The following is a 57,671-nucleotide window of genomic DNA, read 5'->3' on the forward strand; positions in this document are numbered from 1 at the left end:
TCACGAAAATGGTCGAGGACAGCTTGTTCAAGTCCCGCAGCACCCACTTGACGATGTCGTTGTGGCTTTCCTTGAGTGGGTTGGTGGCGTCCACGACATACAGAATCAGGTGCGCCTCGGAAATGTAGCGTTTGGTCAGGTCTTCATACATGACCTGCTCGCCGTCGACACTTTTTTCCTTGTCGCCGAACAGGCCGGGGGTGTCGACGATTTCGCACTTCTCCGGCAGCCCCTCTGGAGAATAAATTGCCAAGCGATCAGAGGATTCGTCCATGTTGATGTTCATGTCGGCCATGATCTTGCCCAGCCAAGCGGCAATAACGCTTGTCTTGCCGTCGGAGAAGGCACCCAGCAAGGCGATGCGCAGCACATCGGACTCAACGGCTTGTACTGCCGAGTCGATCTTTTGCAACTCGCTACCGACGTCGGCGCCCATCTCACCCAACTCGTCGAGCACCGCACGCAGCTGCTCCAGCCCCTTGAGCGCTGCCTGCTTCTCAACGTTGAACTGATTGAATTGTTCCATACGGCATGTTCTCCAACTGCTCTTTAATAAGGGTCATCAGCGCGATCTGCTGTTCGATGACGTCCAGAGGGCGCTTGAGCGACTCCTCAAGCTGCTGCACGCGGGGCAATACGGTTTCGTCAATGTGCTTGCGAACAGGGGTAAACAGCGTTTTGCGTTCTTCCTTCAAGGCGTTACGGGCTTCGGTGCATGCGTCATCGATCTTCTCCTGAACTTGCCCCTGTGCTTTGCGAATGCGTTTTTCCTTGCTGGTAAAGATGCTCAACACACTCACAAAGATGCCCACTACAGCGCCAGCAACGGCGCCGATCAGGTTGCCGATCACCGGAAACGCGGTGCCGATGCCTGCCCCAGCCAATGCGTAGGAGCCTATGTTGAAGGCCATCCACCCGTAGTCACCCAGTTCGAAGCCAAGGTCCAAGTCAGGTGTTTTGTAGTTGATATTCAGGGATTCGGCGTCATAGAGAAGCTGCTCGAACTCTACCCGTGCAACGTCTTCCATCAGGCGCTGGACGGCTTGATGCAGGTCCTGCCCCAAATCATTTAGGTAGGCTTCGAACTGCTCCTGGAGTTTCTCCTTGAGCTCATTCTGCCCACGCTTGAAAGCACGATTGATCTGGCTGGAAATAACGTCGTTTTCACCGAAGTTCTTTTCGACGATATCGTCGGCATCTTCCTTGAGGTCGTTGAAAAGGCTATCCCAAAGATTCCGCCTTCCCGCAACGACCAGCCGTTCGAATCGCTCCCGGGCCGCCTTGATCGCTTCGCGGCACTTCTCGAATTCCGGCTCAGTCCTGGCAACGAAGGCTTCATGGGTTGCGTGCAACGCTTGCAAGGTCGAAATATTCTCAACCAGCAATTCGTACACCTTGGTCTTGTTGCTTTCGATCATGTCCTCTCGGAACGTCGCGAGCTTGGTATGCAGCACCTTGGCGACGGACTTGATCTGGCTGAATTCATACATCTCTTTCGACGAGGCGAAGTGCTTCTGATAATTGCGCTGCTGAATCACCAGGTCCTGGCTACGGGCGGGGTCGATTGTGGTACGCCCAGTTTGCGCATCGTTCGCCAACGACGAAAATGCCAGCAGGCCCTGCACGTAGTGGCCTGTCTGTAAAACTTTGCTGCCCAGTACCGAACGCAGTACGTCCTCGGTCTGTTGCAACGCGGCGGTGGAGTCGCCGTGCGCAGTCAGTGACTCGCGGTCTTCCTCGAACTCGTAGGCGTCGGCATTGCCACGCACGTTGACCAAGGGGCACACCTGAGTCCCCAAACGTAGATAAGAACGAATTTTCTCTGCGGTGGCTTTCTCAGGCTTTTTATTGGTGCCGTTCACATAGAAAACGAGATGCGCCTTGGCTACGGCCTCGCGGACCATATGCGCATACTTGGCCTCGTCACCCTCAATACCAGGCACGTCGATCAACTGAAAGCGTTTGCCCTTGTAGTTCAGAGGGTAGAGCGTATTGCCCTTGGTGAAATCGGCTTCACCCGTGCCGATGATCGAGCCGTCTACACGATGTGCCTGGGCCTTCTTATGTTCATAAGCCAACAGATCGTCGTGCAGCCCTTTGAACTGCTGATTGAGCAGGCCATCCAGTGCAGGAGAGCGCGTCTCAATGCGTTGGAGAACCGGCGTGTCATCGGGGGAGACAGGCGAAGGGGTCGAGACGGCCTCATCGAACAACTCATCAAGTTCGTGCTGGGACATTTCAAGCTCCTGCCAACTTCAGTACCGCCACCGCAGCACCAGCGCCGATCAGCACTCCAGCGATGGCGAACATCGACAGCCGGGCCTTGAGGCTCGATATCGCGTGCGCTCGCGCAATGTCCAGACGCTGTGAGGCTTCCTGTTGCTCCAGTGCCTGGCGAGCGCTGGACTCCTGTTCGGCGAGGGTGCGCTTGGCCTCCGCTTCTACCTCAACTACCTGTTGGCGATGCGCGGCTTCCTGCTGCTGCAACTCTAGCCGTGCCTGAGTTTCTTGCTGGGCAAGCCGCACTCTAGCATCGGCTTCAGCTTGAACAATCGCATTTCGCTCCTGGGCTTCGCGCTGAACGATTTGCGTCAGCTGGGCTGTGCTTTGGCGAATGCTGACCACTTCACCCGTGTACTCGCTGTACAAGGCGTGCAAGCCTTCGCGCACATGCTCGAGGCGAGCGGTAAGGGCTTGCGAGAACTGCTCCAGGTCATCGGCATGCTGTTGCAGCAGTGCCTCGCGGGATTCTTCCTTGAACAGGATGCGCAGTGATTCGATGATTGTGCTCTTGCCAGCGTTGGTCTCACCGAAAAACGCCAGGGTGAACGTGTCCCACTCGGCGTGGGTTTTCAACTGTTCCAGTTCGCTGTCGAACCGCCCCCGAATGTCACGCAGTTTTTCGGTGATGTTACCGATTTCACGCTTGCCATCTTTGTGCTCGACGTTAAGCGCGAGAATGTCTTCCATGGCGCTGCCAATACTGTCCGAGACATCGGTATAGAGGCGGTTGAGATCTTCAGTGGCGTTCATTGCGCGTCCTTGTAATGAAGTAATGTCAGGCAGGATTTTGTTTGCCAATAAACGCAATCAACTGGAGCCCTGAACATGCGGGGTAGCCGAGGCTATGGTAAACGCTCAAGCATTAATGGCATATAGCCATAATGTTGATATGCCCTGCACATCGACGGGCTGGCACTGGCTTATGCGCATACCAGGGTGCTGGAAGTGCCTGATCGGCCGATTCGGCCCGAGGTGCTGTGCCCTTTGCTTAAGGCCTGCCGCGAAAGCCTGCGTCTGGAAACCGAATACGTATCAGTCACTTAGCGATTATCGCAAGTGCCTTTTTTGCGCCTAAAAGAAAGCCTCAGCCCCGCCTTCAACCCCCCGAAGCAAGTTTCACAGCCACAACCATAATCTCCACCAGCACCTCAGGCCGCGCCAGACGTGCCTGAACAGTGGCCCGTGCCGGAGCACTATCAGCTGGCAGCCAGGCGTCCCACACCGAATTCATCAGCGCGAAATCACGATCAATGTCTTTGAGCCAGATCTGTGCGCTCACAAGCTGGCCCTTGTCGCTGCCCGCCAGCGATAACAAGGCTTCTATCTTGGCCAGCACCTGCTGCGTCTGCTCTTCGATGCCAACCTGTAGATCAGTGGGCACCTGGCCGGAGAGGTAAAGCAGGTCGCCGTGACTGACCACACCGGACATCCGCGCGCTGCTCTGAAAACGTTGAATCGTTGCCATCGGGTTTATTCCATGAATTGAGGAAGTTAAAGCGCCGTGCCGCCGATCAATCGGACCAGACGTTGGGCGCTGCCAAATGCCAAGGTCATGCCCAGGGCGCCCTGGCCGCAATTGACGTACAGATTGTCACAACCACTGACTGCCAGAATCGGCCGTCCGGTGGGGGTCGCCGGACGCCAACCGGTCCAGGGCTGGCAATCATCGGCGTTCCATTCCAGACCGAACAATGCCTGCGTCGAGGCTTTCAGTTGCTCGATACGCTTAACGGGAATCGACGCATCCAGCCCACACAGCTCGACCATCCCAGCGACGCGCAAGCGATCACCGATCCGGGCGAACACTGTTTTACGCCGCATGTCCGTCACGCTGACCGTCGGTGCATTCATCGAATCAGTGATCGGCAACGTAATGCTGTATCCCTTGAGCGGGTAGACCGGCATGCGCACACCGAACGCAGATAACAACCCCGCACTGTAAGCGCCAGCCGCCAGCACGACCGCTTGCGTCCCTAAAAGACCAGGGCCTTCGATGGCGTGGTGAATCTCCAACGCGGTGATGCGGCCGCGTTCACGTCGGAAAGCGGCAACCTCACTGTCGAACAGAAAACGCACCCCCTGCGCGCTCAACAACCTCGCAAGCTCCTGACAAAGCTTGCGCCCATCGACCGCGCATTCGCTGTCGGTATGGATCGCGCCGTGAAACGCGTTCTTATAGCCCTCGAGTGCAGGCTCGATCGACAAGGCTTCGGCGGGGCTGACGATTTTTTGTTGCCTGGCGCCTTGGGCGGCCTGGAATTTCACCTGGTCGCCGGCCTTGCGCAGGCTTTCAGCATCGGGGTACAGCACCAGTTTTCCGGTACGGGCGAAATCGCATTGCACCTTTTCCTGACTGATGAAGGCGTCCAGCGCCAGCCGACTTTCATGCGCCAGTTCCAGCAACTCGACAGTCGTCTGGCGCGAAACGGACGTACGGCAGGCCGCGAGAAACTCCACACACCAGCGCCATTGTTCCAAGCTCCATTGCGGCGAAAACTTCAGCGGGCCGTTGCGCGCCAACAGCATTTTCGGAATGCCCGGCAACAGGGAGGGATCAGCCAGCGGTTGCACATAGCTGTAGCTCAATTGCGCCCCATTGGCGGCACTGGCCCCCATGCCGGCCTCCCCCGCACGATCGATAACGGTGACGGTATGACCGGCCTTGTGTAGAAACCAGGCACTGCTCAAGCCAACGATTCCAGCGCCGACGACACAGATTTCCATTACGCCACCACCCTGTCCGACAGGTCCCAACCCACAGGTCGCCGTTGGTGCCAATCACTGACTTGCTGGTAGGCATGGGCGATCCGCAGCACCAACGGCTCGGCGAAGGCACGCCCGACAATTTGCATCGAGACCGGCATGCGTTGCTCGTCGAAGCCCACCGGCAGCGCCACTGAACAGAGATTGAGCAGGTTGGCGAAACGGCCGAGCAAGGCCAGCGGCGTACCGTACTCATCGACCTGATTCAACGGCACACTGCCAATGGCATTGGTCGGAAACGCACAGGCATCGACCTGGGACATGGCTTCGTCCATGGCTTGACGGGCAGCACGTCGCTGGTTGTGCAAATGGATGTAAGCCGCCGCGTCGATGGCGCGCCCGCTCAGCACCCGACGCTGCACATGAGGATCGAAGCGTAGATCGTCGCGCTCGAACAAACTGCCAAGGCTGGCGTAGCCTTCGGCGCTCATGAGACCACCGGCAACGTGCATGCACTGCTCCAGTGAAGTCGGTAGCGGCTGTTCGACCAAATGCATGCCCAGTGCGGCCAATTGCTCAAGCCCCTGGTCGTAGGCTGCCAATACGCCGGGCGCGATGTGTACGCGTTCGGTCTGTGGCAGCACCCAGATACGCAGACCGGCCACCGGAAGATTCAAACCTGCTGCAGCGCTGAAGACAGGCGACTTGGCCGAGACCGGATCCAGCGGGTCCGGCCCCAGCAGCGCGTCAAGCATCCATGCAGCGTCTTCGACGGTGTGCGTAATGGGCCCCACCGAATCCAGCGACGGACACAACTCAATCAAACCGTGACGGCTGACCAACCCACGCGTGGTTTTCAGGCCAACCAGACCACACATGCCTGCGGGAATCCGCACCGAGCCGCCGGTGTCGGTGCCCAATGCCGCGCTTGCCAACCCGCCGGCCACGGCCACCGCTGAACCACTGCTCGACCCCCCTGGCGCACGATGTACTTCACGGTCCCACGGGTTCCACGGCGTGCCCATCACGGCATTTGTGCCCCACCCTCCGAAAGCGAATTCGACGGTGTGGGTCTTGCCCATGATGATCGCCCCGGCGCGCTCCAGCCGCTGGACTGCCGTGGCGGTGAGCCGAGAGATGCGCGGCGTCTGTGCCAGCGAACCACCGGTTATGGCCTTGCCGTCGATTTCGAACAAATCCTTGATCGCAATTGGAATGCCGTGCAACGGCCCCAGGTGGACACCGGCGGCCCGCTGCCGATCGGCCGCGATGGCGGCACCGAGCGCGCGCTGGGGATAGGCCTCGACATACGCATTGAGTTGACCGTTGAAGCGCTCGATCCGCTCCAGTTGCGCGCCAACCAGGGACTCGCTCGTGAGCGCTCCGGACTCCAGCGCTTGCCGCAACTGGCCAATGCTCTGAGAAGCGGTTCGATCCATGATGTTCATGTGTTCAACCTCGAATGGTTTTGCGCCCGCGAGAAAATCGTGCTTCCAGCGCTCGCGACAACAGAGAAAGAGGGAAAGCGATGACGAAATAGAACAACCCCACCAGCAGGAAAATATGCATCGGCAAAAAGGATTCGGACGCGATGGCCCGGGCCGCCAGCATCAACTCATCGGTGGCGATCAAGGCGCACAGGGAGCTGTCCTTCAGAATCGACACGTAGGCATTGAGCAACGGCGGCAACATGCCGCGAATGGCTTGCGGAAAGATCACGGCGGTGAAGGCTTGCAAGGGCGTCAGGCCGGTGGCGATGGCCGCCTCACGTTGGCCGCGATGCAAGGAGTCCAGTCCGCCGCGCAGGATTTCCGCGACGTAGGCCGAGCCCTGCAAGCCCAGGCCGATGACCCCGGCCCAATAACCCGACAACGTCAGCCCGAGGCTGGGCAGGGTGAAATACAGCGCCAGCAGCAACGCCAGGAGCGGCACCGCACGCATCCCCTGAATGAAGAACACCGCCGCATGCTTGAGCCAGACGCTGTGGCTCTTCATCGCCCAGGCCAGTAACGCGCCCAACATCGCCGCCAGGGCGAAGCCTGTCAGGGACAGCTCGGCGCTGACTCGGGCGCCGAGTAGCAGGCGCGCGACCCAGTCGCTCCAGTATTCCGGGTATTGCTGGAAAAAACTGATCATCGCGCCGCCCCCAGATGACGTTCAAGTCGGATGAACCCCACGCCAATTGGCAGGATCATCGCCGCATAGATGCACATCACCGCCAGATAAATCAGCGAGGTCTGGAAGGTGGAGGTCACAAGATTGCGTGCCAGGAACATGATCTCCGGCACGGCGATGGCCGAGGCGATGGACGTGTCCTTGATCAGTTGCGTGACATAGTTGGCATACGCAGGCAACGCAACGCGCAGGGCCTGGGGCAAGAGGATGTAGCGCAGAATCTGCATACGGTGCAGGCCGATGGCCTGCCCGGCTTCATGCTGGCCAACGTGCAGCGACTGCAAGCCGGCTCGGAAAGTATCGGCCAGCACTGCGCTGCCTACCAGGCTCAAACCGACGATGGCCGCCAGCCACGCGGGCAGATTGATTCCCAGATAGGACAGCCCGAAGTAGATCAGAAACAGGTGCGCCAGCGCCGGCACGTTGCGCATCCATTCAATGAAACAGGCGATGGCGCCGTGTACCAGTCGCGATCGGCTGAACGTCAGTAACACCGCCAGCACCAGACCGCCCACGCTCGCCAGCACTAAGGTGCAGAGGGCAATTTCCAATGCGCTCATTGCGCCTTTGAAGAGCAAGGGCAACAGTCCGAGGAAAGCTTCCAGGTTCGCCATCAAGCGCTCTCCACAGCCATGCGCCCAAGAAAACTGCGGGTACGTTCGTGACAAGGGTTATCGATCACTTGCGCCGACGGCCCCTGTTCGACAATGCGCCCGCCGTCCATGAAGATCACCCGATCCGCCACATCGCGGGCAAACCTCACTTCATGGGTGACCATGATCATGCTGCGGCCCTCTTCCGCCAGCTCGCGAATCACGGCCAACACTTCGCCCACCAACTCCGGATCCAACGCCGAGGTCGGTTCGTCGAACAGAATCACTTTTGGTTGCTGGGCCAAAGCCCGGGCGATGGCGACCCGCTGTTGCTGACCACCCGACAATTGCTCGGGATAAGACTCGGCCTTGTGCCGCAGATGGACTTTTTCCAGCATCGCGTCGGCCAACTCATACGCCTGCTTGCGCGGTATCCCCTGGGCCTTGATGGGGCCGAGTGCGACGTTGTCGCGAACGTTCAAGTGCGGCCACAGATAGAACAACTGGAACACCATGGCGATCTCGCGGCGCTGTGGCGCCATTTCCCGGTCGCTCATCAGCCGCGAACGCTGGCCATCCCTGACCTGACCGATCAACTCGTCTCCCAACCAGATCTCGCCACTGGTGGGTTTTTCCAGGTAATTGATGCAGCGCAGGCAGGTGGACTTTCCAGATCCGCTTGGGCCAATCAGTGACAGGGTTTCACCGGGTTTCAACTCCAGGCTGATGCCCTTGAGCACCTCCAGAGCGCCATAGTTCTTGTGGAGTTCGTGCACACGCAGCAACGCCGCACCGGATGGGTTCGACATGTTGGCTCACCTCTTATTGTTGTAGGCCTGGCGATGAGTCGTGCCGGTGTCTGGACCCGCCCCATCGCCTCACACTTACTTGCAGCCGGGCAGTGTCCAGTCCGCTGGACGATCGACGCCCAGGCGCAGGTCCTTGCCTTCGGGCATGAACCAGACATCCTGAGTCAGGCCGTAGCGAGCGCCGATCTTGCGCATCTCACAGTTTTTCCAGAGCGTCTGAATCTGTGCGTTGACCGCCGTTACCAGTTCCGGGCTGGCCTTGTTGAAGCCGAACACCACCTGGCCCAAGCCAGTCAGCAGTGGGAAATTCGGATCGTTGTCGACAAAGGCGTTGAAATGCAGGTGCCATTGCTCATTGCGGGAAATGGCGTATTGCATGACCGGTGGATCGCCGATCACCGCATCGATGCGTCCGGCGAGCAGATCGCGAACGGCCGCATCGGATGTGTCATAAAGGGCGACTTGCAGGCCATCGATCTTGCGCATCTCAGGGATGAACGAAAAGCCGGTGATGGTGCCGACTTTCTTGCCTTGCAAATCCTTGAGGCTGTTCCAGTTGGTCTTGTCCGTCTGGGTAATACCGTTCTTGAAGTAGTGAATAGGATCGCTCAAGGTCATGATTTTCGAGCGTTGCTCGGTCCAGCCCATGGTGCCTGCCATGACATCCACTCGCTTGGACTGCACCGATGCGATCGTCCCTGACCACTCCATTAATGCCGGTTTGACCTTAAGGCCCAGTTTTTCAGAAATTTGTTGAAGGATTTCACCGTCATAGCCGACCATCCGACTATCTTGATACCCTGTTCCTGGCATATCACCACTGAAGGCGATGGTCAGGCTTCCCGGCTCTACTGTCTCCAATGCGAACACCGGTGCCGCAGCCAGCACGGACACCAGAAACCCGGCACAAATACCGGAAAAACGCTTAACTTTGGACGTCTTCATCGGATGCTCCTCGATAGTTTTCAGGGTGGCAGCGGAACGTTTCGCATGGGCCCATCGTAGTGGGAGCGGCGGTATAACCAGTTGGATGCTTTGCACGAATGATTGAACATTTGCGACATTCTGGCGGCGCAGAGAATGTGCCCCCTCAGGAAAGCCTCGTGGACGGGCTCGATCATGGGCAGGCGCGTCATCCCCCCATGCGCCGCGGCACCGCCGAGTTGTCTATTGGCATCATGTTGTGGCCACGCTTCCCCTTGCTGTCACTGTCGGGGCTGACCGATGCGCTGCGGCATGCCGCCGATACGGGTGATCAAAGCCGCCCCATACGCTGCCAATGGAAAGTACTCGGCACGCCCGGGCAAAGAGTCATTTCCAGTAGCGGCCTGGACGTACCGATCGACAGCGAGCTCACTGACCCGGAACGTTTCGACTACATCGTGGTGATTGGCGGATTGCTCGATTTCATCGAGGCGGTGCCGAAAACCTATCCCGCGTTCCTCCACCAGGCCGCCGCCGCACAAGTGCCGTTGATCGGCCTGTGCACCGGCAGCTTCGTGCTCGCGCGACATGGCCTGATGGAGGGGCGAACGGCGTGTGTCCACGCCTATCATGGCGACGACTGGAAGCACCGGTTTCCCACGTTGCGCTTTGTCATCAACAGAGACTTTCTGATCGACCGGGACCGGATTACCTGCGCTGGCGGTGTTTCAGTTATCGAGTTAGCGCTTCATCTGATCGGCATGCATTGCGGGCCGGATCGTGCCGGCAAGGTTGTGCATCAGATGACGGTGGCAAAGAACACGTCCAACAGCTTCGTCGACCGACGCAAGGCTCTCGGATACGCCAGTTCATCCAATCGTCGGCTACATGAAGCCGTGATGTTGATGGAAAAACACATGGCCCACCCCCTCGATATCGAGGCCATTGCGCACCTGCTCGGCACCAGCAAACGACAGTTGGAACGCCTGTTCGTCGCTGAAACCAACAGCAGCCCAGCCCAGTTCTACCGCCAGGTCCGACTCAGGTTTGGCAGATGGCTGCTGGTGAGTTCCGATCGCCAGATTGGCGAGATCGCCTTTGAATGCGGCTTCGCGGATGCACCGCATTTTATTCGGCACTTCCAGAGCATGTTTGGCCTCTCCCCGGGAAAGTTACGCAAAGCCTTGATGCAACAAGAAGGGAAGTAACGCCGCACGGCTTCAACCGTGTCGTCAGCGCTAATGCGACGACACATAAATGGACGGCGTGGCAGGCGCCGGCAATGCATAGGTCGCCTTCAGTTTCCATGGTGAACGGCACGGGAACGGACACCACCAGATAATGCCGGGCATCGTAGACGTAGAGGTCATTCCCCAGGCAGCCGCGCTTGCGCCCTTGGCACAGGATCACGATACCGGGGTCATACAGGACCGGCGTGCGACTCAATGGCCGGTTCGAGCGCAGGAAACGTACGTCCTCCAGGGCGCTGAGGTTGTAGCCTTCCACCGGCGCCAGCCGCTCCATCAACGCCACCATGCGTGCGGTATGCGGATCAGCCTGGGTCATCCAATTCTCCTTTCTGCGGTTCGCTCAGCCGTCGGTCGAACGGGTCAGCGCTTCCCATTGATCGATCTCGCTGGCGGCCCGACTGAGCTTATCGCGCACCAGGCTCAATGCATCGCTGCCCAGCAACAGATGGACGGGCGGCGTCGGGCTGGCGATCACCTGCAACATCGCCCGCGCCGCCTTGTGCGGGTCGCCGAGTTGCTTGCCGCTTTTTTCCTGGCGCGCCTGGCGAACCGGGTCAAAGCTGGCGTCATAGTCGGCAATGCTGCGCGGGGTGCGCTGCATCGAGCGACCGGCCCAGTCCGTTCGAAACGAACCGGGCGCGACGGCTGTCACGAAGATATTGAAGGGTTGCAACTCCTTGCTCAGGGTATCGGAGATCCCTTCCAGGGCGAACTTGCTCCCGCAGTAATACGCAATGCCCGGCATCGTGATGGTGCCCCCCATCGACGTGATGTTGAGGATATGCCCGGCGCGGCGCTCGCGGAAATAGGGCACGAAGGCCTTGGTCACCGCCACTGCGCCAAACACATTAACGTCGAACTGGCGCCGCAGCTCTTCCAGCGGCGATTCTTCGAAAATTCCCTCGTGGCCGTAGCCGGCATTGTTGACCAGCACGTCAACCGGGCCGTGGGCGGCTTGCGTGGCGGCGACCACGCTGTCGATTCGGGCGAAGTCGGTGACATCCAAAAGAACACCGTGGGCCCGGTCGGCAGACAATTGCTCGAAGGCCTGCAAAGCCGCCTCGCTGCGCACGGTGCCGATGACCCGGTGGCCAGCCACCAGCGCTTCCTTGGCCAGGGCGTTGCCGAAACCACTGCTCACGCCGGTGATGAAGAGGGTTTTTATGCGGTGCATGGCGAACTCCTGTCGGTAGGTGTGCGCCATGGTAGCCACCGACCTGCGGGCCACCTATGCCGGTTTGCCTCGCAGCCTTGCCTATTCCTATCAGGCAAAGAACACCGTGGCGAACGCCAGGGTCGGCAAATTTGCCCTGGGGTCCCGGGCCTGAATATAATGCGAGTCATTATCAATTATGTAGTTTCCGGGATGCTGATGCGCAGCAACGACACACTGGGTGATGCCAATCTCGCGCTGCTCTATCGCAGCCACCATTCCTGGCTGCACAGCTGGCTGAGCCGGCGCATCGGCTGTCACGAGAGCGCAGCGGACCTGGCGCAGGACACGTTCGTGCGTCTGCTCAAATCCCGTCAATCAGGCCCTTTGCGCGAGCCCCGAGCCTACCTAAGCAGCATCGCTCGCGGCCTGATGATCGATCGGTATCGCCGTCGCGAGCTCGAACGCGCCTACTTCGAGAGCCTCGCGCTGCTTCCTCCTCAAGCGGCCCCCTCCGAAGAAGAACGCTTGCTGATTCTTGATAGCCTCGAGCGCATAGACCGCCTGCTCGACCAACTCAAACCGAGGGTTCGCGAGGCTTTTCTACTCGCCCAGCTCGACGGCCTGACCTGCCTGCAAATAGCCGAAAAACTGTGCGTTTCCCGTTCTACGGTTGAACGCGACTTGGCCAAGGCCCTGCAACACTGCTATCGCTTGCGTTATGCCGAACAGTAAGGCGCAAGCGCTGGATCCGGCGGTGGTCGACCAGGCGATCCACTGGCTGGTGCGCCTGCGCTTCAATCCTGCCGATGAGAAAACCCAGCGCACGTTCGAGCACTGGCTGCAGCAGCGTTCGGAACATCGGTTAGCGTGGCAGCGTGTGGAAGCGCTTGGCGATGACTTCGCCGGCGTGCCACCTGATTTGGCCCGGCACACCCTCAAAGGCGCCCGCTCAGGCATGCATCGACGCCAAAGCCTCAAGCTACTGGGTGCATTGGTCACCTTGGGTGGTGCGACCTGGCTGGGCCGCGACTACACACCGCTGCCGGCCATGCTGGCCCAGCAGCACAGCAGAACCGGCGAGCGGAAGCGCTTCCAACTCGATGATGGCAGCCTTATCCAGCTCAACAGCGACAGTGCGGTCGACAGCTATTTCAATGCTCAGCGGCGCCTGATCGTTCTACGGCGCGGCGAAATCATCGTCAATACCGGCGCGGACGCAGGCTCGGTTCAACCGCGTCCTTTCTGGGTACAAACCCGCGACGGATTGATAAGCACTCTGAATGCCCGGTTCCTCGCGTATGAGCGTGACGACGGGACCCTCATCGCGGTGCAGCGCGGCGCAGTCAGCGTCTTTCCTGGATCCAGCCAAACCCTTACGGTCAACAACACCGTCCAGGCCGGCAATCAGCGGCTGTTCACCTCGGATGGCGTTCGTGAATTCAAGGATAACGGCCTGGATGTATGGAGCTGGAGTGACGGGGTGATCAGCGCACGCAATATGCGCCTCGGTGATTTCATCGGGGCCTTGTCGCGCTATCGCCCCGGCCTGTTGCGCTGCGCCGAAGAGGTCTCGGGCCTGCGGGTTTCCGGCACCTTTCAACTCGCCGACACCGACCAGGTATTGGCATTGGTTGCGCAGTCACTGCACCTGCGGATCGATTATCGAACCCAATATTGGGTGACGTTGAGCGCCGCCAGCTAAGTATTTTCTTCGCCGCCTATCAACATCAAATAAAAATGAGGTGATTTCTCATTCTCGTTCGGCATGTAAGAAAAGGCCGACCTACAGGCCGATCTGCCGATCCCCTTTAACGGAGCGAGTCAATGAGTGCGTCCCCTGTTCCCCAGCGTCATCTACTGAATCGCGCCATACACGGTGCGGTCTTTGGCGTCATCGTCAGCACCTATGCGCTACCGTCTCTGGCGCAATCATCGACCGTTGAGCAGACCCACCAGGTTCACCCGTGGAACATTCCCGCCGGTCCCCTGGCACCGGCGCTTGACCGCTTTGCGCGCGAGGCGGGTATCAGTCTTTCCTTCGACGCTTCAAGCGTAGCGAACCGCAATACCCGGGGCGTGAGCGGCACACTCGATACGTCCGAAGCCCTGTCATCGTTGTTGCAGGGGAGCGACATCGCGATACAGCAGCAAGGCCCGAACGCTTACTTGCTGACGCCGCAACCCAAGGCGAACGCCGAACCCGAGGACTATCGCCTCGCGCCCATCCTCGTCAACGCCAAGGCCAGGGTCGATGGCACCGAAGACCCCAACTCGGTGGTCGCCCAGGAACTCTGGGTCGGCGGCAAGGTGGCCACCAGCATCCTCAACACGCCCGCCTCGGTGTCCGTGGTGACCGACAAGGAAATGAAGCAACGCAGCGTGAGCACGACCGAAGAACTGCTGCAATACACGCCGGGGGTCATTACCGACTATTACGGCACTGACGACCGCAACGATTACTTCCAGATCCGCGGCTTCCAGGCCACGACCTATCGGGACGGCCTGACCCTGGGCTCGATGCGCGGTGTGCGCGAAGAACCTTTCGCCTATGAGCGCGTTGAAGTAATACGTGGAGCCAACTCGACGCTGTTCGGCCCGGCCGACCCGGGCGGCTCGGTGAACTTTGTCAGCAAGAAGCCGCGCTTCGACAAGTTCGGCCAGGGCTACGTCACCTACGGTTCTTTCGACCATGTCGAAACCGGCATCGATGTCGGGGACTCGTTGAACGAAGAAAAAACCGTGGCCGGTCGCTTCACGGCAAAGATGCAAGACAGCGATCGCGAGTACGACCATTCACGGGATGACAATAAGTTCCTGATGGGCGGCCTGACCTGGTCACCCACGGACTTCACCTCGGCCTCGGTGATCGTGGATTACCTGAAAACCCAAAGCTCGCCCAACAGCGGCGGTTACCCGCTGGACAAGGAATACGACCGTGACAAGTTCTACGGCGAGCCCAGCTACAACTTCCACGATGTCGAACGTACCAACATCAGCGGCACCTTCAGCCATGATTTCGACAACGGCTTCGTGCTGCGCAGCAACCTGCGCTACAGCAAACTGACCGATGATTTCGGCTATGTGTTCCTCAGCGACTCCCCTACCCGCACCGGCACTACCGTCCCGCGTTATATCTTCGGCACTGACAGCGACGCCGAGCAACTGAACGGCAACTTGATGCTGCAATACGATGCCCGCTTCGAAAACATCGACAGCAGTACGTTGGTGGGCGTGGAGTATGGTGATTCTTCCACCGAGGAACGCTCCGTCTATGCCACGACAGGCTCCATCGACCTGGCCAACCCGGTGTTCACGGGTGTGCCCAGCGGCGTAGCGCCGTATAGCAACGACAAGCTCGACACAAAAACCAAGGCCGTGTTCCTACAGCAGAACCTGTCCTTCTATGAGCGCTTTATCGTCACCGCCGGTGTGCGCAACGACTCGCTGGATCTGTCCAATACCGACATCAACAACGTAAAAGAGTCGGATAACTTCTCGGAAACCTCCTATCGCGGCGCACTGACCTATATCGTCAACGACGAAGTCTCCACCTACGTCAGCATGGTCGAGTCGGTCTCACCGCCAACGGTGGGTGTAGTGCCGAAGACAGGCACGCAATATGAAGTGGGGGTGAAATATGCGCCCATCGGTATGGACGCGTTGTTCTCGGCAGCCGTCTACGACCTGACCCAGGAAAACGTCAGCATCGCCGTCGTACTGCCCAGCGGTGTCATCGAGCAGCAAACCGTTGGCGAATCACGGGTACGCGGCCTGGACCTGGAAGCCAAGGCTGAGCTGACCCCCAACCTGAGCCTGGTGGGTGGCTACTCCTACATGGAGTCCGAAGTGTTGCGCGGTACGTTGTACGACGGCAGCTCACTCAAAGGAAATGAGTTCGCCACGGCGCCAAAACACTCCGCGTCGCTGTGGAGCTATTACAACATCCCCGACACCGATGTCAGCGTTGGCCTGGGCGCGCGTTATGTGGGTTCCTATTACTTCGACGCGGCCAACACCGGCACCAGCGATGGCACGACGCTCTTCGATGCGGCCTTCAACTACAAACTCTTCAAAGGCACTGACCTGGCGGTTAACGTCAGTAACCTGCTGGATGAGCAACATGTGGTTGGTTCAGGGACTGCGAACTACTACAACCCGGGTCGTGAAGTCACCGCTAAGTTGAGTTACAACTGGTAAAGAGTTGGCCGTTCATGATGGGGCGTCGGCTTGATGCGGGTCAGTCATCGAACGGCGAAAACCGTCGGAGGGGTTCAAACCCTCCGACTTCAAAAAATTAATCATCGAAAATCATGCACTTAGAGAATATTCAACTGCCACTTTGTATCTGAATAGTTGGTTCTGAAGCGCAAGGGGCTGAGCCTGCTGACAGAAGGTCCCAACAACCAGTTGAGTATCCCAGCAAACGATGTAGACTCGCTTTAACGCATAACGTTAAGCATTAAGAGATGATAAGAAGCTTCAGATGCGCCGACACCCAAGCTCTTTTTGAAACCGGCAAAACCCGGCGCTGGGCAGCCATCCTTTCAGTGGCAGAACGAAAGCTGGGCATGCTCGATGCTGCGGTCGATCTCAACGACCTGCGCTCTCCTCCTGGAAACAGGTTGGAGCAGCTGTATGGCGACAGGGAAGGCCAGCACAGCATCCGGGTTAACGGTCAGTACCGGATCTGTTTTGTCTGGGGCGCCAACGGCCCCGAAAATGTAGAAATCGTAGATTATCACTGAGGTGAATCATGTTTAAGAATGGCATGAGACCCGTACACCCTGGAGAAATTCTCAAAGAAGAGTATCTGGAACCGCTTGGCCTTACCGCAGCTGCGCTTGCAAGGGCATTGCACGTTTCTGCCCCCACCGTAAATGACATTGTCTTGATGCGCCGTAGCATCAGCGCCGATGTTGCTTTGCGCTTGGCCGCCGCATTGGAAACGTCAGCGCAGTTTTGGCTGAATCTGCAGACTGCGTATGATTTACGTACAGCTGAGATTGCTAAAGGGGAACAGATTCACAGGGAAGTGGAGAAGGTTCCTCACTGCGCATAACCAGCACAAAACAGAAATTTGAGCCCAGCAAAATAACTGGGCTTTTTGTTGGGCATACAAAGACACCACGCGTTTGCCGCAAGCGCTTTTTGCGCCAGGACGATAAGTGACTAGCGTCAGCCTATATACCTGGCCCCATCACGCGAGCTGGCAACCTGACCAGCCGATCCCAACCCTCGGCACTGATCCCGGAACAGTTCAGCAACGCCAATGTGTGCAGCGGCAATTGCTCCAACACCGGCACTGCGGCTGAGGTAATCCGCGATTCCCCGGGATCTGCCGAAATCGTCAGAGCACTCAACGGCAGCCGAGCAAGGTGGGCCACCCCAGCGTCGGTGAGCCAAGGGCTGTCATACAAACCCAGGCGCCGCAGCGGCAGATCACGCAAGCAGGCCAGGTCGGCATCGCGCAGATCCAGGCCGCTTATTTCAAGTTGCTCCAACGGCAAGCCCAACTCGACGAGCTTGCGCAGAACCTTGCCATCCACGCCGCGACAAAAGCTGAGATTCAGTCGCTTCAGTGGCAGGCCAGCGAGTTGTTTCAGTTCCTTCCAAGTGAGGTCGTTCAATGACAGGTCCAGGGACTCCAACTCCAAACCGCGCAGATCGCTCAACGTATCTGCATCGATGCCTTGCACATCGGAAAGCCCCAGGCGCTTGAGTGGAAAACTGTGCAGCACATCGAGCCGCTCGATGACTTGCCGTGAAGATTTGAGATCCAGGTCGGCGAGCGGCATGCCCTCCAAAGCCTCAAGATCGTCCTCGCCAACATACGAAGACGAGAGCAAAAGCCGTTCGATGGGCAGCCCCGCAATGGCGTGCAGCGTGGCGTCCGTTGCGTAACATTGATCCAGGCTCAGGGAGCGCAATGCGCTCAGGCGGGAGAGCCATGCGGGGTCCTCCAGAATTGCACCGCTCCAACCGAGGGACAGTTGCTCAAGGGGGTGACTGCATAAATGCGCCATCCCACGGGACGTCAGCTCGCCGACGCGCTCCAGCGTGAGTGATCGCAACCTGAGGTTTGACAGCCCGAGAAGGCCATCATCGGTGACGTCATCGCAACGGTTCAGCGACAGTTCTTGCAGCGGGCTATTGCCGAGTTGCGTGAAGAATTTGTCGTCGAAGTCCTGGCCGTAGGTGCTTAACGTCAGCCGGCGCAGCCGATCGAGGGAAGGTAGGCTGGTGGCGTTATCGGCGCGGGAGAATCCGCTGATCTCCAGGCCCTCGAGAGCGAGGTCTGGCACGCGTTGCCATACACTTGGATCGCAGCTGAAACGTGGGCTGTTGAGCACCAACGTGCGCAAGGGCAGCCCAGCCAGGGCGTCGCACCAGGCCAGCTCGGCGTTATCCAGCTCCAGATGATCGACCGGCAGGTTGCGAAGCTGCGCCAGCAACGGCCCGGGGCGATTGGTATGTGCCGTGGTATTCAACTGAGTAATGACGACGTTAGCGGCCGGATCGCACAGGCCAGCCGCAACGCGTACTCCCTCCACTGACGCCTCACCGGCGTCGAGCAGATCGCGATAGAGCGACGCTCGCGCGGCAATGTCATCGGGGTTATCGGCGAGTTGGGCGATCAGCGCGTTGCGGGTGGGGTTGTGCACGGTTTACTAGTCCGAAGTGGGCGGGCGTAGGTGCTGCGAAATGGAGTTCATCTGCCTGCTGCTTACTGATGCGCACCGATTTGCGATATCAGTCCAGGATCATCGATGAGAACAGCGGTTCGCTTCACTGGCTTTTCCTTGGGCAAAAAAAAGCTCAGGACTGCTGCGCAGGTTCTAACAATTGCCTGCGCGCTGTACTGAGCTGCTGGGCAAAAAACTATTCGCCTACGCCGCCTATGTCAAGGTCAAATGGCTCATCCTGAGATGCTTCAGGCTCATCACCTGTCAGGTGTGCGCTCTCAAATCTGCTGGCGGCAGCTAGCCACCGCAACCGTTTAAGCGAAGGAAACCCTGTGGCGTTTCAACTGCGCAAAGCCACTGGTCTTAAGCGTCTCGTGGACGAGCTTGGAGTAGCTGTTCTGGCTCCTTTGCTCCTCCGGAACTAACGTGACGGAAATACAACCACCGACAGACCAAGAATCCTACATGAAGCTCGGAAAGTGACGTCTTGTAGCTCTCAAGCAGGGCGGCCTATATTCCGTCGTCGCCCTAATGGCGACTCGGGTTTGGCGACTCGATTAACGAGGTAGCTCCTTTCAATTGAATGAGGTACTACCCATGAAACGATACATGCCCATCACCGGCATCGACTGCATCCCCGCCACCCTGCTCATCGACACCGAAGCCCCGCTCGACGTCCTCTTCGAAACCGCCGACTACCGCATCCGCACCGTGACCCAACTGCTGGAAAACATCGCGTTTCGCTCGGAAATCAACTCCGACACGCTGGTGCTCTCCGACTTTTGCAAAATGCTGACGATATCGCTGCGTGATGGGTGTGATGTGATGGATGTTATTGGGAGACGGTTGCGGGCGCAGGCGGCTGAGTAAATGAAAACGGGCAACCTTTGGGGTCGCCCGTTTCACGATCCGTTAGAGACATTGCCACTGCCGTCATCGATGATGTGGTGAAGGACTGGAAGCGCTGGGGAGTCAATCTGCCAGGTTGGTCGATAACCCAATGCCACCCATTTAAGCGGGGCAGCATTGGTTTTATTTGTGGCCATGACGTAATCCCGACCGTCGGAGCGACTACATCCATCTGCTGCGATGAGCTGTGGCGCAGTTCGTCAAGAACTGCGCCACAATTGCGCCAAAATCTCCTCAAACAGCGCCAACACAACCATGCCTTCGCCACGACCGGAATCGATCAAGCGAAAAAGGGTAAGTGTCCAGTTAAGTCATCTACCGATCCAGCTATCAGCATGAGGATGACTGCTTGCCGCCCATGCCGTAAGGTTCGCTACCAAAATCACCACAGCCTTCCAGTGGTGGCAATACAGCAAAGAGAGCGAACAATGAACACCTTCAGATCATCAATCCAAAACGTAGCTGCGGCCATAGGTCTCATCGCAGCAGTGACAGTCGGGGGATGCGTGATGATCCCTTATGACACGCCGGAATCAAAAGCCCAAATCCAGCGCGATCTGAAAATTGCACCATCGGATATTCAAGCCGTGTCGGAAACGAACTGGTGCTTGTTCCCATATGGAAGCGAAGGCAGCTGCAAAGCCACTCAAGGCCTGGGAGTGTTGACCAGCAAAGGCCTGATCCTCAGCCTCTACAACAACCACACCTACACTGAAACCGCACGCATCCTCCCAGAACAAGTGCAGTGCGTGAAGACAGTTGGTGGTCGCACTGGAGTCGAACCGTTCGTTGTATTCACCAAAGACCGAGCGATCATGCTCGCCGTCATTACGCCTGGTGGACAAATGAATGTGCCTGTGAAAGTCAGTTTCTTTGATTACCTGACGAAGCCAGGGCAGCAAGTCTTCACTGGAACGGATGGCGGATATGTGCGCAAGTCGGGTCGACAGCAAACCGTAGGCGGAATGGTGTCAGGCACTGCCATTCCGTGGCATACAACACTCGACGTAACCGAGGTTTTTAACCCTTGCCCGCAGGTTGCAGATTAACAAGGAGTGGTGCGTTCCCTCGCAAGCGGTGCGCGCAGGCCGAAGCCCGGGGTATGAAGGATGAAGCCCGAAGGGCCAAGAGCCCCGGTGGCTCGGTTCGCGACAGCCGCCCTCGAAGAGGCCCCCCTTGAGACAGCAATTACAGGGCTTTTAGCATCCGCGCAAGCGTCTGATGTCCCCCAAGTCGATAGCAGTAAAAAAGGGGACACCCATTAGCCGGTCTCAGATTTATTTTAGAACACCGAGCAAGCCAATAAACCGCTCTCTCTGCAGCTGTACCTAATAAATCCGCCCCCTTTATCCACTATTTTTTAGGTTCGGCAGGCTGTAGCGTCTATACCGGCGCGTTGTAAGAAACATCTCCCGAGTCGCGCCAAACTCCATTCGAAAAGCTCACAGGCCGCTGTGGGTAACAAACCAACAGCCCTTCGAAGAACTGAGAGAAGGACAGGTCAAGTCGCGTTATCCAACGCATATTGTCGATTTCCAACAATCGCCAGTTGTCTCCGCTATCGAAACCGAAAGCAGTCCCGGTGCTATCCCAACCGAACAGCCACACCTCGCCCTTCGCGCCCGGTTCATAGGGCCCGTCTTTATAAATTCTATCATCACCGAAGTAGTCTGCCGCAGCAGGACGCAACGTCGGTTGAATCGTCAAAAGCGGCAGCGCGCAGTCATCCTCCTTGATCTCACCGTGCCCTCGTTCATGCATAAAAGCAAAGTACTCGTCAGGAGCCGACGGCCACTGCAGCCGCATCATACTTACTTCACCTGAAGAAACAGGTGTCAGCCGCTCCAATAGCGCACATCCCAGTGCATTAAAGGTTTCTAAATTTTCGTACATGCTCATGTTAGCCTCGGGGGGCTGCGAAACCGCTGTTGTAGTTGGACTTGCTGAGGCATGGACGCCACCTTGGTAAGGTGAGCTGGGGAGGCCGGCCAGATGACTCTCAGATTTATTTAGAACACCGATCAAGCCAATAAGCCTGCTCTCTCTGCACCTTGTAAAATAAACATGTCCACTTTTCGCGACTCACTGATACCGTATTTACACACTTTAGTTTTTTGCTCTCGACGCTAAAGCAGAAACAGGGAACAAATTTTATTTGCGCCCCCGGACCAATCAAATAAAATCGACTTATTTCGCCCCTCAAGTAGCAGGCATCGCATTTACATCAAAATCACCCTTACTATCAATTTCAGCATCTGCTCTCAACACCTCAAAATCCCCCGCCCCTTTATTCAAACGAATGTTTATCTCACACAACTCACCCGGGGAGGGACTGATAAATTCTACCCGAAGATCATAGTCCCCTGCAGAAAGCTCTAGAGAAACCGTATCCGAGATACTACCAATCTCAATACTATTTTCCTTAACAGTGAATGGAACTCTAAATGCCCGCACCACCTCAGGTCCCAAATCAGGCCCCTCCTCATTGAGGAAAATATTAATTTTATGACCCCCCTCCTGAACCAATGCTCTAAAAGAAGCACTTCCTACTCGCCAAGAGAATCCTTGCGTATAGTTCCGATCACTCCAGTCGTTATACGGCTGATTGAGCGCACTCTGAAATACGCACAATTGCGAGTATGACAAATACAGTTTTCCTTCAAACTTAGCCATCAGACCACGACCTTATTAGCATCATAACGCAGCCCCTTTTTTGCGCAAACCCGCTCCCTTTTTGCTAAGAGCACATCACCGCTCAGAATCCATAAATAAGCGATACTTATTAAACACCTCAACAGTATCTTTACTTCCCTCTACAAGCCTCTCATAAAAAGTCGGATCTTCAGCCCACTCCTTAAATACCAAGGAGCTAGAGGACTCTCTAATCCCTTGAGAAAAATATGAAAGTCTCCAACACCTAGAAATTTCACCAACTGACAATTCAAAAAAATCCATAGCTATTGGCTTAGGATAGTCATTCCCCTCGTCTAAAAAAATATAAACCAGGGGAGCATTATCCCAAAACGTAACTCCATATACGGTGTATTCCTTACCCAGAACAAGGCCAAACCCACCATCAGGAGAATTAATATAACCTTTAAGCCTATCCAAAGTGTCAACGTCTTTTATATGATATAAATTATCTATCTTACATACAACTTTCATACAGCTAATCCGAACCAGGAAGTTTATAAGGAGCATGTGCAGGGGAAACTGACGGATCATCGCCCCACGGCCTGATATTTTCCACGCTATGCTTTTTGAACTTAAAATCCATCAATTCGCCATTTTTCGGATCACGAACATAGTGCACGACAGTATCTTGACCATTTGCAAGAAAAAAGAAGAAAAAAGGAAAAAAAGGGACAGATTTATTTTAGAACACCGAGCGAGCTAAATAAACCCGTTCCTTCTGACCTCATAAAATAAATCTGTCTCCTTTTCGCTGTATTTAAAACTCTGAAACATCAACCTAGCAAGATATCCTGAGTATCTACAGCCTCCACGGAGCCGTTAGTAACCAGGACCCCCAAGCCAAGCTGAGGATCGAAAGTCGCGTCAAAAATAAAACCGATTTGACGCAATCCCACATCAAAAGGAGACATCATCTTAATACACCTAAGAGAAACTAAATACTGCATATCATCAACTGCATGGATCTTGGGTGCCTTGATGTCGGCCTCATCAGCATCAAAGCCCTCTCGGTATTCCTCGACCCGACAAAGATAATAGTTAAAGACTGCTTCTTCTACAGCAGAAGCAACAGTAGCTTTATTTAAATTAAACTCTCGAAATGCGACCCTCTGATTTTCGGCGATAGAAGCACCATCAAAAATTTGAACAACAAGTTCCACCTCATACGACCTTCCAAAAATCAGTATTTCACATACTCCGGTCCAAGCACCGTCAAAATGCAGCTCACCAAAATCTCTATCTGATATACCAGTCATTTATCACTCCAGTCGTTATACGGCTGATTGAGCGAACTCTGGGGAAAAAGGGGACAGATTTATTTTAGAACACCGAGCGAGCTAAATAAACCCGCTCTTTCTGACCTCATAAAATAAATCTGCCCCCTTTTGACCGGGTACGACGGGTTCAACCAGGCAGGTTGGGGCAAGGGAGATCCCAGCAGTTAAAAGCTGCAGGGCGAGTTGGCTTTTAGCCTTGACTTGAGACCGGCTAATGGGCGTCCCCTTTTTCTGTCCCGCTTCAGCTATAAAAATCAAGCCATTAGGCTTCGCGATACTCGCCCCACCTCAAAGAACTGTCTAAATACATCTACTACGACCTCTGAATCCAAGCAAACGCCTGAGGCATCAACAGCGTCCCCTAGGATATAAACCACCTTCCCTGCACTTCCGCCTCCAAGATAAGACCGAACAATGTAATCCTCCCCATTATCCTCACCTAAAGTCATTGCATACGCCCCACCATCCGCAACAACTTGCAAGCTCAACAGCTCAAACCCATTAAAACCCGTAAGTTCCAATGTAACTGAACCAGAGGCATCACATACTTCTCTTAAATGAAGTTCAATGTCACTCCAAGAGGGCTCTTTAGCGCTACTCCCCTGACACTCACTCCCAAACCCAACAGCCCATGACAGAGAAAACCTCACTTCCTATCCCCCTCTTTCAGAGCCCGCATTCCAGGCTGCCAATATAAAGTTTTTCCGGTCGAAAAAAGGGGAGATTTATTTTAGAACACCGAGCAAGCCAATGAATCGATTCTCTCTGCACCTTATAAAATAAATCTGTCCCCTTTTTCCCGTCTAAGCATGAAAAAGCCCCTAGCGAAACTAGAAGCTACGGCTGAAAACGGTTTAGCCTGACACAACATCCTCGAGGGAGCACTCGGCCAGACGTTTTAATTTTTATAGGTGTATCAGCTGGTTAGTCGTTAAGTAAGTGCCATCTGGGACAAATTATTTATAAACCGAGCAAAACCAACAAATCTGCACTCTGCGTTTCGCAAAATAAATCCCCTTTTCGAAAGTGCCAGATCAATTTGAAGCTTTTCTACAGCTCAAAGCAACCAGCTCATCTTTCAACCATTGTTCATGCTCATGAACAACGTGATCATAGTTCGATTCAGAGTGGTATTGATGCTGCGGCAAAGTCATCGCACCAGAAATCATCGACAGTGGAGCATCAACAGGCCAATCCCAGCCTGACCAAAACTCAGACAACTTTATCAACCCATAGAGCGGGTCCGAGTCCAGGTTTGCTAGTAATTCTTCCAATGCGACCGCTCGCCATATTCTCTTAGCTCGTTGCATTTCTGCATTTTGAAAATCGCTCATTTTTTTTAACTGTGGGCATAGCTCAGATAGAGGCAGATCACTATCGTTAGCTAAACTAACAATCACATCGAGCATGGGATTATTCCCAGCAACCTTTTCAAGTTCAGCGCTTGCAAAGTCTTCCACACAAGACGTTGGCAATCTCCCCAAAAGGCTAGGAACACCACAGACGCCCTGAAGCAAAACGGCCCAATCGGTCAAGCCATACTTGGTAATTCGTTCAAAGACTGCTTGAATCATGGTTTCACCGGAATACCGTTAACAGTTCCATTTGGTACAAACATTCTGTGTGTTACACCACCCAACTTCGGATCTACAATCCATTCAAACCTACCCGACACACCGTTGTAGCTACCTGATGCTTGGTAAAGCGACGAGCCGTTGTTGAGAGGAAACTTAGTCGCACTATTTGCATAGTTATCGACAATATCGGGAAAACCATGCGCAACCGGAGTCGATGGGAACTCTTGAGTGGCATAGGGACTATTGAGCCTCTCTGGCTCTGAGTACACAGGTATTGGTTTCCCATCAGCTCCAACAACTTGTTTATTCGGAAGTTGGTCTACTTTGTTTCCGCTACCTTGCCCCTTCGTACCATTCCCAATACGCGCTTCGACTAGAATATCATTCGATAGCGCTCCTCCCCCTTTTGAACCGCTTAGAAGCTCATCTGCTGTACCACCCAGATTGGGAGCAGCTCCACCTTTCAAAGCATAGGAGAGTTCTCCGGATAGTGCCTTACCCCCAACGTGCGCGGCTAGCAGTTCTGCCAGCGACTGAGCAGCCTTATAGCCGAGATCCCCGGTCGGGCTCGCTTCTCCGGGATACCGAGCAGGATCAAATGAAGCGAGAACTCGCTCACCCTCTGCTGAGATATAAGGAGCATTGGTCTGGTCGAAAGATTCGGCTGCGCTTGCAAACGCGAGAGTTCCCATCGATCCCAAGGCGAATGGTGCCGCGCAACCTACAACGCTTACGCAGGCAGGGGCGGAGCCGACCATACCCATATAAGAGAGCGTGCCCGCTCCCGCCCCCATGGCCGCATTCGCCGTCCACCCTAGGTCGTTAATTAACTCATCATGAGCACTGAGGGTGTCGTCTATCCGATCTCCAAAGCCATAATCAAACTGTCCTGTGCTTTTAAGTAGCGCGAGTTCCTCAGTAAACCCTTGCCCTAGCGTTTCTCGTTTCACGAGCTCATCGTAGTGTTTATCACTCGACGGAACGGACTTACTGCAGTGGGTCAATGCACATGCAGCTGCATCGAGGCGGGCCTTGTTATCGGGGTTGCGTCGACGTTGCTCATCCAATGCAACGGTTTGCATTTCATGCAACGAATGGTTGTACTGCGTAGCGTTCCTCGCCACCCAGGCACCTTTCTCTAGCTTGCTGGTATCTCCATCCGCCTGCGAAGCTGCCGCAAGCAACCCAACCATCTGGGAACTCATGCTCAGCAGGTTTTGATCACCTTTAACCAGATCGTAGAGATGCCCAACTAGAACCTCGTTAGCCCCCGCTGCCAAGGCTCCGATTTTGAAATCACTGCCAGTAGCTTCGGCGAGAAGCCCGCCCACCATTGCTTGAATCACAATTTTCGGTGGCGAGCCCGTGGCGTACACATTCTTCGTGTAGTCGCCCACCGCGTTGAAGCTTGCTGCCGCCAAGGTGTTGAACAGCGCGCTTTTCAACGCATCGCTAGCACTCCCTCCCTGTCCAAGCGCCTTGCTCAGCAACATGGAGGTTCCGTTCTGCAACGTTTGGTTGGCGGCAAATTGACCGACGCCTTTCCAAGTGCTCAGTGAGCTCGACGTGCTTACTTTGTCGATTGCCGTATTCGTTTCAGTGCCAGTCCACCCATCAAAATAGGCAGCCGTCAGCCCTGCTGTAACGCCTGCAATGGCATACCCCTTCATTGCATCCGAAGAAGTCACGTCCTTGAACACGGCGCCAAGATTGCCGCGATTATTGACAACGCTGACGGTCGCGTTTGTTGCAGCTCCCGCTGCAACGGCGCCTGCCGCGGCGGAAATACCAGCAGCCGTCTCCGCCGTAATTGTTCCGGCGGCAACCATCCCTCCAGTCGCGGTTCCCATTGCGCCGGCCGCCATTGGGCCAACAACTGCCGCCATCACAATGGCGATGATGATCTGCGAAGCCGGCCCCAAGCCGGAGTTGCTGTACTTGAAGCTGTCGTGGATCTCTTTGACTTGACGCCAGTCCACATCACCACGTTTTTCCGCGTCCTTGAGCCATGCCAATTGCGGATCAGCCTTGACCATCGCATCGATGGATTGGCTGACGGTTTGCTGGTTAACTTGTTTGATATCGATCTGCAGGCCATTGACGGCTTTGATAGCGACACTGCCCTCAGCAATAAACTGGCTTTGGCGCAGGGTTTCGTCAGTTTTGCCCTTACCCTTGGAAGAGACCCAGAACGCGTTGTTATCGGTCTTCTCGTGGCTCTCCTGATGCAGATCCTTCACGCCTTCGAAGGTAATGGATCCGCTGCTGTCCAGCGTGATGTCCTTGCCGCTCTGCAGTTTCGCCACCTGATACCGCTGGTCACCACCGCTGACCAATCGCAGGTCGCCCCCGGTAGTGATTTCACTGCCGATGTTTTTCACATCGGTCACTTCATCCCGCTGAGTCTTCTTACTCCCCCAACCACCCTTCTTCTTCATGTCATACAGCGAATAGTCGCTGTTCTGCGCAGCCAGCAGCTCAAGCTTGCCACCCGCCACGAAATAGGCCTCGTTTGCAGCGTTGACCTTGCTGGCGATCATCGCCAAATCCTGCCCCGCGCTCATTACAACGTTGCGCCCCGCATTAACCGTCGAGGACACCTGACTGACGTGATCCTCCTGGCTAGTCACCTTCTTGCTCTTGCCGTAGGAATGCTGCTCATCCGCCGCCGAGGCGAAGGTCAAGTTTTCTTGAGCAGACATGGCAACGTCGCGCTTGGCATCGATCTGACTGCCGACAACGGTGAGGTTGCGACCGGCGTTGACGATCACGTCGCGGCCGCTGTCGAGACTGGAGCCGTATTGCTTGATGTCTTGGTCGCGATGCCGACCGCCTGTGCCGCTGTTGATACGTTCGGCGGAGACGAGATTGACGTCGCGTGTGGCGTTGAGGGTGGTGTCGGCGCCGCTTTTCAGCACGCCGCCAACACTGTTGATGTCACGCCCTGCGCTGATGGTCAGGTTGTTGGCCGCTTCGATACGGGCGGCGCTGTCGATGAAGTCGGCGCGTTCAGTACGGTAGCCGCTGCTGCTTTCGTGGGTGGTAACAGTTCGCTCGTTAGTCACGTCGCCAGTCAAAGCCACAACACTGACATCCCGCCCAGCAATCACCCCACCCGCCCTGTTAGTCAGGTTATTACTCGCCAACGCATCCAGCCGACCACCCGCTTCCATCAACCCACTGTTGACCAAGCTGTCGCCAGCCGAAGCCCTCAGGTTGCTGGACGCACGCAAGGTGCCCGCATTGTTCAGGTTTTTACCCGCAATCAGGCTGACGTCGGCGCCCTGGATCAGCGCACCATTGGCCGCCAGTCGATTGTTGGCCTGGGCCAGGTAGAGCACCGGCACCAGCACCTGCTCGTTGTTCACCGTCCGGTTTTCCATCCAGACGATGTCGTGGGTCAGGGCCGCGACTTGTTCGGCGGTGAGGCTGACGCCCAAGGACAGGTTCAGTGCGTCCTTGCTGGCGATGGCGTTGTTCATCAGGTACTTGAACATGCCGTCGTCGGAGGTCTGGCCATCGAGGAAGCGCTGGCCGGTGCGGGCGATCACGGCTTGTTGAATCAGGCGTTGTTCGTAGAAGCCGTCACCCAGGCGCTTGGCGGCAGCGTCGGGGTCGTAGCCGAGGTTCGTCAGCAGGTAGTCCGAGCTCATGAAGCGGCGCATGTCGGTCAGCGCCGGGTTGGTCTCGATCAGGTACTTTTGTGGGTTGGTCCGGAACGAGCTGTCCGGCAGGCCGCGCACTTGGGTCAGGCCTGAGCCTTGGGTCGGCGTGGTCGAGGCGTCGCCGCTCATGCGGAACAGGCCGTTTTGCCCGGTCGGCAAATCAAAGCCCGGCAAGGCCTGCGGATCGACCTGTTGCTGGGTCAGGCTGGGGGGCAGTTGCCGATTGACGCTGACGCGGGTGGAGAAAACGTTGTCAGCCTGGGTATCGGTGCGCGGGCCGGCGCCGACGTAGTTGTAGCCACCACGCACGACACTGTTGTCGATGTTGCCCGAGGTGCGGACATCGACTGCGCCGCCGGCCTGGATAATCGCGGCATAGGTCTGGTTGTCGGTAGTACTTGTCTGGGTGCGGAACTGCGGGAGCTCACGTTCGGTCATGCCGATGAAGCGGCTCATCGCTGCCTCGAGGCCACCCAGGTCATTGGCGTTGTAGCCTGGGCTCTGCAGCCAATACTTGTTGGTGAAGTCATTGGCGGCGGCGCGCCAGCCACCTGGGCTGCGCGTACGCTCGGACATGAAGGTGCGCGAGGTTTCGGTCTCGCCGGTCTCGATGCCGATGTTGTTCAGGCTGACGAGGTTGGCGGTCAATGCGCCGCCGACACCGATGCTGCTGCTCCGGTTGGTCAGCACATCGCCCTGGATGTCCAGGTTACCGCCAGTGGTGATGCTGGAGGCAGCGCTGGCGGCGGTGACTTCGAACTTGTCGCGCTGGATGATCTGCCAGACGTGGTTTTCCTTGCCACCGCTGCAGTCGCCGGCGTTGACCCCTTCGATACAGGCCACTTCCCTGATCGAGGCGGTGTAGATGCCGGCGTCGTGGGTGGTCAAGACCTCGCGGACGTTGTCGATCGTGCTGGCCGCCAGGCGCATGTTGCCGTCGCTTTGCAGCGTGCCGGAGCTGTTGAGGATGCGGCTGGCACGTGTGCCGAGGCCGTCGCGATCGATGCTCAGGTCACCGAGGCTGTAGATATCGGCATAGCGGTTGGTCAGGCTATTGACGCGCAGGCTGGTATTGCCGCCGCTGAAAATCAATCCGTGCTCGTTGAGCAGGTCGCCGGTCGATACGCCGAGCGCGCCGGCACTGCCGAGGGTGCCGTAGTTGTTGATCGTGGCGGCAGAGACGTTCATGTCCGCCGCCGAGGTCAGGCGACCGTAGCTGTTGAGGACACCATCGACCACGACGGTTGTGCTGCCGCCGCCGGCGATGCTGCCGTTTTGCTCCAGGTTGATCAGCGCGGCCTTGAGGCCCAAGGTGCCGAGACTGCTCAAGCGGCCGTTGCCTGCGTAGGCGCCGGTCAGTTGCAGGTCGATCGCCCCATCGCTGCCGATCAGGCCGTCGACACGCCAGTTGCTGCCACGGCCTTCCATGCTGTTGGCACTGAGCAACTGGCCGGTGGCCGTCTGGGTCAACTGGTCGACATGAACCACCAGGTGCCCGGCCTGGATCGCGGTGCTGTTGGTCCAGCTGTCGGCCGTCACCGTCAGGTCGCCGTAGGTCACCAACTGTCCTCCCGCCTGCCCCAGGTTGGCCTGGCTGATGCCAAACAGTCCCAGGCCGGTGTGCAGTAGCTTGCCACCCACGTTCTGGACACTGCCGGTGTCGAAGCCCACATCATTACTGGCGGTTTCGAGGGTGCCGTCGCTGTTATCGAACAGACCACCGATGTTGAACGCCGTGGTGCTGTTCTTGCCCAGGGTGCGCAGTTGGCCTTTCTGGTTGCTCAGGCTGGCGGCCAGGATATCCAGGCTGTCCTGGCTTTCGATGATGCCCGCGTTGTTGTTCAGCGCGCCTGAAAGGTCAAAGTCGATGCGACTGGCGCTGATCTGCCCACCGCCGCTGTTGTCCATGTCCCGGCCAATGACCCGGACCTTACCGGTGGCGTACAGGCCGCCGCTGCGATTGTCGATATCCGCACCCGCGTTGCTGATCTCGATATCGCCCGCTTGCGCGGCCAGGCGCCCGCCGTCGTTGAACAGTCCCGCCAAGGCCTGGATGTTCAGTCCTTGGGCCTGGATCGTGCCGCCCTGGCGGTTCACGTCATAGCCATTTCTCAGCACGCCGGTGGTGCGCGCTTCCAGTGCAGCCTTGACGCTCGACAGCACGCCGCCGCGGTTGTCCAGGTTGGTCGCGAAGACACTCAGCTTGGCGTCCTGGGCGATGATGCTGCCGCCCTGGTTGTCGATATCGCCCGCGACATCCACGGTCACCAGGCCCTTGCCTTGCAGCGTGCCCCTGGCGTTGTCCAGGCTGGCGGCCTTGAGTTCGACGCCGGCACTGCGGCTGGCGATCAGGCCTTGGTCGGCGTTGTTGACCTTGCCGGTCGCCGTGACCAGCAGCTTGCCGTTGGCGGCGACGGTGCCTTTGCTACGGTTGTCCAGGCTGTCGGTGCGCACGGTCACGATGCCTTGGCTGGACAGCTCACCACCCTGGTTGTTGATCGCGCCCGCGTTGGTGACGTCGAGGGTCTTGCCGGCCATGACCAGGCCGGTCAAGTTATCCAGGCTGCCGAGGATCAGGGTTACGCTGTTCAGGCTGGATAATTCACCGGCATTGTTTTCCAGATGGCCCAGGTTGGCCGTCAGAAGTCCCTGGCTATTGATCAGGCCGCCCTGGCTGTTCAGGACCTGATCGGCGGTCAGGTGCAGTTCGGTGTTGCCGAGAATGCGGCCTTTGTTGCGGTTATCCACAGCGTTGCCGGTGACGGTGGTCTTGCGCTGCCCACTGAGCGTACCGCTCTGGTTGTTCAACGCCTTGGTGGTCACGTTCAGGTCACGACTGGCAATGACGGTTTTGCCGCCGTTGTTCAGTTGCTTGGCCGTGAGGGTGACATCGCCCGTGGTATTGCGGCTGTTATCAGCGTTGACCCCGGCTTCGATGATGCCGTTGTTGCTCAGCGTGCCGCCACTGTCGAGGTGAATGCTGTCGCGCGCCACCAGGTTGTTCCGGCTGGTCAGGTCGCCCTGGGTCTTCACGTCCAGGCGGCTACCGGCGTACACCTGCCCCTGGGTTTCCAGACTTTTGGCCTTGATGTCGATGGCACCGGCAGCAGCCGTCTGCGCCAGGCTCAAATGCCCATTGGCATCCAGCTGAATATCCCCGCCACTGGCAACCATCTTGCCGTCCAGCTTCACCCCGACTCCGGCCTCGGTGCCCACCAGCTTGATCGCCCCGGCGTACATCCCACCCAAGGCCGAGGAGTCGATGGCCAATTCGGGTTTGGCACTGCCATCATCGGCCCGGGCAGTGGCGTTGAGGGTATTGGCATTAACGTCATTGCGCCCGGCCACGATGGTCAGGTTCTTCGCCTGGATCTCGGCATTGATCTTGGCGCTGCGGGTGATGATTTCGAAGCGGTCGACGTTGTTCGCGTTCAAGCCCGCGCCTTCGATGGCGACGCTGCCCTGGTCCACCTGATAGCGGCTCACCTGGCCGTTTTCGATGATCGGCTTGCCCGTGGTCAGGGTCGCCTTTGGGGTATTGATGAAACCGCAGCCGTTACAGCTGATGCCGTAGGGGTTGGCGACGATGACGTGGGCCGACTGCCCTGCCACTTCGGTGTAGCCGCGCAGTTGGCTCGGGTTGCCGCCGTTGACTTCGTTGAGGATGGTGGTGGCGGCCGTGCCCTGGAGGTTCGGGTTGCCGAGGATGATCCCGCCCAGTTGTGTGGCCTGGGCCGAGTTGGTGGCGTTGTTGAGGATTACGCCGTTGCTGCCGACGTTGTAGTCCTTGAACTGGTTGTGAGACAGCCCGCTGCCGTTGGGCTTGGCGATGTTGACCACCGGCACGCCATTGCCGGCCTGGCCGAGGCCGGTGCCCGGGGCGCTGACCACGATGCCGCCCGCCTGGGCCCACATCGGCTGCCAAAACATGACGTTGGCCAACAGGAACGCCAGGCCGCGCTTGGGCATGCCCCAGAAGGCGTCGCGGTTTTTCAGGGCAGCAGAAGGCTGGCGGGCCAGGAAGGCGTGTTGGCGGTCGTCCATGATCAAGTCTCGTTGCAGCAGAAATTAGATGGATACATCCACGCGGAAGTAGATCGGCGCTTCGCGCTCGGTCAGGGCATCCGGACGTTCCAGGGAATGGGCGAAGGTGACGCTGGCGTTCAAGTGCTCACCGCGGGCGAACAGCTCCAGCGAATTGCTCGACATGCGCCCATGCTGATCACCGTTGTAGCGATCGCCACGAATCACACCCTGGTCATAACCGAGGCTGGTGCCGTATTCGGCAAACACCGGGCGCAGCCACTCCAATGTCACCGGACGGCTCCAGCGCAAGTCGTTGCGCCAGTAGCCGCCGCTGTCGCCAGACAGCGTCTGGTCTTTGTAGCCGCGAATCGACGACAGGCCGCCCAGGCTCATGCGCTGGGGGCTGAACAGCACGTCTTCGCTGCGCTGGCCGGTCATCAGGCTGCTGAAGCTGAAGGACTCGCCACCCAGCATGAAGGGCTGCAAATAGCTGAGGGTCGCGGTGTATTTGCGGTAGCGCGCATCCGGCAACCCCGGCCCCGGCTCATGATCGCCCTGGGCATCGAGAGCACCGATACCTTGTTGCAGCCCCAGGTCGAGGTTGACGAAGGCATTGCCGATTCGCCGGCCATGGTTGATGCCGAACTGCGCCTCGCTGATGCGATTGCTGCTTTCGGCAAGCTTGCTGTCTTCGATGAAGTTGTTGGTGCGCAGGTACGAAAGGCCGGTGTTGAGCGAGGTCTTGCTCATGGCATCGCGATGGACCACCCGTTCCAGGCGCACCTGATGGTTCTGGCTGTCGCCGCTCTGCTTGAAATTGAAGCCGTTGGCCTGGCCCACGGCGCGGTACTCGCTCTGGCTGTAGGTGTAGCTCAGGTTCCACCAGCCAAACGGCAGGTTGTAATAGAGCATGCCGTTGCGCGAGGTTTTCTGGTGATCGCTGACGGCATCGTGGCCGCCGCGCAAGGCCAGTTGGTCGGCCAGGCCCAAGGGGCTGTCCCAGTCCAGGGAGGCGCCCCATTGCTGCTCGCCGGTGCTTTTCTGCCCGTCGTTATGCCGTGACAGGCCGGCGCGCCAAGGCTTTTGCGGGGTGTTATTGACCCGCACTTCGCTGCCGCCGATGTTCTGCCCCGGCGTCAGTTCCATTTGTGCACGGTTGGACGGCAAACGGTTCAGTTGATCGACCATCTGCTCCATCTCCCGCAGGTTGAGCAGTTCGCCGGTTTTGCCGGGAAACGCCATCGCCAACTCACGGTCCGACAACTGGCTGTTCTCGGCACCTTTCAAGCCTTCCAGGCGGCCCTCGACGACCAGCACTAGCAGGTGACCGCTGGACAGGTCCTGTTGCGGCAAGTAGGCGCGACTGGTGACCAGGCCTTTGTCGAGATAATGGTCAGTAATGACTTTGAGCAGCTCGTTCAGTTGCGGCACGCCCAGGCATTGGCCGATGTAAGGCTTGAGCAGGCGTTCGCGCTCCGCATCGGACAGAGCATCGGCGCCCTTGAGCTCGATGGTCTTGATCGGGAAGCAACGGGTATCGACAGGGGCCGTCGGCTGAGTCGGCTTCGCTTCCTTGCCGGGCAGGTCCTTGAGTTCTTCCAGGCGCCGACGCTGCTCTTCGAGCAGGCGATCCTGACGTTCACGGATCAGGTCCGTGTCGCCGGGGGTTGGCGCGGCGACGGCAATGTTCATCGCTAGAAAACACAGCGACGCAACGACTAGCCTCGTCCCTAAGGCGAATACGGACATGTTCGATCCCTCGATACAGAAATGACAGCAGGCATGCACAGCAATGCGCGCACACCAGACCCTGCATATCGCTTTCGGTTCAAGAGAGCGGGAATTTTCCACTCAAAAAAGAGACGCGTCTCACAGGACGCGTCTGAAAACACAACAAAAACGACTGCTCGGATTGCGCAGACGCCTACAAACACTCATCCAGGAAACTCACCACGGTTCCCATGCAAGCCATCCGCTCCTCGATATGGGGCATATGGCTGGAGTGTTCGAACAACGCCCAGCGAATGTCGGGCACATGATCCACATAGGGTTTGACCACCAACGGCGTCGCTTCATCGTATCGGCCTGAAATCAGCAGGGTCGGCACGCTGATCCGAGGCAAGCGATCGGTGATGGACCAGTCCTTCATGCTGCCGATCACATGGAATTCGGTGGGGCCATTCATGGCGTGATAAACGGTAGGATCGGCATCGATCTGGGCAAAGGTACGGGCAACGTCATCGGGCCAGGGCGTGACACGGCAGACATGACGGTCATAGAAAACCCGAGCGGCCTCAAAATACTCGGTAGACGTCAAGGTTCCAGCCCGCTCGTGCTTGAGCAGTGTTTGCTGCACCTCAATGGGTAGAAGCTGGCGCAAGCGATTGACTTCAAGGAGCCAGGTGGACATGTCCGCCGGGGAGTTGGCGATAATTAATGCGCGCAAGCCCGCGGGCTGGAGCACCGCATGTTCGCTGGCCAACATGCCGCCCCAGGACTGCCCCAACAGGGCGTAATTGTCGCCAATACCCAGATGATCCAGCAGGTTCGCCAACTCATCGAGAAAGAGCGCCACGTTCCAGAACGAGGGGTCTTTTTCCGGAAGATGGGTGGAACGCCCATTGCCCAGTTGGTCGTAATGAATCACTGGATAGCCACTGTTGGCAATATCCTTGAAGGCATCGACATAATTGTGTGTACAGCCCGGGCCGCCATGCAGGATCAGCAGCGGCGTACGGCCACTGCTGAAATCGCCAGTGATGCGATACCAGGTCTGATACGGACCAAAAGGCGCAAAGCCTTCGTGCGTTACGGGAAGATCCATTTCGTGCCGCTCCCTAGAAAACCTGCCGCACACGATACCGGGGACTGGCTGGCGGAATAACTAGAGAAACAGATAGGTTTTTGCCCGATTTCAGCTATCGAGCAACCGATAATGCACCGCCCTGACCACGGCTTGGACCCGATTCCTGGCGCCGAGCTTGTGCATTGCAGAAGTCAGGTGGAGGGTGATGGTGGCCAAGGAGCGATTCAGTTGCCTGGCGATGTCCGCCGCCGTCAACCCGTCAGCGGCTAACCTCAAGCACTCACGCTCTCGTTTGGTCAGGCGAACCGGGCATGCGCGGGCTTCCTTGCCGAGCAGCGGAAAAGCCGCCTCTTGCAGGGCATGGGAAATCAGGCTGAAGTCGCCCAGCGTTTGCCGGACATCCTGCAGGGTGCTCCCCTTCGTATCGGCGCGCAGCCCGGTCAATGTCGCAAAGCCGCCTTTGGGCAAATGCATCGGCACCGTCACGCCACAGGTCATGCGCGAATCCTGCAGGTAGCTCACGACCGGTGCATGACTCTGGCCGATGAACGGCTGCAGCACCGTGTCGGCCTCCGGTCGATAGGACCAGACAAAAGGAGAAATGGCATTGATTGCCAGATGCTGGACGGGGTCGATCTGGTAATAACCTTCTTCACACCAGAGCGAGTGCCAATCACGGGGGGTATTGCGCAACTTCAGCACAGTCGGGGTGATCAGTGCCCCATCATGATCCAGCGGCACCGGACTGTAGTCGTACACCAAGGCATCAAAGCCTAACGCCTGGACCATCCCCAGGGTGTTATCCATCTGTTCGTCCAGGCTCCTGCCAGACAAAAGACGGGTATTGAAGTCAGACAGCTTGGCCTGCATCCATTCAGCTCCCGTATTAATTTCAATCCTGAAATCGTGCAAGTAGAATGCCACGCCTGAGCGAGGGAATGCCAGATCAAACCTATAAGAATTGCTAGCTTATGGGCGCGTAGCTTCCTCGGTAAGGTTTAGCCAAAGCGGCACCTGAGCAGGAGAGCAATGATGTGGCGTGAGATCGAGCCAGACCAGCGGTACGACGTGGAAGTCGATGGTCATCGTCTGGTGGCCTATGGCTTTGGCGACGGCGACGAGGTGCTGCTGTGCCTCAATGGCGGCCCGGGGTTGCCTTGCGATTATCTGCGTGACAGCCATGGCTGGCTCAAGGAAAAGGGCTTGCGGGTCATCGCTTTCGATCAGTTGGGCACCGGCGCCTCGGCCAAGCCTACTGATGAATCCCTGTGGGACATCACCCGTTATGTGGCGGAGGTAGAGACCGTCCGCCAAGCCCTCGACCTGGGCAAAGTGCACCTGCTGGGGCACTCCTGGGGTGGCTGGCTGGCGATCGAGTACGCCATTCATCACCCTCAATCGCTGAAAACCCTGATCCTGGAAAATACCGCCGGCGATATCCCTCACCTGTCCCTGGAGCTCGAGCGTCTGCGGGCTGCCCTGGGCAGTGAGACCGTCGCGATGATGCAGCGCCATGAAGCCTCGGGCACCCTGGATCATCCGCAATACCAGGCGGCCATCACCCTGCTCAACTATCGTCATGTCTGCCGTCTGGACGAGTGGCCAGCGCCGGTGACACGTTCCCTGGGCGACTGGAACATGGGGCCCTACATGACCATGCAGGGCCCCAACGAATTTCTCTATACCGGCAATCTCAAGGACTGGAATCGCATCGAGCAGATGGCCGGCTTCGAAATGCCCGTGCTGATTACCACCGGTCAACATGATGAACTGACGCCAGCCTGTGCAATGCGCATGAAAATGGCGCTCAAGGATGTACAACTGAATGTATTCCCCAACAGCAGCCACATGCCGTTCTACGAAGAGCCCCACGCCTATTTCCCAGTCCTGCTGGATTTTCTGCACCGCCACCGGAACTAGCCCATGAACCTGGCGCGCTACCGTTTCATACTGTCGCGCCCGCTACAGCTATTGCCCGTGCTGTTTGGCATCAGCATGATCACCTTTGTGCTCGTGCGCTCAATCCCCGGGGACCCCGCCCGGGCCCTGCTGGGCTCGCGCAGCACGCCGGAGGCGCTGATCAGGATTCGTGCCCAGTACGGTCTCGACCAGCCGTTGTGGATGCAGTACTTCTACTTTCTCAAGAACCTGCTCAAAGGCGATCTCGGCCAATCGCTGCTCTACAAAGTCGATGCCTTGCAACTGATCAGTACCCGCATTGAGCCAACCCTGTTCCTGGTGCTCGGCAGCGTGCTGCTGGCGCTGCTGATTGCCGTGCCGCTGGCAACGGTGGCGGCACGCAACAAGGGCGGTTGGCAGGATCACCTGATTCGCCTGTTTACCACGGCAGGGCTCGGCATGCCGGCGTTTTGGCTAGGCATCATGTTGATCCTGCTGCTCAGTGTGCAGTTGGGACTATTCCCGGTCTCAGGCTATGGACGCACCGCTTGGGACAAACTGCATCACATGGTTTTGCCGTGCCTGACCATTGCCTTGGCACTCTCCGCCGTGCTGGTGCGCAATCTGCGCGCCAGCATGCTCATGGAGCTACAAGCCGATCATGCCACCGCCGCACGGGCCCGGGGCTTGTCCGAGCGGGCGATATTTCGTCGGCATGTGCTGCCCAACTCCCTGGTGCCGGCGGTCAACCTGCTGGCGGTGAACATCGGCTGGTTGATCAGCGGCACGGTGGTCATCGAAAGTCTGTTTGCCATTCCCGGCATCGGCCAATTGCTGGTACGCGGCATTTTTACCCGCGACTACATGGTGGTCCAAGGCGTGGCCATGGTGCTGGCCCTCGCCACCGTCACGGTCAACTTCCTCGCCGATGTGCTGACCGTGATGATCGACCCGCGGGTGAACATGCGATGAGCGGCCAAACCCTCAGTCCTACCTGGCGTCTTGCGCTGCGTTTCGGCTTGCGCAACAGTCGCCTGGCCACCGTGCTCGGCCTGGCGATTCTGTTTGGCTGGCTGTTGCTCGCCCTCTTCGCCCCCTGGGTCGCGCCCTTCGATCCGATTGCCCAGAACACCGATATCCGCCTGTTGGGGCCGAGCCTGGCCCATCCGTTCGGCACGGACAATTTCGGCCGCGACGTTCTTTCCCGAGTGATCTGGGGCGCGCGCATCGACTTGCAGATTTCCGTGATCGGGGTGGTTTTCCCGTTCTTGATCGGCACTTGCGTCGGCGCCTTGGCCGGCTATATCGGTGGCCGGTTCGACACGATCTGCATGCGCCTGATCGACATTATTCTGGCCTTCCCCTTCCTGGTGCTGATGTTGGCAATCATGGCCATCCTCGGCCCCGGCCTGAGCAGCTTTTATATTGCGATGGCCCTGGTAGGTTGGGTGTCCTATGCGCGGCTGATCCGTTCGCAGATCCTGGTGCTCAAGCAAAGCGATTTCGCCTTGGCGGCCAAAAGCCTGGGCTTCGGTCATGGACGCATTCTGTTTCGGCACCTGTTGCCCAATGCCATGTTCGGTTCGATCGTGTTTTCCATGTCCGACGCGGTACTGGTATTGCTCAATGGGGCGGCGGTCAGCTACCTCGGCCTGGGGGTCCAGCCACCCACCGCCGAGTGGGGCACGATGGTCGCCGAAGGCCAGAGCTTTATCACCAACGCCTGGTGGATCTGCACCTTCCCGGGACTGGCGATCGTTACCCTGGCCATGGGCTTCAGCCTGCTGGCCGACGGTGTCGCCGAGCAGCTCGGAGAACGCCCATGAGCACACCGGTGTTGCACGTCGAGGACCTCAGCGTGATCGCCGGCCACGGTGAGGACGAGATCACGCTGGTGGATCGTGTGTCATTTGACCTGGCCGAAGGCGAAATCCTCGGTCTGGTGGGTGAAAGCGGCTCAGGCAAGACGATGGCCTGCCGGGCCTTGATGCGCTTGCTGCCCTCTGCAAACCTGCGGGTCCAGGGCAAGGCCCTGCGCCTTGCCGGTGAGGACCTGCTATCGCTGGATGAAGCCGGCATGCGGGGCATACGGGGTCGACGATTAGGGATGATTTTTCAGAATCCCGGCAGTCATCTTGACCCGTTGATGCGTATCGGCGAACAGATCGGCGAGGGCATACGCCTGCATCAGGGAGCGTCCAAACGTGAAGCACGGGCGAAGGCCATTGATGTGTTACGCCAGGTGGGCATTCCCGATCCGCTAACGCGGGTCGACAGTTATCCCCACGAGTTTTCCGGTGGCATGCGTCAACGCGCCATGATCGCCGTGGCATTGGGTTGCAACCCCCAGGTGCTGATCGCCGATGAGCCGACCACCGCCCTGGATGTCACGGTACAGGCACAGATCCTGCGCCTGCTCCTGGATTTGCGCGACCAGCGCGGGCTGTCCATCATCATGATCACCCACGACTTGGGGATCGTCGCCCAGACCTGTGATTCCATCGCAGTGATGTACGCCGGTCGGCTCTGCGAACACGGCAACAAGCTTGATCTGCTGGCTCACCCACGACATCCCTATACGGCGGCCCTGATCGACTGCCAACCGGCTACCAGCGCCGGCCATGCCATGCTCAAAACCATCGCCGGCCAGCCTCCTCTGCTGGATGCGCTGCCCAGGGGTTGCCGCTTCAACCCACGCTGCCTTCAGCAGGGCAGCCAGTGCACGCGGCTGTTGCCACAGATGCAAGCCACGGCAGAGGCACACCGGGTCGCCTGCCATTACCCGCTGCCAGTGGGTGCCTCGTCATGACCTTGTTGCACGTGAAGGATCTGCAGGTGCGCTTCGCCGCCCCTGGCAGTGGTCCGTTCGGGATCCACAGGCAATGGGTGAAAGCCGTCAACGGTGTGTCGCTGAGCCTGGCCCCCGGGGAGGTGCTTGGGCTGGTGGGGGAGTCGGGCAGTGGCAAGAGCACCCTGGGTCGGGCCATCTTGCGCCTCACTGAGGTCAGCGCCGGACAAATCCTGTTCGATGGCGTGGATATGGCTCAAGGCAAGCGGATCGACATCGAGCGACTGCGCCACGAAACCGCGATGATTTTCCAGGACCCTTATACCGCCCTCAATCCGCGAATGAGCATCGGCGACACCCTGGCTGAAGTGCTGCGAGTGCGCTGTGCGATTCCTGCATCGCTGATTCGCCAGCGGGTCGATGAACTGCTGAACCTGGTCGGCCTGCGACCGGAGCTGGCCGACCGCAAACCGGGTTCGTTGAGTGGCGGTCAATGCCAACGTGTGGGGATCGCGCGTGCACTGGCCATCGAGCCACGGTTGATCATCGCCGATGAATGCGTGGCTGCGCTGGACGTTTCCATCCAGGGCCAGATTATCAACCTGCTGCTGGAGCTGCGACAGCGCATGAACCTGGCGATTCTGTTCATCGCTCACGACCTGGCGATCGTTCGGCGGCTATGTGATCGGGTCGCCGTGATGTACCTCGGCGAGATCGTCGAGCAAGGCCCCACGGAGGCCGTGTTCAGCAACCCGCGGCATCCTTATACCGTCGCGCTGATCCAGTCCATTCCACACATCGACCCGGCTCGACCTTTGCTGAGCGAACCCCTGCCTGGCGAGCCACCCAGCCCCCTGAACCTTCCATCCGGCTGCACTTTTCACCCGCGCTGCCGGTATGCACAACCCATCTGCGCGAAAACGCCGCCCCCCATCCATGACATCAATGGACATCGTTATAGCTGTGTGCTCGGAGAGCCATTGCTCTAAAAAACATTCATCAATAGGGAGTTTGACCATGCGATCGAAACATTTGAAGTTGCTGACCGCCGCGACGTTGACCGTTTGCACACTGGCGGCCGGTGTCGCCCAGGCAGCAGGCGTGCTGACCATCGGTTGCCGTGAAGAAAGTACGACGTTCGACCCGATCAAAAGCGCGCAGAACCGTGATAACTGGGTGTTCTCCAATGTCTACGACGTATTGGTGCGCGTCGACAACACCGGCACCAAGCTGGTACCGGGGCTGGCCGAAAGCTGGCAGGTTTCCGACGATGGCATGACCTATACCTTCAAACTACGCTCGGCCAAGTTCTCCGACGGTTCACCGATTACCGCCAGCGATGCAGCGTTCAGTCTGTTGCGCATCCGCGACAACAAAGGGTCGCTGTGGAGCGACTCCTACAAGATTATCGACAAGGCCCAAGCACCCGACCCGCAGACACTGGTGGTGACACTCACGAGCCCTTCAGTGCCCTTCCTCGCGCAGCTGGCGTTGCCCAACGTCTCCATCCTGTCGCAAAAGGCCATGGAGAAAATGGGTGAGGAAGCCTATGCCCAGGACCCCGTTGCCTCTGGCGCCTTTATCGTCAAGGAGTGGCTACGCGGTGATCGCGTGGTGCTGGAGAAGAACCCCAACTTCTGGCAGGCCGACAAGGTGAGCCTGGATGGCGTGGAATGGATCTCCATCCCGGATGACAATACACGGATGTTGAAGGTACAGGCCGGTGAACTGGATTCGGCGATCTTCGTGCCCTTCTCGCGCGTCGAAACCCTGAAGAAAGATCCCAACCTGGTCGTACACATGGACCCCTCCACCCGCGAGGATCATCTGCTGATCAACCATGAGCACGGACTGCTGGGCAAGCCTGAAGTACGTCAGGCCCTGGACCTTGCGATCAACAAGAAATCCCTGGTCGATACCGTGACGTTCGGCCATGGCCAGGTGGCTTATTCCTACATCCCTAAAGGCGCGCTTTATCACAATGCCGATAATCTGCAGCGCCCGTACGACCCGGAAAAAGCCAAGAAAATGCTGGCGGATGCAGGCGCCTCAGGCCTGAAGCTCAACTATGTGGTCAATGCGGGCAATGAAGCCGACGAGCAGATCGCCGTGCTGGTCCAGCAACAGCTCGCAGCCGTTGGCGTGACAGCCACCTTGCAGAAAGTCGACCCAACCCAGAGTTGGCAAATGCTGATCGACGGCAATTACGATCTGTCCGTGATGTACTGGACCAACGACATCCTCGACCCGGACCAGAAGACCACCTTCGTCCTGGGACATGACACCAACATGAATTACATGACCCGCTACAAGAACGACAAGGTCAAGGATCTGGTCGCGGCGGCGCGGGTAGAAGTGGACCCGACCAAGCGCAAGCAGATGTATACCGACCTTCAGGCAATCGCCAAGCAGGACGTCAACTGGATCGATCTCTACTACAGCCCGTACATCAATATTTCACGCAAGAACATCGAGCACTTCCAACAAAACCCACTGGGGCGCTTCTCTCTTGAGGAAACAGTGAAGCGCTAGCGAGCAGTGGCTTTCATCCGAGTCGGATAGGGCCAGTGGCAACGCCTTGATCACGAATCGAGGCTTGCCACTTGATGGCCAAGCAAGATCGGCCGCTCCCCGGTCATCTCGCACAGCAGCGCTGTGACGGCGTTCCCTTCAACCGTGCCATGCTCCTGCAGGAAGCCGGCCACGGCGCTGACCGCCGGCCAGTAACGGTGCACCAGGCAACTGCAGCGGGCGATCGCCTGGGCTTGGGCGTCGAGCAGCTTGCGCGGTGGCAGCAGGCTGATCAATTCATGCCCCCGGTCCAGGTCACCGCGGCCGCTGCCCCTGATCAACCGGTCGGACCGGCGGTGCCGGTAGACCGCTTCGGCCACTGGCCCGGCGAAGCAATGGAGCAGGTCACGTTCAATGGCATCGACCATCGAGGGCAGGAATTCAGCGATCCCCGGGGCGTCGAAGGCCGGGCGCGCGACCAGGTAGTCAGCTTCCACCAACCCTTCTGCGTATTGAGGGTTGCCGCGCAGGTCGAACAGCGGCCCCGCCCAGGCTTCGACCTTGGTACGCACGGTGATGCGCTTTATCGGTAGGCCATTCCACCAAAAGGCCAGGGCATGACCCGCTTCGTGGAAGGCCGTGCTGCGCGGGCATTTGTTCATTATTGGGTCCGTCACGGCAGGCGCCATTCATATCATCTGCTTCGCCGCTTGGCTTCGATAAAAGATTATCCCTATCGACCGTTAATACTGCGCCTATTAGCTATCTGGCAAAGGAGGACTAGCCTGAATTCAGGCTGGTGTAATCCGGCCCGTGAAACCTGACAAAGAGATACGAAGCGTTCAGAAACGTACTGGGCTTGCCGTGGGCCACCGTCCTTGCAATTCGACATTGCAGCGTGGCCGAACATGATCAGTTGAGCGAACTGTGAGCCCTGCGCCCTGTGTATTTCGCCTGTCGCTATTCGAAGCCTCGCCGGGCCGGATAGCTGGATGAATACGACCAAAGGTAGCTTCTCATGGCAAACGAATCGAAATGCCCGTTCAATCACGCCGCTGGCGGTGGCACGACGAACCGCGACTGGTGGCCAAACCAACTGAATCTGAAGATCCTGCACCAGCACTCCTCGCTGTCCGACCCGATGGGCGAGGATTTCAACTATGCCGAAGCGTTCAAGCGCCTGGACTTCCAGGCCTTGAAACAAGACCTGAATGCACTGATGACCGACTCGCAGGACTGGTGGCCGGCAGACTTCGGCCACTACGGGCCGCTCTTTGTCCGCATGGCCTGGCACAGTGCAGGCACCTACCGCACCGGTGACGGGCGCGGGGGGGCGGGTTCCGGCCAGCAGCGATTTGCACCGCTCAACAGCTGGCCCGACAACGTCAGCCTCGACAAGGCGCGTCGGCTGCTGTGGCCGATCAAGCAGAAGTATGGTCGCAATATCTCCTGGGCTGACCTGATCGTCCTCACCGGCAACGTCGCGCTGGAATCCATGGGCTTCAAGACCTTCGGTTTTTCCGGTGGCCGCGCCGATGTCTGGGAGCCGGATGAAGACGTCTACTGGGGTTCGGAAAACAAATGGCTGGGGGGCGATGTTCGCTACGGCAAGCCCGACAAAGCCGCCATGCAAGACCCCGGCGAAGGCCAATTGGTGGCCGAGCCCGGCAACGAAGAAAGCCGCACCGACGAGGGGCGCAACCTGGAGAACCCGCTGGCCGCCGTGCAGATGGGGCTGATCTACGTCAACCCGGAAGGCCCCGAGGGCCAGCCGGACCCGGTCGCCGCCGGGCTGGACATTCGCGAAACCTTCGCCCGCATGGCGATGAACGACGAAGAAACCGTGGCATTGATTGCCGGCGGCCACGCCTTCGGCAAGACCCACGGCGCAGGCCCTGCGGACAATGTCGGCGCCGAGCCCGAGGCCGCGGGCCTGGAGCTGCAAGGCCTGGGCTGGAAGAGCACCTTCGGCACCGGCAAGGGGCCCGACACCATCACCAGTGGCCTGGAAGTCACCTGGACCACCACCCCCACCCGCTGGAGCAATAACTACCTGGAGAACCTGTTCGGTTTCGAGTGGGAGCTGACCAAGAGCCCTGCAGGCGCGCACCAATGGACGCCGAAAAACGGTGCCGGCGCGGGCATCATTCCCGATGCCCACGACCCGTCCAAACGGCGTAACCCAACGATGCTGACCACCGACCTGGCGCTGCGCTTCGACCCGATCTACGAAAAAATCTCCCGGCGCTTCCTGGCCAACCCGGACCAGTTGTCCGACGCCTTCGCCCGCGCCTGGTTCAAGCTGATCCACCGCGACATGGGCCCGCTCTCACGCTACCTCGGCCCGGAACTGCCCAACGAAGAACTGCTGTGGCAAGACCCTATCCCCACGGTCGACCATCCGCTGGTCAACGACAGCGACATCGCGGCCCTCAAAGGCAAGCTACTGGCCTCGGGCCTCACGGTTTCACAACTGGTGTCTACCGCGTGGGCCGCGGCTTCCACCTTCCGGGGTTCCGACAAACGCGGCGGTGCCAACGGTGGCCGCCTGCGCCTGGCCCCGCAGAAAGATTGGCCGGCCAACCAGCCCGAACAATTGGCTCAAGTGCTGGCGACCTTGGAAAGGGTTCGGAGCGAGTTCAACGCCGCCCAATCCGACGGCAAGAAAATCTCCCTGGCCGACCTGATCGTGCTGGCTGGCAGCGCCGGCATCGAACAGGCGGCCCAAAATGCCGGGCTCAGCGTGACGGTACCGTTCGCGCCGGGACGCATGGACGCGAGCCAGGGGCAGACGGACGTCGAGTCGTTCGGTTTTCTCGAGCCCATCGCCGACGGCTTTCGCAACTACCTCAAGGGCCGGTACCGCGTTTCCGCCGAGGCTTTGTTGATCGACAAGGCACAACTGCTGACCCTCACTGCCCCGCAAATGACGGCATTGATTGGCGGCCTGCGGGTACTGGACACCAACGTCGGCCACACGGCGCACGGTGTCTTTACCCAACGGCCAGGGACCTTGAGCAATGACTTTTTCGTCAACCTGCTCGACATGGGCGTGGAATGGAAAGCCCTTTCCGACACCCAGGAAACCTTCGAGGCCCGCGATCGCAAGACCGGCCAGGTCAAATGGACCGGCACGCGCGTCGATCTGGTCTTCGGCTCCAACGCCCAGCTACGGGCCTTGGCCGAGGTCTATGCCAGCCCGGATGCCCAGGAGCAGTTCGTCAAGGACTTCATCGCGGCGTGGGTCAAGGTGATGAACCTGGATCGGTTTGATCTCAGGTGAGCAGCGTACAAGGGCATGAGGTCTGGCAAGGAACTGGCCTCATGAACTTTTCTTCACCCCACGCCCCCGCGTGATTGGGTACAGTCGCCTCGCTCATTCAAGAAACTAAGGTTTTAGCCCGCTCTCCCAGCGGGCTTTTTTTTGCCTGGAATTCAGCGAAACCGCGATATCCGGAAAAAATCTTTCAGATCCAGTCCCCGCCGCCGATAAAGCCCTGCACACGTTTTTGCTGGCTCTTAACAACAACAATCTTCCAGCGTACTGACGATCAAGCAGCACAACGTTCCTGGAGGAATTTGATGAATAGCTGGTTTGGCAACATTAGCGTCAACATGAAATTGGGCCTGGGCTTCGGCCTGGTGCTGGTATTGACTTGCCTGCTGGCCCTGACCAGTTGGACCAGCCTGGGTGGACTGATCCAGCGCAGCAACTGGATGAGCGACATCACCCAGCTCAACGCCGGCCTGACCAAGCTTCGGGTCACGCGCCTGCAATACATGCTGACCAACGGTGACGAGACCGCCGCACAAAATGTGCAGACCACCCTCGATGGTTTCGTGGCGCAACAGAACGCCCTGCTCAGCAGCTTCAAGAGCCCGCAGAACGTCAAGTTGCTCAAGGAGCAGAGCGCAGTCATCAGCGCCTACCAGGTGTCCCTGAACAAAATGCGCAGTGCCTACCGCACCGGCAACACCGCCCGCGACGCCATGGGCGCGAACGCCGAGATTGCCTACAAGTTGATCGAGACCATCGATTCCGACGTACGGAAAATGGCGCTCAGCGATGAGCGCTTCGCCCAGTTCCAGGCCATCACCCAGGCCAAGCAGGACTTCATGCTGGCCCGCTATGAAGTGCGCGGCTACACCGCCAACAGCAACGCCGACACCGAACGCAAGGCCGTCACCCAGCTGGACGCCGCCATCGCGTCGCTCAAGCCGTTGAACGAGCACTTCTCCAGCACCCGCCAGGATGAACTGCGCCAACTGGAAAACGCCCTGGCCCAATACCGCAGCGCCGTGCAGGCCTTCAAGCTGGCCACCGCCGACGCGGTACAGGCACGCAAGGAAATGACTGAACAAGGCGCGTCAATCGTGACGTTGAGCGAACAGCTGTACCAGATCCAGCTCGACCGCCGCGACGCCGAAAGTGCCCAGGCGCGCACCCTGCAACTGGTCAGCACCCTGCTGGCATTGCTGGTCGGCGTCATTGCCGCCGTGATCATCACTCGCCAGATCACCGGCCCGCTGCGCGACACCCTGGCCGTCGTCGAGCGCATTGCCGGTGGCGACCTGTCGCACACGGTCATCGTCACTCGCCGCGATGAACTGGGCGTGCTGCAACAAGGCATCGCGCGCATGGGCGTGACCCTGCGCGACCTGATCAGCGGCATCCGCGATGGCGTGACCCAGATCGCCAGCGCCGCCGAAGAGCTGTCCGCCGTGACCGAGCAGACCAGCGCCGGGGTCAACAGCCAGAAAGTCGAGACCGATCAGGTCGCGACCGCCATGCACGAAATGACCGCCACGGTGCAGGAAGTGGCCCGCAATGCCGAAGAAGCCTCCCAGGCCGCGGCCGCCGCTGATGGCGAAGCCCGTGCCGGTGACAAGGTGGTCAGCGAAGCCATCGCCCAGATCGAACGGCTGGCCAGCGAAGTGGTTCGCTCCACCGACGCCATGACCGTGCTGCAACAGGAAAGCGACAAGATCGGCAGCGTCATGGACGTGATCAAGGCCGTGGCCGAGCAAACCAACCTACTGGCCCTCAACGCAGCCATCGAAGCGGCCCGCGCCGGTGAAGCCGGACGGGGTTTTGCCGTGGTCGCCGACGAAGTCCGTGGCCTGGCCCAGCGCACGCAGAAATCCACCGAGGAAATCGAAGGCTTGGTGGCCGGCTTGCAGAATGGCACCCAGCAAGTGGCGGCCGTGATGAACAACAGCCGCAACCTCACCGACAGCAGCGTGGCCCTGACACGCAAGGCTGGGGAATCACTGGGGAACATCACCCGCACGGTGTCGAACATCCAGTCGATGAACCAGCAGATCGCCGCTGCCGCCGAGCAGCAAAGCGCCGTGGCCGAGGAGATCAGCCGCAGCATCATCAACGTGCGCGACGTCTCAGAACAGACCGCCGCCGCCAGCGAAGAAACCGCCGCTTCCAGTGTTGAATTGGCGCGGTTGGGGAATCAGTTGCAGATGATGGTGAGTCACTTCAGGGTTTGATCATGAGAAACGCCCGTTTCCAATTGGCAATGGGCGTTTCGCGTGAAGGCTTTGCTCAAGGGTTCCAGGGGTTGATGACTTCAACGCCTGGGAACTTGAAGTCTTTGGTATTGCGGGTTGCGATCAGAGCGCCGTGCGCTCGGCAAATGGCTGCGATTTGCGCGTCGGCCATACCTGCCGCCCGCCCCTTAGCCTCGCATGACGCAACCAGGGCCGCGTACTCGACAGCTGCGTGGGCATCAAAGGGTAGGATCCTGTCGACAAAATCCTCTTCAAACATTGCCATGGCATGGGACTCGAGCTTTTGCTTGCGCTTGCCGAAAGGCAGCCGAGCGATACCATGAAGAATCTCCGCAACTGTAATAGCGCAAATAACCAGGTCCATTGCCGGCTGTGAATCGATCCACGCCAGGACGGTTGCGTTCGGCTCGGCGCGCATGAACTCTGAAATGACATTGGTATCGAGCACTATCATTCAGAAAGATCCACCGCCGTTGCTTTCTCGTCACGCGAAGGCAGATCCAGATCAACTCCACCCAAGGAGCTGAACCTGTTTCGGATACGACTTCCTAATCCTCCCGCCGGGCTGACTGTCGCCAAGGCACGCCCCAAGATCAGCCTTGCCTCTTCCTCCATGGAGTGACCGTTGTGGGCGGCGGCGATACGCAGTTGTTCCTTGATCTGATCATCAAGGTTTCGAATCGTGATGCTGGCCATAATCCTCTCGCAATCAATGAAATCATTGATTTCAAACTTAGGTTAATCTCTCCTGCTTGTCCAGCTACCGTTACACACTCATCCATAACGACTGTATCAACTCCCGCTCAACCAAGATCCAGACAACGCATCGCCCTTTCGTACAAAACCCACCCCCTCTCGTCCTACCGCCTTTTGTCCCACGCTCCTGTACGGTTTGCCCTGGACCGCACATTCCGTTCTAACAGGAGATGGACAACACATGGACGCAAGCAACGACTCACTGTTGCACCGGCTCATCGACACCCCAATCGGCGATGACAACGCCCAGGCCGATTTCAAGACAGCCCTGCAGCGCATGGGATTGACGTCGGTCTTCGACGTCATGCGCATGGGCAAGGCGCAGTTCATCCTTGAGCTGGGCAAGCACACCGACGTGGATGCCGGGCAGGTCTATGACAATGCCGCCAGCTATGCCGGGCAGGTCAGTCGCCTGTATCAGGAGCACCTGATATCACCCAGCTATACCCGGCGACGTGCCCGGCGCAGCCTGGGTTCGGACTCAACCTCGGCGTCCGTCAGCTATCAAGCGCTGTTCAACGAGCATTGGGATCAGTTCTGCAAGGAAGGTGACATCGCGGCCATCGACTCGCCCGTGGCCTATCTGCGGGCGCTGTATCTGTTTGCCGGCCAGCTGGAAAACGCCTCCCCATCAACCGACAAAATCCCCCTGGAGCAACGGCGACCGGACCTCAAGGGGCTGATGCTCGATCACCAGAGCGCCTTCGTTGCGCGGCCAATGCTGGACATCGTCAATGACACCTTGCGTAGTGCGATCGAAGCCCATCTGGCAACGAGCGACAAGACCGTCCACCAGGTCCTGGCCAGCGAACACTACCCCTTCTCGCTGCCCTACGACCTGCATCATCACCAGTGTCTGCTGGGGCTGGGCGCAAACAAACCGGTGCTGGGCGAATTGAATTATCGGGTGAGCCTGAAACTCCCGTTTTCACCAGGGGATTCACCTTACGGGCGTGTTTCGCAATCCCATGTCGAGGCGCAAAGATTGTTGTCCGGGCTCAGTCCTGAGCAACAGAAAATCCTGCTCGCGCCGGCCAGTTCAGACCTGGACCTTGGCGTCCTGAAGAAAAGCTACGGCACTGAAAACCCCAATCGCCTCCACGATCTTTCGTTCTTCAAGGAGCGCACCGGGCTGACCACGGAACAGGTCGAGCAGTTGCTGGCACAAGGTGCCTACAGCCCGCGAACCTCGACCGAGAGCCCCCCCTCGATTCATGCCAGCAATTATGGAGCCGCTTACATCAACGGGCCGGAATCGACAGCCACCCTGACGACTCTCAAATCCACGGACACCGTCATCCATGCATCTCGCGAAAGGTTCGCCCGCATGCAGCGAATGATCCGATTGCAGCGCTGGACCGGTATTCCCGTTGCCGAACTGGACACGCTGATCGTCAGTGCCCTGCGCTCGGAAGGCAGCACGACGATGACGCTCAACACCAATACCTTGCGCACCCTGGGGGTCTATCGCTACCTGAACCAACGCCACGGCATCGCACCGCAAGAGTTTGCGTCGTTACTGCACGACATACCGATTGCTGCTTGCGGCCAGCAGGTGCCCTTGTTTGACCAGGTGTTCAATCGAACCCAATTGCTCGAACACCCGCAGGTGGAAGACCTAGTCACGACGGACCTGAAAACCTTCAGCTATCTCAGTGCGGGCCTCGGACTTCCCATGACGCAGGATTCGCTGCTGTTGCTAACGAAGCAAACCGAAAAATACCTGTCTTCGTTTAAACACGATTTATCCACAGTCTCGTCACTCTACCGCCAGGCCCGTATCGCCCGGATGTTTGGGCTCTCTCCCTTCGAATGCACGGCGCTGGCCCACTTACTGGGTGGGGAGGATTTCTGCAAAGCGTTGGTGACAGGGGCATTGAGTACTTCGCACGCCTCACAGCCCGACGTTCTCGATGTGCTGATGGCGTTGGATTGGGCCGTCGACTGGCTCAAGCAAGACAACCGGGATGTCGCGTCATGGTGTCGTCTGTTCGATGTTGTCGAAGACGACGTGCCAATGAACAAGAGCCTGGAAAAACGACTGTCGAGACTGCTGGCGCAAGACCCCCAACCGAGCGGAGACCGGCACGTGGTGGAGACCTTGCTGCACGACCTTGCCGACTTGTCTGCGGAGTACTTCCCCTGCGTGATGCGAATGGCCGACACCCATGCAACGACGATTGTCGCGGCCATGGAGAGCCCCCCCGGGAAAATGCCTGCATTGCTGGCGACGGTATTGCGCACGGCCCAAGCGTGCAAGGGATTGCACCTGAGCAGCAGCACCCTGCGACAATTGATGAATAACCCAACCTGGCTGGCCACAGGCAGCACAGGAACGCTGACGCCTCAAACCCTGTATCTACTCGAACGCTTCAGTCACTGCGCCCACCATCAAGCCCGGTCAGAAGAACACCTGCTGCATTACTTGCAGCTTGCCAACCAGGACACGCCGCAAGGCACAGGCGAAGAAGCCAATAAACTGCTGGCCAGCCTGCTGGACTGGAGCACTGACGAAGTCAGTTGCCTGACCGCACACCTGGAACATAAACGCGCCCAGTCCATGGAAGCCGTGGATTGGATCATGCGCTGCCAGGCGTGCTGCCAGCACACCGGGCTGTCGGCCAGCCTGCTGCTCAAGGCAACCGCACTCAACAACGACAGCGAGACATCGGACTGGAGGACCGTCGGTGAAGCGCTGATCGCGGCCTGCCACTGACACGTCCACCGTCCTCAACATTCAAGGATTGAATATGACCGTTGCCATAAAAAAGCAGCTTGATGAAAGCCTGCGTGATGCACAGTTAGCGCTCTATCTGAACCAGGTCGCGCCCAACAACCCTACGACAAGAAACCTGAAGCTCAAGACGGCCGAGGCGCTTTACGAATACTGGTTGCTCGATGTGCTGGTCAGCCAGGACGTGCCCACCACACCCGTGGCGTGTGCCATCGCCAGCCTGCAGCAATACGTCCATCGCATCCTGATGAACCTGGAACCCGGCTACGACTCGGCAAGCCTGGGCGCCGAGCACCTGAAGACTTGGCGCAACGAGCTGCATCAATACCCCACCTGGGCCGCCCATCAAAAGTTGCTCTATTTCCCGGAGATTTATCTGAACCCACTGCTGAGGGCCAACAAGAGCGACAACATCCGGCAACTGGAAAACGACCTCAATCAGAACCAGATTCAACCCGATGCGGTCCAGTCCGCGGTCAAGGCATACCTGACCCGGTTCGAAGAAGTCGCCAACCTGAACATTCTCACTGGCTACATCGATGGCGAGGACTTTGCCAACAGCACTTACTATTTCATTGCCAAATCACGCTCCGAGAACAGCTATTTCTGGCGTTCGCTGAACATGGCTCAACGCCCAATCAACGGCACGCCACCGCCCTCGCCTGCCACCCCGCCGAAACTTGACCAGCCCGATCCCTACGCCTGGTCGGACTGGGAAAAAGCCAACGTGCCAATTTCCGATAACGCGGTCGAACATTCAATAAGGCCGGTCTGGTTCAACAATCGTTTGTTCGTCGTATGGGCCGAATGCATCCATCAGGATCCATCAGCCACCCGCAATGCTTCTTCACCGTCACAAGCGACCACCCATCATCCGCTATTACGCTTGAGCCTCTGTTTCAAAAAACCGGATGGAGGCTGGAGCACCCCGCGTGTTTGCCTGCAGGGCTATTGCGAGGACAACGCGCTTCGCAGCATGGAGCTGGATGCGATCAAGGCATTGGTCGGCACTGTTGCTGTGCAATACCGCAAGGGTGCGCGCGATGTGTTGTTTCTCGCCTTGTGTGCACGTGAAACCAGGACCGACTCGCTCAATTCAACCGGCAACCACTTCACGTTCATTAAAACAACGTGCATCGATAAAAACCTCACCCCTGAGCCCGGTAGCTCAGCCACCACGGAACAAGCAGCGAAAGAGCATTATCGCCAGCACAACGCCGATGAAAAAACACTCATCAGCGCTACGGCGCAACGTATCCAAACCAAAACATCCGCCGAAATCGTCCCCATTGAAGTTGCCCTCCCCGAGAATATGGAAGTCTCCATGTCGGATTTCGATGGGCATCGGCAACGCATTGGAATCGAATCAGTCGAGGGGCCCACAGCCTCTACCCTCACGCTGCGTATGAGCACGGTCATCGGCCTTGACGGCGGCGCTATCGGTACGCCTTCAAATCGTAAAGAAATGCGCTTGAGACTAACGACCTCGCCCTATCACACGCCTCGACTTCATTTTGGCTGGGTGCTTCCTGCCCGAAGCTTGCCGGAAACGCCCTATGTAGTACTTAACGCCGGTTCGTTTTCTTCAGTAATCAATGCACCTTCGAAGGCCCTCGATCAAAACTACCGACTGTCGTTCGATCACATGACCGATGTAATCAAGGATAACGAACACTCGCTTGGCCTTACATTGTCAGAGGACTTTCAGGGGAAATTAATTTCCACCCAAGCAGCACAACACCTGATCGCAGCAAGCAGACGTGTGACTGACACCCGGATATCCGGCACGGTGCAAAACCTGACCCTGCACGCGAACAATTCCGCCCCGCTGAACCTGGGTGAGACATTCGTTAGTCTGGACGAACCCCTCCTCCTCCAGTACGTGATTTTCCGCCGCCCGGCCGCCTCGCACACTCAATCGCTAACGTATGAAGACCTGACGGTCGTAGCAGAGTCCAGCCCCGCACCGAACCTGGAGAAGTTCCTTGAGTTCACCTGGCGCAGCACAGACCTCGCCAAGCACGGTGACACCTTCCTTTGTGGGGTCGCCTTCGTTCACCCCGAGGAGCCGAAAAAAAAGCTCTACTCCGCCCTCAAGGCGATCCAGCTGAAGTTCACTCCGGCACGCCGCCAGCCGCCAACCATTACTCACGTATCGACGCCAGGCCTGGGCACCAGTCAATCCATCAATTTCGCCGGTTCCGCCATCAACGAAAGCGATGCCCAGAACAAACCGCGCCAGCCCATCAGGTTGAACACCCTGTTCGCTCCAGAACTGATCCGTCGTACCGAAAACAGCCTGGATGATTTGTTTGATTGGCAGACCCAACATTTGCCGGAACCGGCCTTACCAGGCGTCGTCAGCAACAAGATGGATTTCCACGGCCCATACGGCCGTTACTTCACGGAGCTGTTCCTCTACGTACCGTGGCTGATCGCCCACCGGCTAAACACCGAACAACGATACGAGGAAGCCGAACGCTGGCTCCGATATGTCTTCGACCCGAGTCGCGCAAATGAGGGGTGTTGGAGAAGCGTGCCTCTGGTCGACAGCAATATGACGGCCTATCACGACCAGGCGCCCCACGATCCACACCAGATTGCCCTCAGTCATCCGGTGCACTTTCGCAAAGCGCTGTACTTCCTGTACCTCGACATCCTGATCAACCGAGGCGACGCCGCGTATCGCGCGCTGACACCCGATAGCCTCAGTGAGGCCAAGCTATGGTACGTACGGGCGCTGGAGTTATTGGGGCCGCGGGCGGTCGTTCAGACACTCGATCAATGGACGAGCATCAGCCTGCAAGCGTTGAGCGAAAGCAGCAATGAAAACCTGCGCGGGTTCGAACGTTTCCTGAGCCAATCCGACACCCCCCACCCGTTGCGCATTCGTGGTAACCCTTCGCCGTCGTCCTTGCCTGCGATCGATACCCCGTACTTGCGCGTACCGTTCAACCCCGAGCTGCTCAAACGCTGGGACATCACCGAAAGTCGCCTGTACAACCTGCGGCATAACCTCGACATCGTCGGCAAGCCGCTGCATTTGCCGCTGTTCGCTCCGCCGCTGGATCTTCGCGCCTTGCCCGGCGCCAACGCCCTGAACATCGCCGACAGCGCCGCGTCGGGTCTATCGCTCCCACACCTCCCGAACTATCGCTTCATGGTCATGCACAGCCAGGCACAGAGTGCCGTTGAAAGCCTCAGCCAGTTCGGTGCCACGCTGCTATCGCTGATCGAGCGCAAAGAGCAGGCTCAATTGCAGGAACTGCAACAACAGCAAGCCTGGGACCTGGCGAAAATCTCGGTCGACCTGCAACGTCAGGCACTGAAGATCGACCGCCATAACCGCCAGGCGCTACTCGCCAGCCGTTCTATCGTCGAGGGACGAGCCCATTACTACCAGCATCTGCTGGACAAAGGCGTCAGTGAAGCCGAGAGGCACGCCTGTCGGTTGTACTTGAGAAGTGGCTCAGCCGAACGGGATGCGTCCGACTCCCAGGCCGTAGCAGGCAGCCTAATGATGACCCCTAACATTTTTGGCTTCAGCAATGGCGGCTCCCGTTGGGAAGGTGCGCTGCACGCTGGCGCAGCGATCGCCCAAGGCACCGCCATCAGCGACCGCACGACAGCGGCCCATCTCGAGCGGACGGCACAGTTCCATCGTCGTCGGCAGGAATGGGCCCAGGCCCGAGACCAGGCACAGCTCGAACTGGCGCAGGTCGACGCACAACTGGCACATGTTGCCGAGCAGGAAACGGCCACGCGCCTGCAACTTCGCCTGGCGGAATCGAGCCTGGGCCAAGCCAAGACCAACTACGATTTTTTCCGCAAGCGCTTTACCAAAGCGCAACTGTACCAATGGCTCAATAGCCAGTTTGCCGCGCTCTACCGCCAAGCCTACGACGCAACAGTGGGTCTTTGCCTGACGGCTGAAGCTTGCTGGCAGTATGAACTGGCGGATTTGAACACGCGTTTCATCCAACCCGACACCTGGAACGCGACCTATCGAGGCCTCGGAATGGGCGAGCAGCTGAAGCTGAGCCTGTTGAACATGCAGGCCGAATACTTGCGCCGCAACGAGCGGGATCTGGAAATTCGTAAAACGGTATCGCTGCGTCAACTCAAAAGCAAAACCGCAACCAGCACCATTAACAAGGAATGGGCGCAAATTCACGCCGACCTGTTGCAAGGCCAGTGCGAATTCGAGCTGACCCAAGAGTTGTTCGAGGAAGACTACAAAGATCGGCAGCATTATTTGCGGCGCATCAAGACCATCAGCGTCTCCTTGCCAGCCATCGTCGGCCCTTATGAAAACATTCGGGCCACGCTGACCCAGACCGCCAGCAAGGTGTTCATGTCTCCCGGTGGCCAGTCCGTGGAAAGCCGCTACGCCAACCAGCAAATTGCCCTTTCCACGGGGGTCGACGATAACGGTCTGTTCACCCTCAACTTCAACGATGAGCGCTACCTGCCCTTCGAATACACCGGTGCGGTCTCCACGTGGTGCCTGAACTTCCCCAACCCCGAAGCCCAAAAGGACATGCTGGCGTCACTAACCGACATCATCGTACAGGTGAACTACACAGCCCGGGCAGGCGGAGGTTCGCGATGAGTGAACACAGCACAATGCCTGTCAACGCGCCGTCACTGCCCAAGGGCGGCGGCGCCATCCAGAGCATCGGCAAGGGATGGAGCGCCATCGGCGCCCACGGCACGGCGTCCTATGAGATTGCCCTGCCGATTTCCCCGGGGCGCGGTTTTGCCCCCTCCTTGTCGCTGGGGTACGCCAGCTCGACCGGCAATGGCGTGTTCGGCATCGGCTGGGGGCTGTCGCTGCCCTGTGTGGCGCGATGGACCGCCCAGGGTGTACCGGCCTATACCGAAGAAGACGAGATCATCGGCCCCGGTGCCGTGGTGTGGTTGCCCGAGCGAGATCCGCAAGGTGCCATCCGCTCGACGCGCATCGACCGCTACAACCGTCTGGCGCTGAACAAGACCTACACAGTGGTCCGCTACTTTCCGAGAATCGAAAGCTGCTTCGAGCGGATCGAGTATTGGTCGTCGGACAAGGAAACACCGGGTTTCTGGCTCGTACATGATGCCGATGGCAGCCTCCATGTATTCGGAAAAAGCCCTTCGGCGCGTCGAGCAGATCCCCTGGATGCAAGGCGTGTGGGCGAGTGGCTGCTGGAAGAAAGCCTGAACGCCCACGGCGAGCACATCCTTTACCAGTACAAGGCCGACGTCACGGCGCAGCGCTATCTGAGCCGGGTGTGCTATGGCAATTTCAAGGCCGATGCGGACCTCTACCTGTGGGAAGCGGATCGGCTGAAGGCTGTGCAATGGCACTTCGAATTGGTGTTCGACTACGGTGAACGGAGCACGGAATACCAACGGAAGCCGAACTATGAAGGCCACCAATGGCTGGCCCGTGACGACGCGTTTTCCAGCTTCGCCTACGGTTTTGAGTTACGCACCGAACGACTGTGCCGCCAGGTACTGATGTTCCACCGCTTTCCTGATGAATGGGGCGCGGTCCCCGTCCTGGTGCGACGCGTGCTGCTCGATTATCGTCAGACCAGCCTGGGCTATCACCAGCTGACCGCCGCCCACGACCAGGCATTCGGCGACTCGACGACGGCCGATCACCGTCCGCCTGTCGAGTTCAGCTACAGCGAGTTCAAGTTCCCGCTTGAACGCCCCGACTGGCAGCCTTGGCAAAACATGCCGGGGCTCAACAAAAACCAGGGTTTTCAACTGGTGGATCTGTACGGCGAAGGCTTGCCGGGCGTGCTCCATCGAGGCGATGGCGGTTGGTATTACCGCGAACCCATGCGAGCCAAGGCCAACAGCAATGAAGTGGCTTACGGCCAATGGCGGGCGTTGCCCCGCATTCCCGTTGCCGACCCTGCAAAACCATTGCAGCAGTC

At 58.3% G+C, this 57,671-nt stretch carries 45 protein-coding genes and 3 pseudogenes (2 of these 48 cut by a window edge); 22 read left to right on the plus strand and 26 right to left on the minus strand.

Features of this window, described 5'->3' with window-relative positions:
* The 3 genes in view from V7773_RS13305 to V7773_RS13315 are tightly spaced (at most 1 nt apart) and all read right to left on the minus strand, a layout consistent with a single transcriptional unit that may run on beyond the window.
* A protein-coding gene (locus tag V7773_RS13305) for a LeoA/HP0731 family dynamin-like GTPase (RefSeq protein ID WP_092462980.1) crosses the window boundary here: on the minus strand, positions 1 to 526 show its 5' end (the start). The gene continues 1,208 nt to the left of window position 1, outside the view; the window shows 526 of its 1,734 coding nt (coding positions 1–526); the start codon lies at positions 524 to 526; its stop codon lies off the left edge, out of view.
* Complete coding sequence (locus V7773_RS13310; RefSeq protein WP_336073781.1) at positions 498 to 2,237, minus strand: hypothetical protein; 1,740 nt, start codon at positions 2,235 to 2,237, stop codon at positions 498 to 500. Before V7773_RS13310 ends, V7773_RS13305 begins: the two co-directional genes overlap by 29 nt.
* Position 2,238: 1 nt before the next feature.
* Positions 2,239 to 3,033 (minus strand): hypothetical protein, encoded by a 795-nt coding sequence (locus V7773_RS13315; protein WP_336073783.1) that lies wholly within the window; start codon positions 3,031 to 3,033, stop codon positions 2,239 to 2,241.
* A gap of 141 nt (positions 3,034 to 3,174) precedes the next feature.
* On the opposite strand from V7773_RS13315, the pseudogene V7773_RS13320 reads away from it, so the two are divergent.
* A pseudogene (locus tag V7773_RS13320) lies at positions 3,175 to 3,321 on the plus strand (WYL domain-containing protein); the annotation flags it as partial.
* 58 nt (positions 3,322 to 3,379) lie between these two features.
* Here V7773_RS13320 and V7773_RS13325 read toward each other — a convergent pair.
* From V7773_RS13325 to V7773_RS13355, 7 genes are all read right to left on the minus strand, one after another.
* Positions 3,380 to 3,748 (minus strand): RidA family protein, encoded by a 369-nt coding sequence (locus V7773_RS13325; protein ID WP_336073785.1) that lies wholly within the window; start codon positions 3,746 to 3,748, stop codon positions 3,380 to 3,382.
* A gap of 26 nt (positions 3,749 to 3,774) precedes the next feature.
* Complete coding sequence (locus V7773_RS13330) at positions 3,775 to 5,007, minus strand: D-amino acid dehydrogenase (RefSeq protein ID WP_336073787.1); 1,233 nt, start codon at positions 5,005 to 5,007, stop codon at positions 3,775 to 3,777.
* On the minus strand, positions 5,007 to 6,434 hold the full coding sequence (locus V7773_RS13335; RefSeq protein ID WP_336073788.1) for an amidase: 1,428 nt from the start codon (positions 6,432 to 6,434) through the stop codon (positions 5,007 to 5,009). Before V7773_RS13335 ends, V7773_RS13330 begins: the two co-directional genes overlap by 1 nt.
* Positions 6,435 to 6,438: 4 nt before the next feature.
* Entirely contained in the window at positions 6,439 to 7,122 is a 684-nt protein-coding gene (locus V7773_RS13340) for an amino acid ABC transporter permease (protein ID WP_336073790.1), read from the minus strand.
* Positions 7,119 to 7,775 (minus strand): amino acid ABC transporter permease, encoded by a 657-nt coding sequence (locus tag V7773_RS13345; protein ID WP_072340979.1) that lies wholly within the window; start codon positions 7,773 to 7,775, stop codon positions 7,119 to 7,121. The genes V7773_RS13340 and V7773_RS13345 overlap by 4 nt, the downstream gene beginning before the upstream one ends.
* Positions 7,775 to 8,563, minus strand: coding sequence for an amino acid ABC transporter ATP-binding protein (locus V7773_RS13350; protein ID WP_336073792.1), 789 nt, complete (start codon positions 8,561 to 8,563; stop codon positions 7,775 to 7,777). The genes V7773_RS13345 and V7773_RS13350 overlap by 1 nt, the downstream gene beginning before the upstream one ends.
* A gap of 75 nt (positions 8,564 to 8,638) precedes the next feature.
* Entirely contained in the window at positions 8,639 to 9,508 is an 870-nt protein-coding gene (locus V7773_RS13355) for a substrate-binding periplasmic protein (protein WP_063323026.1), read from the minus strand.
* 158 nt (positions 9,509 to 9,666) lie between these two features.
* On the opposite strand from V7773_RS13355, the gene V7773_RS13360 reads away from it, so the two are divergent.
* Positions 9,667 to 10,695 carry a GlxA family transcriptional regulator gene (locus tag V7773_RS13360; protein WP_238992549.1) on the plus strand — a complete coding sequence of 343 codons (1,029 nt, stop codon included), beginning with the start codon at positions 9,667 to 9,669 and terminating at the stop codon, positions 10,693 to 10,695.
* A gap of 88 nt (positions 10,696 to 10,783) precedes the next feature.
* Here V7773_RS13360 and V7773_RS13365 read toward each other — a convergent pair.
* Together V7773_RS13365 and V7773_RS13370 are read right to left on the minus strand one after the other, a co-directional pair.
* Positions 10,784 to 11,053: pseudogene (locus V7773_RS13365) on the minus strand (AraC family transcriptional regulator); the annotation flags it as partial.
* Between the two features lie 24 nt (positions 11,054 to 11,077).
* Entirely contained in the window at positions 11,078 to 11,911 is an 834-nt protein-coding gene (locus tag V7773_RS13370) for an oxidoreductase (protein WP_336073794.1), read from the minus strand.
* Between the two features lie 28 nt (positions 11,912 to 11,939).
* On the opposite strand from V7773_RS13370, the gene V7773_RS13375 reads away from it, so the two are divergent.
* From V7773_RS13375 to V7773_RS13400, 6 genes are all read left to right on the plus strand, one after another.
* A complete protein-coding gene (locus tag V7773_RS13375; protein WP_336073795.1) occupies positions 11,940 to 12,065 on the plus strand; it encodes a hypothetical protein in 126 nt (41 codons plus the stop codon).
* Positions 12,066 to 12,109: 44 nt separating this feature from the next.
* The gene (locus V7773_RS13380) at positions 12,110 to 12,625 is read left to right on the plus strand and encodes a sigma-70 family RNA polymerase sigma factor (protein WP_092146263.1); all 516 of its coding nucleotides are present in this window, start codon (positions 12,110 to 12,112) and stop codon (positions 12,623 to 12,625) included.
* Complete coding sequence (locus tag V7773_RS13385; protein WP_336073797.1) at positions 12,612 to 13,595, plus strand: DUF4880 domain-containing protein; 984 nt, start codon at positions 12,612 to 12,614, stop codon at positions 13,593 to 13,595. The genes V7773_RS13380 and V7773_RS13385 overlap by 14 nt, the downstream gene beginning before the upstream one ends.
* Positions 13,596 to 13,717: 122 nt before the next feature.
* Entirely contained in the window at positions 13,718 to 16,090 is a 2,373-nt protein-coding gene (locus V7773_RS13390) for a TonB-dependent siderophore receptor (protein ID WP_336073798.1), read from the plus strand.
* Positions 16,091 to 16,359: 269 nt separating this feature from the next.
* Positions 16,360 to 16,638, plus strand: coding sequence for a type II toxin-antitoxin system RelE/ParE family toxin (locus V7773_RS13395; protein ID WP_072340959.1), 279 nt, complete (start codon positions 16,360 to 16,362; stop codon positions 16,636 to 16,638).
* Between the two features lie 8 nt (positions 16,639 to 16,646).
* Positions 16,647 to 16,952 (plus strand): HigA family addiction module antitoxin, encoded by a 306-nt coding sequence (locus tag V7773_RS13400; protein WP_025211727.1) that lies wholly within the window; start codon positions 16,647 to 16,649, stop codon positions 16,950 to 16,952.
* A 121-nt stretch (positions 16,953 to 17,073) separates the two neighbouring features.
* On the opposite strand, the gene V7773_RS13405 is transcribed toward V7773_RS13400, so the two are convergent.
* Entirely contained in the window at positions 17,074 to 18,555 is a 1,482-nt protein-coding gene (locus tag V7773_RS13405; protein ID WP_336073803.1) for a leucine-rich repeat domain-containing protein, read from the minus strand.
* A gap of 618 nt (positions 18,556 to 19,173) precedes the next feature.
* On the opposite strand from V7773_RS13405, the gene V7773_RS13410 reads away from it, so the two are divergent.
* Together V7773_RS13410 and V7773_RS13415 are read left to right on the plus strand one after the other, a co-directional pair.
* On the plus strand, positions 19,174 to 19,446 hold the full coding sequence (locus V7773_RS13410) for a hypothetical protein (RefSeq protein WP_336073805.1): 273 nt from the start codon (positions 19,174 to 19,176) through the stop codon (positions 19,444 to 19,446).
* 467 nt (positions 19,447 to 19,913) lie between these two features.
* Positions 19,914 to 20,534, plus strand: a complete 621-nt coding sequence (locus V7773_RS13415) for a hypothetical protein (protein WP_336073807.1) — start codon at positions 19,914 to 19,916, stop codon at positions 20,532 to 20,534.
* A 334-nt stretch (positions 20,535 to 20,868) separates the two neighbouring features.
* Here V7773_RS13415 and V7773_RS13420 read toward each other — a convergent pair whose 3' ends face one another.
* From V7773_RS13420 to V7773_RS13460, 10 genes are all read right to left on the minus strand, one after another.
* On the minus strand, positions 20,869 to 21,384 hold the full coding sequence (locus V7773_RS13420) for a hypothetical protein (RefSeq protein ID WP_336073810.1): 516 nt from the start codon (positions 21,382 to 21,384) through the stop codon (positions 20,869 to 20,871).
* 300 nt (positions 21,385 to 21,684) lie between these two features.
* Positions 21,685 to 22,158, minus strand: coding sequence for a competence protein ComJ (gene comJ, locus V7773_RS13425; RefSeq protein WP_336073811.1), 474 nt, complete (start codon positions 22,156 to 22,158; stop codon positions 21,685 to 21,687).
* 75 nt (positions 22,159 to 22,233) lie between these two features.
* Positions 22,234 to 22,650, minus strand: coding sequence for a hypothetical protein (locus tag V7773_RS13430; protein WP_336073813.1), 417 nt, complete (start codon positions 22,648 to 22,650; stop codon positions 22,234 to 22,236).
* 302 nt (positions 22,651 to 22,952) lie between these two features.
* On the minus strand, positions 22,953 to 23,435 hold the full coding sequence (locus V7773_RS13435; RefSeq protein ID WP_336073815.1) for a DUF6985 domain-containing protein: 483 nt from the start codon (positions 23,433 to 23,435) through the stop codon (positions 22,953 to 22,955).
* 275 nt (positions 23,436 to 23,710) lie between these two features.
* Positions 23,711 to 24,106, minus strand: a complete 396-nt coding sequence (locus V7773_RS30465) for a DUF6911 family protein (protein ID WP_442963485.1) — start codon at positions 24,104 to 24,106, stop codon at positions 23,711 to 23,713.
* A 384-nt stretch (positions 24,107 to 24,490) separates the two neighbouring features.
* A complete protein-coding gene (locus V7773_RS13440; protein WP_336073817.1) occupies positions 24,491 to 25,030 on the minus strand; it encodes a DUF2247 family protein in 540 nt (179 codons plus the stop codon).
* Entirely contained in the window at positions 25,027 to 32,742 is a 7,716-nt protein-coding gene (locus tag V7773_RS13445; protein ID WP_336073819.1) for a two-partner secretion domain-containing protein, read from the minus strand. Before V7773_RS13445 ends, V7773_RS13440 begins: the two co-directional genes overlap by 4 nt.
* A 24-nt stretch (positions 32,743 to 32,766) precedes the next feature.
* Positions 32,767 to 34,473 carry a ShlB/FhaC/HecB family hemolysin secretion/activation protein gene (locus V7773_RS13450; RefSeq protein WP_336073821.1) on the minus strand — a complete coding sequence of 569 codons (1,707 nt, stop codon included), beginning with the start codon at positions 34,471 to 34,473 and terminating at the stop codon, positions 32,767 to 32,769.
* 175 nt (positions 34,474 to 34,648) lie between these two features.
* Positions 34,649 to 35,548 carry a proline iminopeptidase-family hydrolase gene (locus tag V7773_RS13455; RefSeq protein ID WP_336073823.1) on the minus strand — a complete coding sequence of 300 codons (900 nt, stop codon included), beginning with the start codon at positions 35,546 to 35,548 and terminating at the stop codon, positions 34,649 to 34,651.
* Between the two features lie 90 nt (positions 35,549 to 35,638).
* Positions 35,639 to 36,400, minus strand: coding sequence for a LuxR family transcriptional regulator (locus V7773_RS13460; protein ID WP_336073824.1), 762 nt, complete (start codon positions 36,398 to 36,400; stop codon positions 35,639 to 35,641).
* 162 nt (positions 36,401 to 36,562) lie between these two features.
* On the opposite strand from V7773_RS13460, the gene V7773_RS13465 reads away from it, so the two are divergent.
* The 6 genes from V7773_RS13465 to V7773_RS13490 are packed head-to-tail and all read left to right on the plus strand — an operon-like array spanning position 36,563 to position 42,749.
* Entirely contained in the window at positions 36,563 to 37,450 is an 888-nt protein-coding gene (locus V7773_RS13465) for a proline iminopeptidase-family hydrolase (protein ID WP_336073826.1), read from the plus strand.
* Positions 37,451 to 37,453: 3 nt separating this feature from the next.
* Positions 37,454 to 38,401 carry an ABC transporter permease gene (locus tag V7773_RS13470; RefSeq protein WP_063323042.1) on the plus strand — a complete coding sequence of 316 codons (948 nt, stop codon included), beginning with the start codon at positions 37,454 to 37,456 and terminating at the stop codon, positions 38,399 to 38,401.
* Positions 38,398 to 39,255, plus strand: a complete 858-nt coding sequence (locus V7773_RS13475; RefSeq protein ID WP_336073829.1) for an ABC transporter permease — start codon at positions 38,398 to 38,400, stop codon at positions 39,253 to 39,255. The genes V7773_RS13470 and V7773_RS13475 overlap by 4 nt, the downstream gene beginning before the upstream one ends.
* Complete coding sequence (locus V7773_RS13480) at positions 39,252 to 40,238, plus strand: ABC transporter ATP-binding protein (RefSeq protein WP_336073832.1); 987 nt, start codon at positions 39,252 to 39,254, stop codon at positions 40,236 to 40,238. The genes V7773_RS13475 and V7773_RS13480 overlap by 4 nt, the downstream gene beginning before the upstream one ends.
* Complete coding sequence (locus tag V7773_RS13485; RefSeq protein ID WP_336073834.1) at positions 40,235 to 41,206, plus strand: ABC transporter ATP-binding protein; 972 nt, start codon at positions 40,235 to 40,237, stop codon at positions 41,204 to 41,206. Before V7773_RS13480 ends, V7773_RS13485 begins: the two co-directional genes overlap by 4 nt.
* A gap of 28 nt (positions 41,207 to 41,234) precedes the next feature.
* Positions 41,235 to 42,749: an ABC transporter substrate-binding protein gene (locus tag V7773_RS13490; RefSeq protein ID WP_336073836.1), complete on the plus strand. Its 1,515-nt coding sequence runs from the start codon at positions 41,235 to 41,237 to the stop codon at positions 42,747 to 42,749.
* A 50-nt stretch (positions 42,750 to 42,799) separates the two neighbouring features.
* On the opposite strand, the gene V7773_RS13495 is transcribed toward V7773_RS13490, so the two are convergent.
* Entirely contained in the window at positions 42,800 to 43,390 is a 591-nt protein-coding gene (locus tag V7773_RS13495) for a hypothetical protein (RefSeq protein WP_336073837.1), read from the minus strand.
* 356 nt (positions 43,391 to 43,746) lie between these two features.
* Here V7773_RS13495 and katG point away from each other — a divergent pair, with 356 nt between their 5' ends.
* From katG to V7773_RS30475, 3 genes and pseudogenes are all read left to right on the plus strand, one after another.
* The gene (gene katG, locus V7773_RS13500; RefSeq protein ID WP_336073838.1) at positions 43,747 to 46,011 is read left to right on the plus strand and encodes a catalase/peroxidase HPI; all 2,265 of its coding nucleotides are present in this window, start codon (positions 43,747 to 43,749) and stop codon (positions 46,009 to 46,011) included.
* Between the two features lie 434 nt (positions 46,012 to 46,445).
* Positions 46,446 to 47,324, plus strand: a pseudogene (locus V7773_RS30470) (methyl-accepting chemotaxis protein); the annotation flags it as partial.
* Between the two features lie 201 nt (positions 47,325 to 47,525).
* Positions 47,526 to 48,230, plus strand: coding sequence for a methyl-accepting chemotaxis protein (locus V7773_RS30475; protein WP_371856155.1), 705 nt, complete (start codon positions 47,526 to 47,528; stop codon positions 48,228 to 48,230).
* Positions 48,231 to 48,285: 55 nt separating this feature from the next.
* Here the strand turns inward: V7773_RS30475 and V7773_RS13510 are convergent, their stop codons facing one another.
* Entirely contained in the window at positions 48,286 to 48,705 is a 420-nt protein-coding gene (locus V7773_RS13510; protein ID WP_092146223.1) for a type II toxin-antitoxin system VapC family toxin, read from the minus strand.
* Entirely contained in the window at positions 48,702 to 48,947 is a 246-nt protein-coding gene (locus V7773_RS13515) for a FitA-like ribbon-helix-helix domain-containing protein (RefSeq protein WP_092146225.1), read from the minus strand. The genes V7773_RS13510 and V7773_RS13515 overlap by 4 nt, the downstream gene beginning before the upstream one ends.
* Positions 48,948 to 49,188: 241 nt before the next feature.
* Here V7773_RS13515 and V7773_RS13520 point away from each other — a divergent pair, with 241 nt between their 5' ends.
* The 3 genes in view from V7773_RS13520 to V7773_RS13530 are tightly spaced (at most 34 nt apart) and all read left to right on the plus strand, a layout consistent with a single transcriptional unit that may run on beyond the window.
* Positions 49,189 to 51,723: a Tc toxin subunit A gene (locus V7773_RS13520; RefSeq protein WP_336073841.1), complete on the plus strand. Its 2,535-nt coding sequence runs from the start codon at positions 49,189 to 49,191 to the stop codon at positions 51,721 to 51,723.
* Positions 51,724 to 51,757: 34 nt separating this feature from the next.
* The gene (locus V7773_RS13525; RefSeq protein WP_336073843.1) at positions 51,758 to 56,353 is read left to right on the plus strand and encodes a neuraminidase-like domain-containing protein; all 4,596 of its coding nucleotides are present in this window, start codon (positions 51,758 to 51,760) and stop codon (positions 56,351 to 56,353) included.
* Positions 56,350 to 57,671, plus strand: the beginning of a protein-coding gene (locus tag V7773_RS13530; RefSeq protein ID WP_336073844.1) for a SpvB/TcaC N-terminal domain-containing protein. 3,166 nt of this gene lie beyond the right edge of the window; only the first 1,322 of its 4,488 coding nucleotides appear in the window; its start codon is at positions 56,350 to 56,352; the stop codon falls past the right edge of the window. Before V7773_RS13525 ends, V7773_RS13530 begins: the two co-directional genes overlap by 4 nt.

Source organism: Pseudomonas sp. 3JA (assembly GCF_036961705.1).
Classification (GTDB): domain Bacteria; phylum Pseudomonadota; class Gammaproteobacteria; order Pseudomonadales; family Pseudomonadaceae; genus Aquipseudomonas; species Aquipseudomonas fluorescens_Q.

Coding starts and splice junctions, on each gene's coding strand:
- V7773_RS13310 (WP_336073781.1), bottom strand. CDS start 2,237: ATGTCCCAGCACGAACTTGATGAGTTGTTCGATGAGGCCGTCTCGACC.
- V7773_RS13315 (WP_336073783.1), bottom strand. CDS start 3,033: ATGAACGCCACTGAAGATCTCAACCGCCTCTATACCGATGTCTCGGAC.
- V7773_RS13325 (WP_336073785.1), bottom strand. CDS start 3,748: ATGGCAACGATTCAACGTTTTCAGAGCAGCGCGCGGATGTCCGGTGTG.
- V7773_RS13330 (WP_336073787.1), bottom strand. CDS start 5,007: ATGGAAATCTGTGTCGTCGGCGCTGGAATCGTTGGCTTGAGCAGTGCC.
- V7773_RS13335 (WP_336073788.1), bottom strand. CDS start 6,434: ATGAACATCATGGATCGAACCGCTTCTCAGAGCATTGGCCAGTTGCGG.
- V7773_RS13340 (WP_336073790.1), bottom strand. CDS start 7,122: ATGATCAGTTTTTTCCAGCAATACCCGGAATACTGGAGCGACTGGGTC.
- V7773_RS13345 (WP_072340979.1), bottom strand. CDS start 7,775: ATGGCGAACCTGGAAGCTTTCCTCGGACTGTTGCCCTTGCTCTTCAAA.
- V7773_RS13350 (WP_336073792.1), bottom strand. CDS start 8,563: ATGTCGAACCCATCCGGTGCGGCGTTGCTGCGTGTGCACGAACTCCAC.
- V7773_RS13355 (WP_063323026.1), bottom strand. CDS start 9,508: ATGAAGACGTCCAAAGTTAAGCGTTTTTCCGGTATTTGTGCCGGGTTT.
- V7773_RS13370 (WP_336073794.1), bottom strand. CDS start 11,911: ATGCACCGCATAAAAACCCTCTTCATCACCGGCGTGAGCAGTGGTTTC.
- V7773_RS13375 (WP_336073795.1), top strand. CDS start 11,940: ATGGTAGCCACCGACCTGCGGGCCACCTATGCCGGTTTGCCTCGCAGC.
- V7773_RS13380 (WP_092146263.1), top strand. CDS start 12,110: ATGCGCAGCAACGACACACTGGGTGATGCCAATCTCGCGCTGCTCTAT.
- V7773_RS13385 (WP_336073797.1), top strand. CDS start 12,612: ATGCCGAACAGTAAGGCGCAAGCGCTGGATCCGGCGGTGGTCGACCAG.
- V7773_RS13390 (WP_336073798.1), top strand. CDS start 13,718: ATGAGTGCGTCCCCTGTTCCCCAGCGTCATCTACTGAATCGCGCCATA.
- V7773_RS13395 (WP_072340959.1), top strand. CDS start 16,360: ATGATAAGAAGCTTCAGATGCGCCGACACCCAAGCTCTTTTTGAAACC.
- V7773_RS13400 (WP_025211727.1), top strand. CDS start 16,647: ATGTTTAAGAATGGCATGAGACCCGTACACCCTGGAGAAATTCTCAAA.
- V7773_RS13410 (WP_336073805.1), top strand. CDS start 19,174: ATGAAACGATACATGCCCATCACCGGCATCGACTGCATCCCCGCCACC.
- V7773_RS13415 (WP_336073807.1), top strand. CDS start 19,914: ATGAACACCTTCAGATCATCAATCCAAAACGTAGCTGCGGCCATAGGT.
- V7773_RS13420 (WP_336073810.1), bottom strand. CDS start 21,384: ATGAGCATGTACGAAAATTTAGAAACCTTTAATGCACTGGGATGTGCG.
- comJ (WP_336073811.1), bottom strand. CDS start 22,158: ATGGCTAAGTTTGAAGGAAAACTGTATTTGTCATACTCGCAATTGTGC.
- V7773_RS13430 (WP_336073813.1), bottom strand. CDS start 22,650: ATGAAAGTTGTATGTAAGATAGATAATTTATATCATATAAAAGACGTT.
- V7773_RS13435 (WP_336073815.1), bottom strand. CDS start 23,435: ATGACTGGTATATCAGATAGAGATTTTGGTGAGCTGCATTTTGACGGT.
- V7773_RS13440 (WP_336073817.1), bottom strand. CDS start 25,030: ATGATTCAAGCAGTCTTTGAACGAATTACCAAGTATGGCTTGACCGAT.
- V7773_RS13445 (WP_336073819.1), bottom strand. CDS start 32,742: ATGGACGACCGCCAACACGCCTTCCTGGCCCGCCAGCCTTCTGCTGCC.
- V7773_RS13450 (WP_336073821.1), bottom strand. CDS start 34,473: ATGTCCGTATTCGCCTTAGGGACGAGGCTAGTCGTTGCGTCGCTGTGT.
- V7773_RS13455 (WP_336073823.1), bottom strand. CDS start 35,548: ATGGATCTTCCCGTAACGCACGAAGGCTTTGCGCCTTTTGGTCCGTAT.
- V7773_RS13460 (WP_336073824.1), bottom strand. CDS start 36,400: ATGCAGGCCAAGCTGTCTGACTTCAATACCCGTCTTTTGTCTGGCAGG.
- V7773_RS13465 (WP_336073826.1), top strand. CDS start 36,563: ATGTGGCGTGAGATCGAGCCAGACCAGCGGTACGACGTGGAAGTCGAT.
- V7773_RS13470 (WP_063323042.1), top strand. CDS start 37,454: ATGAACCTGGCGCGCTACCGTTTCATACTGTCGCGCCCGCTACAGCTA.
- V7773_RS13475 (WP_336073829.1), top strand. CDS start 38,398: ATGAGCGGCCAAACCCTCAGTCCTACCTGGCGTCTTGCGCTGCGTTTC.
- V7773_RS13480 (WP_336073832.1), top strand. CDS start 39,252: ATGAGCACACCGGTGTTGCACGTCGAGGACCTCAGCGTGATCGCCGGC.
- V7773_RS13485 (WP_336073834.1), top strand. CDS start 40,235: ATGACCTTGTTGCACGTGAAGGATCTGCAGGTGCGCTTCGCCGCCCCT.
- V7773_RS13490 (WP_336073836.1), top strand. CDS start 41,235: ATGCGATCGAAACATTTGAAGTTGCTGACCGCCGCGACGTTGACCGTT.
- V7773_RS13495 (WP_336073837.1), bottom strand. CDS start 43,390: ATGAACAAATGCCCGCGCAGCACGGCCTTCCACGAAGCGGGTCATGCC.
- katG (WP_336073838.1), top strand. CDS start 43,747: ATGGCAAACGAATCGAAATGCCCGTTCAATCACGCCGCTGGCGGTGGC.
- V7773_RS30475 (WP_371856155.1), top strand. CDS start 47,526: ATGACCGCCACGGTGCAGGAAGTGGCCCGCAATGCCGAAGAAGCCTCC.
- V7773_RS13510 (WP_092146223.1), bottom strand. CDS start 48,705: ATGATAGTGCTCGATACCAATGTCATTTCAGAGTTCATGCGCGCCGAG.
- V7773_RS13515 (WP_092146225.1), bottom strand. CDS start 48,947: ATGGCCAGCATCACGATTCGAAACCTTGATGATCAGATCAAGGAACAA.
- V7773_RS13520 (WP_336073841.1), top strand. CDS start 49,189: ATGGACGCAAGCAACGACTCACTGTTGCACCGGCTCATCGACACCCCA.
- V7773_RS13525 (WP_336073843.1), top strand. CDS start 51,758: ATGACCGTTGCCATAAAAAAGCAGCTTGATGAAAGCCTGCGTGATGCA.